Origin of the sequence: Rhizobium centroccidentale (genome assembly GCF_030182565.1) — a bacterium.
Taxonomy (GTDB): domain Bacteria; phylum Pseudomonadota; class Alphaproteobacteria; order Rhizobiales; family Rhizobiaceae; genus Rhizobium.
In genome coordinates this window covers 1-57,026 of sequence record NZ_JAQJCG010000006.1, presented here as the reverse complement: position 1 = coordinate 57,026, position 57,026 = coordinate 1, and the positions used below count along the sequence as shown (strand labels likewise).

Below are 57,026 nucleotides of genomic sequence, written 5' to 3'. Positions count from 1 at the left end.
CGGGAACACGGCGTTCAGCCCGCTGGGCTCGATGAGGTGTTATCCAACAGCGATTTCGTGTTCGTGGTCGCATCGGTCACTAGCGAGAACAGGGGTTTTCTCGGGGCAGAGGCTTTTGCGAAAATGCGCGAGGGAGCGGCCTTCATTCTGCTCAGCCGCGCCGATGTCGTCGATTTCGATGCACTGATGGCGGCTGTCGCTTCGGGCCGTATCGTGGCGGCAAGCGATGTCTACCCCGAGGAGCCGCTCAGCCTTGATCATCCAGTACGCAAGCTCAAGGGTTTTCTCCGCTCGGCCCACCGCGCCGGTGCGCTCGACAGCGCCTTCAAGAAGATGGGCGACATGGTGCTGGAGGATATGGATCTAATGGATCGCGGCCTGCCGCCGATGCGCTGCAAGCGTGCCGAGCGGGAGACCGTATCGCGCATGCGCTCGAAGCCGGTGACGCGCAACTGATCTTTCGTCTTCACTCCCGGAGCAATGTCTTTCTGCACTGGGAATGGATTTGTATCGATGGAGCTAGCGGCGATCGAGCCGATTGGCGAGGCGATCGCCCAGCCATTGCATGCCCCAGACCAGAATGATCAGGATGATGACGACGGCGATCATGACGCTCGTCTCATAGCGTTGATAGCCATAGCGGATGGCAAGGTCGCCGAGGCCGCCGCCGCCGATCGTGCCGGCCATGGCCGAAGCGCCGATCAGTGTGACCATGGTCACGGTGAAGCCGGCGACAATGCCGGGCATCGCTTCCGGTATCAGCACTTCGCGGACGATAGTCCAGCGATTGCCGCCCATGGCGCGCACGGCGTCGATCAGGCCGCGATCGACATCGCGCAGCGAGACCTCGGCAACGCGAGCATAATAGGGGATCGCTGCGATGGTCAGCGGCACGATCGCGGCCGTCGTGCCGAGCGCCGTGCCGACGATCAGACGCGTCAGCGGGATGAGGGCGATGAGCAGGATGATGAATGGCACGGCGCGGAAGCCGTCGACCAAGATGCCCAGAACGCGGTTGATCGCACTCTGTTCGGCGATGCCGCCGCGGCTGGTGACGACGAGGGCAAGGCCGAGCGGCAGGCCGATGATGAGGGAGAGAAAGCCGGAGGCGCCCGTCATCCAGATGGTTTGCCAGAAGGAGCGCCAAAGCAGGCCGAGGATTACATCAGTTGTCATAGCCTAGAACCTCCACCCGGGCGGAGCGGGCTTTCAGAAAATCGCTGACTTTAGTCGGCAAGGTTGCATCGCGCGTCGGCACCGCGACGAAGAAGCGGGCGACGGGCTGGTTCTGGATATGGTCGATGCCGCCATGGACCAGCCGGAAGGAGCGGGGAAGGGCGGCCGAAAGCTCGGCAAAGAGTGCGCCCTGCGCGGCAGGGCCGGCAAGATCGACGCTCAGGATAGCCTCGGTGCCCGATGTCGGGGAAAGGCGAGCGGCAATATGGTCGGGAAGCTGCGGGCGGGCGCCGCTGAGCAGGCTGGCGGTGATGTCCTGCTGAGGATTGGCGAAAACGGTCCACACGGAACCTTCTTCGACGATCCGGCCGGCATCGATGACCGCGACACGATCGGCGATCGAGCGGATCACTTCCATCTCGTGGGTGATGAGCAGGATCGTCAGGCCGAGCTTGCGGTTGATGTCCTTCAACAGTGCTAGGATAGATCGGGTAGTTTCGGGGTCGAGCGCCGATGTCGCTTCGTCCGACAGGAGAATTGCGGGCCGCGCTGCGAGGGCGCGGGCAATGCCGACGCGCTGTTTCTGGCCGCCGGAAAGGGCCGCTGGATAGGCCTTCGCCTTGTCGGCAAGGCCGACGAGCTCCAACAGCTCGCGGGCACGCTGCAATCGTTCTGCCTTGGCGACGCCTTCGATCTTCAGCGGTAATGCGATGTTTTCCTCGACCGTTCTTGAGGACAGCAGATTGAAGTGCTGGAAGACCATGCCGATGCGGCGGCGCAGCGGCTGCAATTCCTTCTCCGAAAGGCGGGCGATGTCGCGGCCCTCGATGTGGATCTCGCCGCTATCGGCGCGCTCCAGCCCGTTTAGGCAGCGGATCAGTGTCGATTTGCCGGCGCCGCTGCGGCCGATGATGCCGACGATTTCGCCGCGCCGGGCGGTCAGCGTTATGCCGTCCAGCGCGGGTGTGCTGCCAAACCGGCGGCGGACATCGACCAGGCGGACGATCTCGTCGCCGGCCGTACGCTCGGGCGGCGCCTGTCCGTCAATCGATGTGGCTGGGGTGAAGGAATTCATTCTGTGTCTCTTTTTGAAAAAACGACCTTTGAGTTCGCGGAGGCCATTATACCCCCCTCTGTCCCTTTCGGGACATCTCCCCCACAAGGGGGGAGATCGTTGTGAGTATGCCGCGCGTTCTGCGAAATAAATCAGCCGGGTATCAGCAGATGCGATGTTCGTTTCTGGCAATGGCTTGCCACGAGTTTACGATCTCCACCCTTGTGGGGGAGATGTCACGAAAGTGACGGAGGGGGTATGTACTCTCCGCGAACTCCATAACCAACTATAAACTTCATCGCATCCTGCCGGGGAAAACATCAAAGGCGGCCCGGGCAAGATGCCCCGGCCGCCGCCGTTCAGCGCTGTCCCCCGCGCCGTCCTGATATCAATAGGCGCTCTGGCCCGTACCCTTGTAGACCTTGTCGAATTCGGCCTTGACTGTATCGTTCTGATAGGATGCGACCAGCGTCTTGACCCAGGCTTCATTCTCGCTGCCCTGCTTGACGGCGATGAAGTTGCGGTACGGATTGTTTTCGGTCTGCTCCTGCGCGATGCGGTCTTTCGCCGAGAGCCCTGCTTTCAGTGCCCAGTCGGTGTTGACAACGGCTGCATCGAGATCATCGATCGAGCGGCCGACGATGCCGGCATCCAGCTCCTTGATGTCGACGTTCTTCGGATTTTCTGCGATGTCCGCGGTAGTGGCGAGGATGCCGGTGCCGTCCTTGAGCTTGATGATGCCTTCATGCTGCAGAACGAGAAGCGCGCGGCCTTCGTTGGACGGGTCGTTTGGCACGCCGATGGCGGCGCCCTTCGGAAGCTCGGCCACGGTCTTGTACTTCTTCGTGTAAAGGCCGATCGGCCAGATGCCCGTGTAGCCGGCAATCGCGATGTGATAGCCGTGCTGCTTGATCTGGTTGTCGAGGTAAGGCTTGTGCTGGAAGGCATTGGCGTCGATTTCGCCGCGCTCGAGGGCTTCGTTCGGCTGAGTGTAGTCGTTGAAAACGACAGGCTCGACCTTGAGGCCCTTCTTGGCGGCTTCAGCGACCACGACGCGCCAGACATCCTCGTCCTCACCGCTCATGATGCCGACCTTGATCGTCTTGTCCGCGGCGAAGGTCTGCGGTGCGGTTGCCGTCAAGCCGAAGACGGCGACAGCGGAGGCAAGGATGGCGGCAAGGCCGGCGCGGCGGGAAAGGCGCAGCGCGTCGAAACCTTTAGAAAGCTTTTCAGTCATGGGAAATCCTGTTCCAGATGATCGAGATCGTTCTCTCGTTGACATCAGGATCATTTCAGAGGTGCGTCCTGTCCGCGAAGCAGGATCATGCGTTGTGCACTGCGGTTCTGAAAAACTCTTTTCAGTGCAACGCAAAAGAGCAAACTTATTTTCTATAATTACTATAGATTACTTATGCGGCAAAATGGGCATTTGCTCAAAAATTAATCAGCTCACCGATGGATCGGGTCCTTCCAGAGGACCTCTTCCGGTTTTTCCACTGGTTCGATATCGAGATTGACCACGACTGGTTCCTGGCCTGAGCGGACCAGAACGCATTCCAGCGTTTCGTCGCGGCTGGCATTGATCTCCTGATGCGGCACATAAGGCGGCACGAAGATGAAGTCGCCGGGGCCGGCTTCGGCGACGAATTCCAGGTTCTCACCCCAGCGCATCCGAGCTCTGCCCTTGACGACATAGATGATGCTTTCGAGATCGCCGTGATGATGCGCGCCGGTCTTGGCATTGGCGTGGATGGTCACGGTTCCGGCCCATATCTTTTCAGCGCCGGCGCGGGCATGGTTGATCGCGGTTGCGCGGTTCATGCCGGGGGTCTGAGCCGTATTCGGGTCGAGGGCATTGCCCGGGATGATCTTGATGCCATGCTCGCGCCAATCGACGTGTTGGTGGCCGTGATCGTGGCCGTCCTGATGATCGTGTTCATGGTCGCCGCACATGGTCGTCCTTTCGGCGCTGGAGAGAGATTCGCATGTCTTCCACAAATGCGCTGTCATTTCACTCTACGCGAAGTCATTCAAAAATAAAGAGAATTACACAAAATTTGCAAAGAGGCTTTTCAAGTCGAGATTAATCTATAGACTTGATCAAGTTACATGACCGGTGGGAACATTTCGTGTGCGTCCCGCGTTGCGCCGGTCACAAGATGGTTTGCCGCGCCGCTCCCCTATTTAAGGCGCGCCAAACTGAAGAAGCAGCGCTTGGGTCTCGGAGGAGAGACCATCAACTTTCATATATGCGCCGGACTTCCAATTGAAAGGAGACAGACATGTCGAATGCCTTGCCGCCCCTTCATGAGGGTCATGCCCCTATCACTCTGCAGCAGCTTTTCCGCGAAGCGCTCTATGCCTTCGAGGAATGGGACAGCGAAGTGACCGAACCGATCGTGACGTTCGAGGGACGTATCCATCCCATCAGCGTCGTGTTCGAAGCCATGCGCGAATGCACCGATATCGTGCCCAACAATATCGTCTCGGCCGTGACCGAGCGGCTGACCAAGCCCTGGGAAGGTGAAGGTCCGCTCGACACGATGACCTTTTCGACCGCCGCCCGCGTCATGGGCGTTCTGGTTCGCAAAAGGCTGCTGGCTGTAAACAACGGTCTCAACGTTGCCGCCATTGCGGCAGATAGCCAGACGGCGGAAACGTCGGATCGCTAAAAGCGAAGATTGTTTATGGAAGGCCCGCCGGCATGTGCCTGCGGGCCTTTTGCGTTTCATCGGCTGCCGACATCGAATTCCGGATCGACGGGGATCTGCATCGCCGTCACGAGATGGTTGGTCTGTCCAGCCAGCCCGATAACCGCCAGCAGCTCCCCATGCTGGGCGTCAGTCATGCCCTTCGCCCTGGCGGCGGCCGTGTGCGAATGGACGCAATAGCTGCAGCCGTTGGCCGTGGAGACGGCTATGTAAATCATCTCCCGCACGAGCGGGTCGAGCGCGCCCTCCGCCATCATGACCGCTTTCAGCCCTTCCCAGGTGCGCTTCAGCAGGGCGGGATCGTTTGCCAGGCCGCGCCAGAAATTATTGACGAAGTCGGACTTTCTCACCGCGCGAATGTCGTCGAACACCGCCTTGACCGCCGGGATTGCCTCGGCTTCCGCATCGTCGAGCAATTTGACCGTTGCCATTCTCTTCTTCCTTTCAGCAACTCTCATTATGTGGAAGCATACTGTATTTCCTGGTGAGATGGGTGGGCGGAGCCTCGATTATCCTCCCTCTTTTCGTTTGCAAAAATCATCCATATGTGAAAATACTATTTACATAAGAAGATTGAGGCTGACGCAGAAACCGGTGACGAGGATAGTCCTCAAGGCGGAGAGGCGCTTTGAGCCGGAGCGATGTCAGGGGAGCTGGAGTATCGATGGCGCTGAAGAAGGACTTGCCGCTGGCCGGACTTGTCGTTGTCGACATGAGCCAGTTTCTGTCCGGTCCCTATTGCTCGCTGCGACTGATGGATCTCGGCGCGAGGGTGATCAAGATCGAGCGTCCCGGTGGTGGCGATCTTTCGCGCGGGCTTTATCTCAGCGACGATGAAAGCGGTGATTCGACAATCTTCCACGCGATCAACCGCTCCAAGGAAAGCTTGGCGGTCGATCTGAAAAACGAGCGCGATATGAGCGCGCTGCGCAGGCTGATCTCCAAGGCCGATGTGCTCATCCAGAATTTTCGCCCCGGCGTGATCGAGCGGCTGGGGCTGGACTATAAGGCCGCAAGCAAGCTCAATCCGCGCCTCGTCTATTGCTCGATCAGCGGTTACGGCGAAGACGGGCCATGGGTCGCGCGGCCGGGGCAGGATCTTCTGGCGCAATCGCGCTCCGGGGTGATGTGGCTGAACGGCGACGAGGGACAGGGGCCGGTGCCTTTCGGCCTGGCGATCGGCGATATGCTGGCGGGTGCGGCTGCGGCCCAGGGCATTCTGGCGGCGCTGGTACGGCGCGGCGTGACGGGCGAGGGCGGACTGGTGGCGACTAGCCTGCTGGAAGCCCTGGTCGATCTGCAGGTCGAGGTGCTGAGCGTGCACATGAACAACGGCAACAAGCTGCCGGAGCGCTCCCATGTCCGCAGCGCCCATGCCTATCTTTCCGCGCCCTATGGCGTCTACCCCGCTGCAGACGGCTATCTCGCCATCGCCATGACACCGATTTCCAAGCTTGCCGGTCTGCTCGGCATGGATGAGCTTGCGCGCTATCATGATGACCCCAAAAGCTGGTTCACGGCACGCGATGAAATCAAGGCGCTGATCGCGGCGCGCATCGCCAGCCGCAACGTTGACGACTGGCTTGCGATCCTCGAACCTGCCGACATCTGGTGCGCAAAAGTGCTGAACTGGCCGGAGCTTCTGGGCAGCGAAGGTTTTCGCGTTCTCGACATGCTGCAGACGGTCGGGCGCGATGATGGCGTCAGCCTGCAGACCACCCGCTCGCCCATCCGCATCGATGGGCAGCGGCCGAAATTCGAGCGTGCGGCCCCGCACGTTGGCGAGCATAATGCGGCGCTCTGGGAGGAGTTCGACCTTGGCTAAAGGGGTCGAGAGGTCGCGATGGATTTAGAAGGAGTTTTCCAATGACGCGCATCACCAATCTTCGCGTTTTCGATTTGCGCTTCCCGACATCACAGAGCCTCGACGGTTCGGATGCGATGAATCCGGATCCGGACTATTCGGCAGCCTATGTCATCCTCGAGACCGATAAGCCGGGTCTTGCCGGCCATGGCCTGACCTTCACCATCGGCCGCGGCAATGACATTTGCTGCATGGCGATCGAGGCGATGCGGCATCTGGTCGTGGGAACGGAGCTTGCGACGGTTCTGGAAAACCCAGGCAAATACTGGCGGCATCTGACCAGCGACAGCCAGCTACGCTGGATCGGCCCGGAGAAGGGCGCGATGCATCTGGCAACCGGCGCCGTCGTCAACGCCATCTGGGATCTGCTGGCCAAGGAAGCCGGCAAGCCGGTCTGGCGGCTGGTGGCTGAGATGGACGCCGAGCAGATCGCCGATATCGTAGACTATCGTTACCTGACCGATGTGCTGACCCGCGACGACGCCGTCGCCATCCTGAAGAAGGCGGAGGCCGGCAAGGCCGACCGCATCGCCACGCTCGAGCGCGAGGGCTATGCCTGCTACACGACCTCGGCCGGCTGGCTCGGTTACGACGATGCTAAGCTGCGCCGCCTGTGCCAGGAGGCGATCGATGCCGGCTTCAACCATGTGAAGATGAAGGTCGGCCGTGATCTCGAGGACGATATCCGCCGCCTGACCATCGCCCGCGAAGTGATCGGTCCCGACCGCTATCTGATGATCGACGCCAACCAGGTATGGGAGGTCGATCAGGCGATCGACTGGGTGAAGAAGCTCGCCTTCGCCAAGCCCTTCTTCATCGAAGAACCCACAAGCCCGGACGATGTTGCCGGACACCGCAAGATCCGCCAAGCCATCGGTCCTGTAAAGGTCGCGACCGGCGAGATGTGCCAGAACCGCATCATGTTCAAGCAGTTCATCGCTGAGGGCGCAATCGACATCGTGCAGATCGATTCCTGCCGCATGGGTGGCCTCAACGAAGTGCTGGCGGTGCTGCTGATCGCCGCCAAGTATGGATTGCCGGTCTGGCCGCATGCCGGCGGCGTTGGGCTCTGTGAATATGTGCAGCACCTGTCGATGATCGATTATATCGCCGTATCCGGCACCAAGGCTGGCCGCGTCATCGAATATGTCGATCACCTGCACGAGCATTTCGTCGACCCCTGCATCATCCGCGACGCCGCCTACATGCCGCCGAGCCTGCCGGGCTTCTCCATCGAGATGAAGCCGGCATCGATTGCGGAATATACGTTCAAGGGGTGATCCCTGCTGTATCCATCAAAGCAAAAGCCCGCCAAATGGCGGGCTTTTGTCGTTCACGTTTAGCAAATCCGCGTCAGGCGGACTCGTTCAACCATTCCTGAACGACCGGCACGTCGGCATCGTCAAACTCATGACCGCCGGGAACGGTCGCAAGTTCGACCTTGGCGCCGCCAGCGCGCAGGCGTTCGGTCAGCGGTTGGGCATAGGGGCCATACAAATCCTTCTCGCCGGCGACCACCAGCACCTGGGCATCCGACATATCCGCCGCTGGCGGGTTTTCGAGAACGGCCATGGAGCGCAGCAGCACGGCACGGCGGATGAGGTGCGGGTGCAGCGACAGCATGGCGTTCAGCAAATTGGCGCCGTTCGAATAGCCGATATAGACGATGCGATCCGGATCGAGCCCGTAGGCATGGACTGCGCCGTCGATGAAGGCGGCGAAGGCTTCGGCCTCGCTCACGATATCGGCCTGATCGAAGGACATCGGTCCATTGCGACGGAACCAGCGCGGTGCACCTTCCTCGAGTGCGCGGCCGCGCACGCTGAGCAAGGTCGCATCGGGGTCGATCTTATGGCCGAGCGGCAGCATCGTCGTCTCGTTGGCGCCGGAGCCGTGCAGCAGAACGAAGACATTGCTGTTCGGCTCGCCTGGCGTGAAGAAGCGATGGATGAAGGGCAGGTCGCGATAGATGACGCGCGGTTCGCCGGGCATAGAGAACTGCGGCAGGATCACGTTCAGCTCGGCTAAAAGCTTCGGACTATCGCCGGGAGCGAAGAGGCGCGTGCCAAGCGTCGCTTCATCCTCGTCGATCAACATGCCAGGCGCATCCGTCGCGAGTTCGAACAGGATCTGGCCGGGTTCGCGGACATAGAGCGAGCGGAAATATTTGCGGTCATGCATCGTCGTCGGCCCGGAATCGATCGCCTGCAGGGCGGCGTGGACCGATTGCAATTCCGCATCGTCGGCGGCGCGAAAGGCAACGTGATCGACCGTACCTGTTCCCGGGGCACTCGCCCAGAAGCCACGGGCATCGCGGATGTCGAGGATATCGCCAGGCTCCGAGACGAGCCGGCTGATCGCTCCGTTGGTGGCGAGCGGACGGTAGTCGAAATGGTCGACCAGCATGGCTTGCGTCTCCTCTGGCGTTTCGCTGAACAGCGTTGCGCCGCGGATGCGGGCAATCGCGTGCTCCTGCGGAATGGTGTCGCTCGTCCAAGGAGCTGCGGCCTGCAGCGTGTTCGTTCCCACCAGTTTGATGATGACGCCATCCGGGTCCTTCAGCCTCAGGACCGGCTCGCCGAATTCCTCAGATGGGCCTTCCGGTTTGAGGCCGGCACTCAAGGCGCGTGTCAACCAGTAACCGATGCTTGCCGGATCGATGGCGAGCGAGATTTCGCCGATCTGGCCGACGCCGGCGCGGCCGGGAGAACCATCCTCCCAAACCAGAAACGTAATCAGCGAGCCGGGCGAACCCACGGCATCGCCGTAGAGGAGATGAAGCTGCGTGGCGTCCTCGAAACCGCCGGTCCGCTTGACGAGGCGTAGCCCGAGGAAGCCGACGTAGAAATCGACATTCGCCTGGACCTTGCGAGTGATCAGCGTGATGTGATGGATGCCGGCGACCATGGGATGCTCCAGACTGTTATTTCGTTCTGGTCGCTATTTAGGTCGAGGTCATTGTTCAATGCAATGCGCTGCCCGTGGAGGCACTGTTCACAAAAGACGCTATTGCAGGAGTAGGCGGGAGGGGTATCGCATACGGGTGGATCAGCACCGGAAATTCCTTCTCCCCTTGGGGAGAAGGTGGCCCGAAGGGTCGGATGAGGGGGCTATCGATTTGAATTCATGGATTTTCGTAGTCGTGGCGGGCACCCCCTCATCCGCCTGGCGGCACCTTCTCCCCGCTGGGGAGAAGTGGGCAGCTGCGATTTCAGTTCATAAGTGATTGCCGTGGAGTTGGGGGAGGCGAGCATCAATGCTCGCCGAGGCCGTCTTCCGGCGATCTGCGGCGGTGGCCGCTGATTTCCGAACCGGCGGTCCGCGAGAAGCTGGCGTTCCAGATCACCGCAAGCAGCGCAATGGCTGTCACGACGATGAAGGCGACGGAGAAGTCGATCATCTCGGCCTTTGTCTCCCCACGCAACTGCATCGAGCCATGCAAGGCAAGGGCGGCGACGCAGATGCCGAGAGACAGCATCAGCTGCTGGAACGTTGAGTAGAAACTCGTCGCGATGCTCATGCGGTCGCGCTCGATCTCGTCATAGGCAATCGTGTTGTAGGCCGTGAACTGGAACGACATGAAGAAGCCGCAGAAGAACAGGATCACGAAGATGACGGGCAGCGGCCAATCCGGCTTGAAAAGCGCGCACATGCCATAGCCGAGCGTGCCGATCAGGCCGAAGATGATGAGGGCGGTGCGAAAGCCGAGCGTGCGCAGGATGCGGACCTGCAGAGGTTTCATGGCCATGGAGCCGAGCGCGGTCGCAATGGCGATCTGGCCGGCGGCCGCGGCCGAAAGACCGAAGCCGAGCTGCAGCATCAGCGGGATCAGGAAGGGATGGGCGCCCTGGCTGATGCGCGTCAGCGAACCGGCGATGACCGAGGTGCGGAAAGTCGGCACCTTCATCAAGGAGAAATCCATGATCGGCGAGGGGTGCTTGCGGGCATGGCGCAGATAGGCGATGCCGAACAGAAGGCCGATGGAGATCAGGAAGACCGCCATATAGCCTTCGCCCTCGCGGCTCGACATTTCAAAGCCGAAGAGCAGAGAGCCGAGCGAAATGCCCGAGAGGATGAAGCCTGAGAGATCGAAACGGCCGGTGCGCGGGCCTTTCACCTCCTCGATGAACATGGTCACCAGGACGAAGCCGATGATGCCGATCGGCACGTTGATGTAGAAGATCCAGCGCCAGTCGAGATAGGTCACGAACATGCCGCCGATCGGCGGGCCTAGAATGGGGCCGACCAGCGCCGGGATCAGCAGCCAGGACATGGCGTTGACCATATCCTTGCGGGCGACGCTGCGCATCAGCACGAGGCGACCAACGGGCAGCATCATAGCGCCGCCGAGACCCTGAAGAAGGCGCGCGATCACGAGGAAGAACAGGTTCGGCGCCTGCGCGCAAAGAAGCGAGCCGACAACGAAGACCGCGATGGCGGACCTAAAAACGGTGCGTGACCCGAAGCGGTCGGCGATGGCGCCGCTGGCGGGAATGAAGATCGCCAGGCTGAGAAGGTATGAAGTCAGCGAGATACTCATGGCCGGCGCGCTGACGCCGAAGTCTCTCGCCATGGTCGGAAGGGCTGTTGCGAGCACGGTCGCGTCGAGCTGTTCCATGAACATCGCACTTGCTACGATAAGTGCTACTACACGAAAATTCGGTGCGGCCCGCCGGACGGGGGCGGCCTGGAATATCTGATCCGACATTGTCGGGGATCGCTCTCGATGGTGCGGTGGGGTCGTAAGACAGAACCGCAAGTCTGGTCATGGCGCGAAGGCCTATTTGAACGGCGGTTGTATACTCCTGCTTGCACGCGATTGCTATATCAGAAATCGCAAATCCCATTCATGGGATGAAAAAAATGACGCATATGCAGGGGCAAACGGCATCAAATGAACGTGAGGTGAATGAATTGGCGCGATATCGCGCCGAAATGCTCACGCTTGGTTTTTTCGCGTAAGATAATGTGCTCGTTTGGTCGGATGCCATAAGCAAAAAGACCGGTGCCAATTGGTGGTGGCACCGGTCCGAGTCGCCGTTTTCAGCAGGCGCCGAGGCGATCAATAGCCTTCGGCAAGCCCCGAGCCGGCGCGGCTATCCATGGCGCCGTTGTAGCGGGCGCCGCCGCCCTTGGCGATGTCGCTGAGGCTCTTGCCGCCGACAAGGATGCCGGCCGCCTGGCCCCAGATCGGCCAGCTATTGTCGACCTGAACCGTGTAGCCCATGCCGGTCAGAAGCTTGATCGTATCGGGTGAGAGCGCACGCGGCTCCATATAGACCTTGTCGGGCAGCCATTGGTGATGGATGCGCGGAGCATCGATTGCCTCCTGAATGTTCATGCCGAAATCGATGACGTTGATGATCGCTTCCAGCGTGATGGTGATGATGCGCGAGCCGCCGGGGCTGCCGATCACCATGAAGGGCTTGCCGTCCTTGGTGACTATCGTCGGGCTCATGGAGGAGAGTGGCGTCTTCTTCGGCTGGATGGCATTGGCCTCGCCCTGCACCAGGCCATAAAGGTTGGGCACGCCGGGCTTGGAGGTGAAGTCGTCCATCTCGTTGTTCAAGAGGATGCCTGTGCCGGGTGCAACGACGCCGGCGCCGAAGGAGCCGTTCAGCGTATAGGTGACGGCGACAGCATTGCCGTCATTGTCGATGATCGAATAATGCGTTGTTTCGTGGCTTTCGCCGAGGCCCTTGGGCATCAGATCCTTGGAAACGCCGGCCTTGTACGGAGAGATGCCGTCGCGGATCTTCTGGGCATAGGCTTTATCAAGCAGCTTGCTGACGGGATTGTCGACGAAGTCGGGATCGCCGAGTGCCGAGTTGCGGTCGATATAGGCATAGCGCATGGCTTCGACCATATAATGGACCGTGTCGGCCGAGGCGTAACCGGTATAGGAGAGCGGGTAGCCTTCCAGCACATTGAGGATTTCGCAGATGATGACGCCGCCGGAGGAGGGCGGCGGCGAGGAAATGATCTCATAGCCGCGATAATTGCACTTCACGGGCTCGAGCTCGCGGACCTTGTATTGTTCGAAATCCTGGTTTGCGAGAATGCCGCCCTTGTCCTGGCTTGCCTTGACGATGGCGTTGGCGACCGGCCCCTTGTAAAAGCCGTCCGGCCCCTGATCGGAAATGCCGGATAGGGCATTGGCGAGATCCGGCTGGACCAGCTTGTCGCCTGTTGCGAAGGGCTTGCCGTCGGACTTGGTGAAGATCGCGGCGGTGGCCGGGTCGCGCGACAGCCACGCCTTGCCCTCATTCAGTTCGGCAGCATCGGCCTGGTTCAGCGTGAAGCCTTCCTTGGCATAACGAATGGCCGGCGCAATCAGATCCTGGCGGGACTTGGTGCCGTATTTTTCGCGGGCCGTCTCGAAGCCCATGACCGAGCCGGGGACGCCGACGGCGAGATAGCCATCGGTGCTGGCGCCTTTGACGATATTGCCCTTGTCGTCGAGATACATGCCTTTGGTCGCCGCCAAGGGTGCGCGTTCGCGAAAATCGAGGAAGGTCGTCTTGCCGTCGCGCATACGGATGGTCATGAAGCCGCCGCCGCCGATATTGCCGGCGGTCGGGTAGACCACGGCCAGCGCATAGCCGACCGCAACGGCGGCATCGACGGCATTGCCGCCATTCTTCAGCACCTCAACGCCGACATCGGTGGCGAGATGTTGAGCGGTGACCACCATGCCATGCTCCGCCTCGACCGGTGGCGGCGCGGCAGCTCTGGCGGTGACGGAAAAGAGAGCAAATGTGACCAGGGTTACCGACGAAATCGCCCGCTGGCGGAAGTGGCGCATGATGAATATGCCTCCCATTATTATCTTGATGGAAAATCGCCAACGCATGACATGGCGTCGCGCGCGAAAATGGCGATATCCGCTGTCACAATTTTTAGAGCGTGATGCCGAAAAGTGTAAGCGGTTTTCGGATGGCGTCACGCTCTACTTCTTTGATTCTAGGGCGGATTTAGATTTTAGGTCGACCCGACCTAAAATCATCCGGCTCTAATGGAGCGATCCCGCCGCGGCCGGAAGCCGGCGCACTATGTCTTCCATGCACTACTACGGATAATTTTGGTCCTCCTTTCGCGGGGAAAATCGCTTCGCACTTGCAATATTTCTTTTATTAGTTGAGCCTATTTTAGATTGTTGCTTGTCGAGGCGAGTATTGCGTGGAGGGTAATCATGGCCGTGACGAAGCTCGAGCAATGGAAGAGCGAGCGCAGGAGTAAGACCAGGCCATTCATCGTTGGCGAGAGGACACACGTCGTGGAAATCGAATGTGACCATTGCAGCCGGCATTTCTTCCGATGGACGTCGACCGCAGCCGCCTATTGGCGCTGTGACGATTGCACTGCAATTGTCTAAGCACCCGTTTCCGGTGGTTACGCGATCAGGATGGCACGGAAGTCATTGACGTTCGTTCCGGTCGGGCCGGGGGCGAAAAGATCGCCGATGGCGTTGAAAGCCGTCCAGGCATCGTTGTTCGCCAGCATCTCGGCCGGCACCAGTCCAGCCTCTCGCAGTCGCGCCACCGTACCAGCATCGGCAAAGGCGCCGGCATTGTTCTCGCTACCGTCGATGCCATCAGTGTCCGCAGCCATGGCGTGAATGCCGGAGTGGCCGTCGATATCGATGGCGAGCGACAGCAGGAATTCCGAGTTCCGTCCGCCCTTGCCCTTGCCTTTCAGCGTTACAGTCGTTTCGCCGCCTGACAGCAGCACGATCGGTTTGGCGAAAGGCCTGTTGCGGTGAAGCACTTCGCGGGCGATGGCGGCGTGGACATGCGCAGCTTCGCGAGCCTCGCCCTCGATGGCGTCGGAGAGGATGGCGGCTTCGATGCCGGCGGCACGTGCCACATCGGCGGCAGCCTCCAACGAGACGCCAGCGGATGCGATGAGATGCACTTCATTGCCGGCAAAACGAGGATCGTCCGGGCGCGGCGTGTCGGCCTCGACCTTTCCGATATAGGCGAGAACGGCTGGCGGCAGTTCGATCTGGTAGAGGCGGATGAGGTCGAGCGCTTCGGCGCGCGTGCCGGCGCCTGGCACGGTCGGGCCGGAGGCCACCAGGGCAGGGTCGTCGCCGGGAATGTCCGAGACGACGAGGGAGACGACTTTGGCGGGATGGGCCGCGGCAGCCAGCCGGCCGCCCTTGATGGTCGACAGATGCTTGCGGATGACATTCATCGCCGAGATCGGTGCGCCGGAGGCAAGCAGCGCCTTGTTGACGGCGATTTCGTCTGCAAGGCTCAGAGCGCCGGCCGGTGAAGGTAGCAGCGCCGAGCCACCGCCTGATATCAGCGCGATCACCAGATCGTCCTCCGTCAGGCCCTCGACAAGTTTCAGAAGCCGGCGGGAAGCGACGAGGCCTGCTTCGTCCGGCACGGGATGGGCGGCTTCGATGATCTCGATCCGGCGGCAGGGGGCTGAAAAACCGTATCGCGTCACGACAAGGCCTTCCAGCGGGCCGTCCCAGCATTGCTCCAGCGCGGCCGCCATCTGGGCAGATCCCTTACCGGCGCCGACGACGATCGTGCGACCCTTCGGTTTGGCCGGCAGATGCGTGCGAATGCCGGTCAACGGATCGGCGGCACGAACCGCGGCATCGAACAGCGAGGTCAGGAAGGCGCGGGGATCGGTAACGGTCATGTCGAACTGCCTGTTTGCTAGAGCGTTTATACGCAATTCCGGACGGAAAACCGCTGCGCATTTTTCCTGAAATTGCTTCTCAGAGCCTGTAACCATTTGGTGGCTTAACTGGCTGGAAGACGCAAGTGCCACGAACTGCAATTGTGTCCCGCGCGATGAATCCCTATGTAGAAGGAAAGGGTTTCCCGCTTTTATTTCAAGGATTTTCGACATGGCCGAACTGAAAGTGAAGACGAGGCAGACGGGCGCGACCGCCACGGTCGGCCGCACCGGCTTTCCGCATGTGACGTCGGTGACGGGTGGCGAAATCGACATCGTCACTTCGCCGTCGCAGCCGGGTTTCAATCCGCTCGACCTGCTCTATTCGTCGCTCTCGGCCTGCCTGGTCTTGAGCGCCCGCATGGCAGCCAGCAGCCTCGGCGTGCTGGACAAGCTCACCGAGGTCACAGCCGTCGTGACGGGCGAAAAGGCGACCGAAGGCCTGTCCCGCGTGGAGAAATTCAACATCGCCTTCACGATCAAGGGCGATTTCAGTGATGAGGTGCGCAACGCGATCGCGCATGCGGCCGAAGATGAGATTTGCACTGTGAGCAACACGATCCGCGGCAATCCGCAGTTCGAGACGACGATTTCGGGATAGTCGCTAAAGCCCCTCATCCGCCCTGTCGGGCACCTTCTCCCCGTTTTGACGGGGAGAAGGGATGGCCGCGCCATCGCCGTTTCCTCTCTCGCGCTGAGTTGGGCGAGGATACAGAGGTCATTCCCTCTTCCCGCGTGCGGGGAGAGGGTTAGGGTGAGGGGCAATTTCGTCACTTCGCCGGAAACTCAAACCCTTCAAGATAAGGCCCGAGCTCCGGGTCGATATCCACCTTCACGGCATTGTTGTAGATCGCGGTTGCGATCATGATTCCCGCGAAAGCCACGAGGTTGGCAAGCGTCGGCTCGTCATAGCGCGCTTTCAACCGTGCCCAAATCTCTTCGGGAATGGCGTTGGAATCCCTGACGATCGCCTTGCCGAATTCGATCAGTAGCGCCTCTTCTTCGCTCGGCACGATCGTTTCCGGCGTTAGGCCGGCATTAATGAGCGCGCGCCGGAAGAAGCCGACCGGGATGATCGAGCGGCATTCGATCGCAATGGCATGGCAGAGCAGCCAGACGGCGCGATCGTCCAGCGCGGGACGCAATTCCTCGCGCAAAGGAAACCATTCCGCATAGATACGATGCGCGACCGGCGAATGCAGCAATGTCCGCTTCATGTTCGTCATGCGACCGCGCAGCTGCATTTCGCGATCATGCTCGGCACGCACGGCCTCGGAAGCAGTCTCATAATCGATCGGCGTGATATGGCTCATGTCATCTCTCTTACTGCGCGGCTTCAGCGGCAGCCTTGAAGAAGCGGTTTTCCGGCCGTGGCAGGCCGAGGTGTTCGCGCAATGTCGTGCCTTCGTAGTCGCGACGGAAGATGCCGCGGCGCTGAAGCTCTGGAACGACGCGGGTGGTCACGTCAAGCAGGCCCTGGGGCAGGAAGGGGAAGACGACATTGAAACCGTCGGAGCCTTCCTCGTGCAGCCATTGCTCCATCTCATCGGCAATACTCTCAGGCGTGCCGACAAAGGCCAGGCCGGCATAGCCGCCGAGACGCTGGGCAAGCTGGCGCACGGTCAGCTTCTCCGATTCGGCAAGCGCGATGACGCGTTCGCGGCCGCTCTTGCTGGCGTTGGTCTCCGGAATCTCCGGCAGCGGGCCATCGGGATCAAACTTGGAAGCATCATGCCCCAACGCGATCGATAGCGATGCGATGGCGCTGTCGTAATGGACAAGGCTGTCGAGCTTTGCTCGTTTCGCCTTCGCCTCCTCGATCGTGTCGCCGACGACGATGAAGGCGGCGGGCAGGATCTTCAGATGATCCGGATTGCGCCCGATCGCCTTCATCCGTCCCTTGATATCGGCAAAGATCGACTTGCCGTCAGCAAGATTACGGGGGGCTGCGAAGACCGCTTCGGCGGTTTCGGCGGCAAGCTGGCGGCCGGCATCCGATTGCCCGGCCTGCACGATGACGGGCCAGCCCTGCGGCGGTCGCGCGATGTTAAGAGGCCCGCGGACGCTCAGTTCCTCTCCCTTGTGCCCGAGGACATGCAGCCGCTCGGGATCGAAGAAGATGCCGCTTTCGGCGTCGCGGATGAAGGCATCGTCGGCGAAGCTGTCCCAGAGGCCGGTCACGACATCGTAGAACTCGCGAGCTCGATGGTAGCGCTCGCCATGTTCCATGTGTTCTTCGAGGCCGAAATTAAGGGCGGCATCGGGATTGGATGTGGTGACGATATTCCAGCCGGCGCGGCCGCCGCTGATGTGGTCGAGGGAAGCGAAGCGGCGGGCGATGTGGTAGGGCAAGTCGAAGGTGGTCGACGCCGTGGCGACGAGCCCGATCCTGTCGGTAACGGCGGCGAGCGCCGAAAGCAGGGTGAAGGGCTCGAAGGAGGTCACAGTGTGGCTGCGCTTGAGCGCCTCGATCGGCATGTTGAGAACCGCCAGGTGATCAGCCATGAAGAAGGCGTCGAATTTCGCCTTTTCCAGCTCCTGCGCGAAGCTTTTGATGTGCTGAAAATTGAAGTTGGCGTCCGGATAGGCGCCGGGATAACGCCAGGCGCCGGTATGCAGGCTGACGGGACGCATGAAGGCGCCCAGCTTCAATTGCTTCTGTTCGGTCATGGGCTCTCTCTCGAAAATCACTGGGCTATCATGACGTCGTAACGGCGGCGCCCACAGGATAATGCACTACGACGTAGGCGTGCCGGCCGCGCATTCAAAGAGCCGATTTCATTTATTTGATCGCTTTCGCGGAATATTCATCCGTCCTCGGCTTCGGGGCTGTTCTGCCCGGCAAAAACCTTCACAAGCCAATCTATGAAGACGCGGACCCGTGGCGAAAGCTGGCGGCTGCGCGGATAGAGCATCGAGACGGGCGTTCGGGTCGGTGGATAGTCCTCAAGGACATGCAGCAGCTCGCCCGATCGTAAGGCTTCCTCTGCGTGATAGCTCGGAACCTGGATCATGCCGAGGCCGAGCTTGGCCGCGGCGAAATAGCTCTCGGCCGCGTTGACGGAGATGGTGGCCGGCAGGGTGATTTCGCGCACGGCGCCATCGATCTGGAATTCCAGCGGCAGCAATCCGCCCGTTGCGGAGGAGCGGAAGCCAACCATGCGGTGGCCGTCGAGCTTCTCCGGATGGGCGGGCATGCCGAAACGTTCGACATAGGCGGGTGCCGCAAGTGTCACCTCTTCCAGCATCGCGACGCGGCGGCCGATCATGTCACTATCCTGCAGCGTACCGACACGCAGCACGCAGTCTATCCCCTCGCGGATGAGATCGACGAACCGGTCGCCCTCGGTGATCTGCAATTCGATATCGGGATAGGTTTCGAGGAAGGAGGTCAGGTTCGGCAGGACGAAGTGCCGTGCAAGCGTTCCATGTACGTCGACGCGCAAGACGCCCTTTGGCTTTGCCCCGGCAAAGGCGCCTTCAGCATCCTCGATATCGGAGAGGATGCGCAGGCAGCGCTGATAATAGGCTTCGCCGTCGAGCGTCGGGCTGACGTGCCGCGTCGTGCGCTGCAGCAGGCGTACGCCGAGACGCGCCTCGACCTGCTTGATCGCGTCCGTTACCGTCGAGCGGGGCAGACCGGTATCTTCGGCCGCCAGCGTGAAGCTGCGCCGTTCCACGACCCGGCAAAACACACGCATGGCATCGAATCTGTCCATATTATTTGTTCGCTGATTTCGGATAGTGATGCCGACTATTGGCTGATTATCCGCCCCATGAAAAGGGGCATCTTCTCCTCATCGAAACGCGCTAAGGCGCAAAAGCAACGAAGGATGAGGAAATGAGCAGCAATTCTAATAAGGTAGCAATCGTCACCGGCGCATCGCGCGGCATCGGCGCCGCCGTTGCAGAGCGTCTGGCCGAGGATGGCTTCACCGTCGTCATCAATTATTCCGGCAGCGAAGCCGCCGCCGAGGAACTCGCCCGCAAGATCGAGGAAAAGGGTGGCAAGGCGCTGACCACGAAGGCCGATGTTTCCGATGTCGAAGCCGTGCGCCGCATGTTCGACGCAGCCGAAGCTGCCTTCGGCGGTGTCGATGTCCTCGTCAACAATGCCGGCATCATGCAGCTTGCCAAGATTGCCGAGGCCGATGACGCGCATTTCGACCGCCACATCGCCATCAACCTCAAGGGCACGTTCAACACGTTGCGCGAAGCCGGCAAACGCCTGCGTGACGGCGGCCGTATCGTCAATTTCTCGACCAGCATCGTCGGCCTGAAGCTCGAAACCTACGGCGTCTATGCCGCAACCAAGGCCGGCGTCGAGCTTCTGACCGGCATCATGGCGAAGGAACTGCGCGGCCGCTCGATCACGGTCAATGCGATCGCGCCCGGCCCGACGGCCACCGATCTCTTCCTGAATGGCAAGAGCGACGAGCTCATCAACCGCATGGCCAAGATGAACCCGCTGGAGCGCCTGGGCACGCCGCAGGATATCGCTGCTGCCGTCTCCTTCCTCGTCGGTCCGGATGGCGGCTGGATCAACGGCCAGACGCTGCGCGCCAATGGCGGCATGATCTGAGCCAATTAGGCGGCAGCGCAATGCCTGCCGTCCTCCACTTCATCGTCAACAACAGCCAATCCTCTGAAGGAACAGGATCATGAGCAAGCAAGTCATCGTAATCACTGGCGCATCGAGCGGCTTCGGCGCTCTGACGGCACGCGCGCTCGCCAAGGCAGGCCATACAGTCTATGCAGGAATCCGCGAAACCAAAGGACGCAATGCAGCGCAGGTCGAGGCAGCAGCGGCTTTCGCCAAAGAAAACAGCGTCGATCTCAGAACCGTCGAACTCGATGTTGCCTCGGATGCTTCCGTCGACGCCGGCATTGCCGCCGTCATCGCCGAGCAGGGCCACATCGATACCATCATCCATAATGCCGGCCATATGTCCTTCGGCCCGGCAGAGGCCTTCACGCCTGCGCAGTTCGCCGAGTTGTACGATATCAACGTGCTCAGCACCCAGCGCGTCAATCGCGCCGTGCTGCCCTACATGCGCAGGCAAGGAAAGGGACTGGTCGTCTGGGTCTCCTCGTCGAGCACGCGCGGCGGTACGCCGCCGTACCTCTCGCCTTATTTCGCAGCCAAGGCCGCCATGGACTCGCTTGCCGTGTCCTATGCATCCGAACTGACACGCTGGGGCATCGAAACCGCTATCATCGTGCCGGGTGCCTTCACGAAGGGCACCAACCACTTCGCTCATTCCGGTTCCCCAGCCGACAAGGCTCGCGCCGCCGAATATGATGACGGCCCCTATGCCGGCGTTCCCGATCAGGCGCTGAAGGGGCTTGCGTCGCTGGAGCCGGCGGATGCCGATGCCGCTTCGGTGGCGACGGCAATCGTGGATATTATCGACATGCCGTTTGGTTCGCGGCCGTTCCGTACCCATGTAGATCCTTCAGAGGATGGTGCTGAGATCGTCAACGGTGTTGCCGATCGGGTTCGGGCAGAGCTTTTCCGGCGCATCGGCCTGGAAGACCTGCTGAAGCCGCATGCAAAGGCCTAAGGCCAGCGATCATCCTTTGAGCGTGTCAAATCGCCGCTTCTGTGCCACAGAAGCGGCGATCTGTTGCGTGCATCAGGGCTATTTTGCGTTGTACAGCATTCCAAGCCTTGGAGTTTCGTACTAAAGCGATTCCTTCAGAGGGTCGGGAGATATCCATGGACGCGAAGGACATTGGCGAAATTGCCAGCTGGCTCATGCAGGCCGGTCTCAAGGGGATGACGGAAGTCGATATCCTCTCGGGTTTCTGCGAGCAGTGCCGTCAGCATGGTCTCAACATCGATCGGGCCATGGCGCTGATGGATACGCTGCATCCGGTCTATGAGGGCCGCGCCTTCCGCTGGGACGGCAATCAGATCATCGAGCGCGAGTTCGAATATGGCCCGACGCAACAGGGGATTGCCTCTGAAAACTGGCAGCGTTCCGCCTTCTATCACATGCTGATGACGGGTGGAGACGAGGTGCGCCGGCGTATCGGCTTCGGCGACCCGACCGATTTCTACGGGCTCGATACGCTGCTAGCCGATGGTCACACCGACTACATCGCCATGATCCACCGTTTCGAAGAGGGCGGCACGATCGGCGAGATGGATTGCTTCTATTCCAACTTTGCCACCGCACATGAGGTCGGCTTTCCGGAGGAAGATCTGCGCGTGCTGCGCAAGCTGACGCCGGCGCTGGCTTTGGCGATCAAATGCACCGGCATGAGCCGCATCGCCCGCACTATCGCCGAAGTCTATCTCGGCGAGGACGCAGCGCGGCATGTGCTCGAAGGCAAGATTACCCGAGGCAAGACCGAGCGGATTTCGGCAGCCCTCTGGTTTTCCGATCTCGCCAATTACACGCGCATCTCGGATACGGCCGAGCCGGATGAAATCATACCGATGCTGAATGCCTATGCCGATGCGGTCATCTCCTCGATCCACGAGGCGGGCGGCAACGTGCTGAAGCTCATCGGCGATGGCACGCTGGCAATCTTCAAGGCTCGCAATTCCGCCGATGCCTGCGCCGCTGCCCTGATGGCGGAATCGCTGCTGCGCCAGCGGTTGCGCGACCTCAACTCGCAGCGGCAGATCGAAGGCCGCCCCGTAACGGACGTCTATCTCGGTCTGCATATCGGCGATGTCTTCTACGGCAATATCGGCAGTATGGACCGGCTGGATTTCACCGTCATCGGCCCGGCCGTCAACGAAGTCAGCCGCATCGCTTCGATGTGCCGGTCGGCCGACCGCAACATCCTGATGTCGTCGAATTTCATCGAGGCGCTATCGGGTCAGCAAAGCAACGATCTCGTTTCCGTCGGCCGCTACGCGTTGCGCGGCGTCAAGCGGCCGCAGGAATTGTTCACGCTGCTGTCTTCGGCGGCCTGACCCCTCTGCGTGACCGCTTTCAGCGGCGGCCGGCCGCAAACATCGGGCCGCCCTTGCTTGCCGGGAAGCCATAGCCATTGATCATTACGAGATCGATATCACTGGCGCGGGCGGCGATGCTTTCCGCAAGCAGCGCCTCGCCTTCGATGGCCATGGCTTTCAGCAGGCGGCTGACGATCTCTTCCGCGGTGAAGCTCCTTGGTACAATGCCTTTTTCAGCGCGCGCGGCTTCGATCACGGCCGTTACCTCGGGATCAACAGTCCGTTTGCCGTTGGGATAGGCATACCAGCCGCGGCCGGTCTTCTGGCCGAAACGGCCGGCTTCGCAGAGCCGGTCGGCGATGACGACGTAGCGCTCAGCCGGATCGCGTGTCGCAGCCTGCCGCTTGCGGCGTGCCCAGGCGATTTCCAGCCCCGCCATGTCGAACACGGCAAAAGGTCCCATCGGAAAGCCATAGGCCTCCAGTGCCGCGTCGATCTCCAGCGGCGAGGCGCCGTCCTCAACCATGTATTCCGCTTCGCGGCGATAGGCGGAAAAGATGCGGTTGCCGATGAAGCCTTCGGTGACCCCCGATACGACAGGCAACTTGCCGAGCCGTTTTGCAAGGGCAAGGGCCGTCGCCAGCGCATCCGGCGCCGTGTTCTTGCACTTCACCACTTCCAGGAGCCGCATGACATTGGCGGGCGAGAAGAAGTGCAGGCCGACGACGCGCTCTGGTCGTTGCGTTGCGGCGGCGATTACGTCGGGGTCGAGATAGCTCGTATTGGTGGCAAGAACCGCGTCGGCGCGAACGATCGTATCGAGGCGCTGGAACAGCTCGGTCTTAACGGTGAGATCGTCGAAGACAGCTTCGATGACGAGATCGGCCTGCACCAGCTGCTGCATATTGGCGGTGACGGTCAGCCGGCCTAAGCGATCTTCTCGCCCCGCCGCATCGAGGCGACCGGACTGCACGGCCTTATCGAGGAGGCCGGCGATACGCTCGCGCCCTTTGTCAGCCGCGTCGGCATTCTGCTCGACTCCGATCACGCGAAAGCCGCCATTGAGAGCCGAGACGGCAATGCCCGAGCCCATCAGGCCGGTGCCGACAATGCCGATGGTTTCGATTTTGCGTGGGGCAACGGCCTCCAGTCGCTCGACCTTGCCCGCGGCACGCTCGGCGAAAAAGACATGGCGCAACGCTGCGGCCTCTTCGCTGTCGCGAAGCTCGATGAAGGTGCGGCGTTCCTCGGCGAGACCTTCCGACAAAGAGACGGTCGTCGCCAGCCGCACGAGGCGGATGGCCTCGGCAGGCGCACGCTGGCTACGTGCCTTGCGCAATGCGTCTGATGCCGCCTTGTCGATTGCATCTGCAGCTTCTGGAGGAACCGTCAGCGATCCCGTGCGGCGCAGCGCAGCGGCGTTGGCCGTCTTGGTGTCGACGATAGCTTCGGCGATCAGTTCGCCCTTGGCCACACCATCGACAATGCCGAGCTTGAGGGCTTCGGCAGCCGATACAATGCGTGCATTGGCGATCATATCGATGGCGGCGGCGATGCCTGTCAGACGCGGCAGGCGCTGCGTGCCGCCGGCGCCGGGTACGATGCCGAGTTTAACTTCCGGCAGGCCGAGCTTCGCGGCCGGCGCGGCAAGGCGACGATGGCAGGCGAGCGCCACTTCCAGACCGCCGCCCAGCGCAACACCGTTGATTGCTGCGACAACGGGTTTCGGAGAGAATTCGATGCGGGAAATGACATCAGGTAGATGCGGCTGGACCGGCGGCTTGCCGAATTCCTTGATGTCGGCGCCACCGATGAAGCTGTTGCCGGTGCCGGTCAGTACGACGCCCTTAACCGCGCCGTCTTTTTCAGCGTGATCAAACGCCGCCATCAGGCCAGCCCGGACATCGGCAGAGAGCGCGTTGACGGGGGCATTATCGATAGTGACGACGAGGATCCCGTCGGTCAACGCCGCCGAGATGGTGTCCGAAAAGCGTAGTGCCGACATGACCTACCACTCCGTGCGATATTATTCCGGGATCACGGCCGTTGCCTGGATCTCGATCTTCGCGCGATCTTCGACGAGGGCGACGACTTGTACGGCGGCCATGGCAGGGAAGTGCCGGCCGATGATCTCGCGGTAGGCCTGGCCGATGCCCTTAAGGTTACCGAGATACTCCTGCTTGTCGGTGAAATACCAGGTCATGGACGTGATATGCTTCGGTTCGGCGCCGCCTTCGGCGAGAATGGCGACGACATTCTTCAGCGTCTGGCGCACCTGCTCGACGAAATCGTCGCTTTCGAATTCGCAGGCGGCATTCCAGCCGACCTGGCCGCCGACGAACACCATGCGGCCCGTCGCCGCCATGCCATTGGCATAGCCGATCGGCTTGGCCCAGCCCTCAGGTTGCAGGATGGTGTGCATCGGTCGTCTCCAGATGAGAGGTCAGCGCGGCGCGGATATCCTCCGGCCATTCAAGGGATGTGTGCGTATCGAGCGAGGTGGCGACGACGCGATGTTTGGCCGTCCACAGCACAAGGCCATTCGCCGAGACCTGATGTTGCAGATCGAGCGAGGAGCGGCCGACACCATGGACCGAAAGCAGGAATTCGAGATCGTCACCCTGCAGGCCCGGCTTGATGAAGGTCAGATCGAGCCGCACCGTGGGGACACCGATGCGGCGGTCGTCGATCAGTTTTCGCCAGGAGAAGCCGATCGAAGCGAAATAGTCTTCCAGCACCCCGACGAGGATGTTTAGATAGGATGGGAAATAGGCGATGCCTGATGGATCGCAATCTCCGAAGCGCAGGGGTCTGATGGTTCTGAACGCCACGGCCGGCCTCAGTTCGAAAAGGCGGCGATGCCAGTGATGGCGCGGCCGAGGATGAGGGCGTGGATGTCGTGCGTGCCCTCATAGGTGTTGACCACTTCGAGGTTGACGAGATGGCGCGCGATGCCGAACTCATCCGAGATGCCGTTACCACCCAGCATGTCGCGGGCGGCCCGGGCGATATCCAGCGCCTTGCCGCAGCTGTTGCGCTTGAGGATGGAGGTAAGCTCGACAGGCGGATGGCCCTCTTCCTTCATGCGGCCAAGCCGCAGGCAACCCTGCAGGCCGAGCGTGATCTCGGTCACCATGTCGGCAAGCTTCTTCTGGATCAGCTGATTGGCGGCGAGGGGACGGCCGAACTGCTTGCGGTCGAGCACGTACTGACGTGCCCTGGCATAGCAATCCTCTGCCGCGCCGAGCGCACCCCAGGCAATGCCGAAGCGTGCGGAGTTGAGGCAGGTGAAGGGACCCTTGAGGCCGGATACGTTCGGCATCAGGTTTTCTTCGGGCACGAAGACATTATCCATCACGACTTCGCCCGTTATAGAGGCGCGCAAGCCCACCTTGCCGTGGATGGCAGGCGCCGACAGGCCTTTCCAGCCCTTTTCAAGGATGAAGCCGCGAATAAGACCGTCCTCGGTCTTGGCCCAGACGACGAAGACATCGGCGATCGGCGCGTTGGAAATCCAGGTCTTGGCGCCGGTCAAGCTGTAGCCGCCATCGACCTTCTTTGCGCGTGTCACCATCGAGCCGGGATCGGAGCCGTGGTTCGGCTCGGTGAGGCCAAAGCAGCCGATCCATTCGCCAGTTGCAAGCTTCGGCAGATATTTCTGCTTCTGCGCTTCCGAGCCGAAGGTCTCGATCGGCACCATGACGAGCGAGGACTGAACGCTCATCATCGAGCGATAGCCGCTGTCGACGCGTTCAACTTCGCGGGCGATCAGGCCATAGGCGACGTAGCTGAGGCCGGCGCCGCCATATTCCGGCGAGATTGTCGGGCCGAGCAGGCCGAGTTCACCCATTTCGCGGAAAATCGCCGGATCGGTCTTTTCATGACGGAAGGCTTCCAGCACGCGGGGCGCAAGCTTTTCCTGCGCATAGGAATGCGCAGTATCCAGCACCATGCGTTCGTCGTCGCTTAGCTGCTCCGTCAGCCGGAACGGATCGGCCCAGTCGAAAATCTCGCGGCTCATGCTCTCAATCTCCCATTAGAGCGGTTCAGTGTTTTCAGTTAGCACTGAACCGCTCAATTTCTTTGTTCACGCAATTCCGGACGGAAAACCGCTTCGCGCCTTTCCTGGAATTGCTCTAGGTCTTCAGAAGTTCGCGCGCGACGATGAGTTTCTGAACTTCCGTCGCACCTTCATAGATGCGTAGCGCGCGGATCTCCCGATAGAGTTTTTCCGTTATCTCGCCCGACTTCACGCCGCGTCCGCCAAAGAGCTGGACGGCGCGGTCGATGACGCTTTGCGCGGTTTCCGTCGCCGTCATCTTGGCCATGGCAGCCTCGCGCGTCGTCGGCAAGCGCTGTACGTCGCGACACCAGGCTGCCCGGTAGGTGAGCAATGCCGCCGCGTCGATGCCGGTCGCCATATCGCCGAGGGCGGCCTGCGTCAACTGAAGGTCGGCCAGCGCCGCGCCGAACATCGGACGTGACCGCGCATGGGCAAGGGATTCATCGAGCGCGCGGCGGGCAAAGCCGAGGCCGGCTGCGGCGACCGAGGCGCGGAAGATATCGAGCGTGCGCATGGCGATCTTGAAGCCTTCGCCGGGCGCGCCGAGGCGGCGGGAAGCGGGAATGCGGCAATTGTCGAAACGGATCGTCGCCAGCGGATGCGGCGCGATGACCTCGATGCGTTCGGCAATCGAGAAGCCGGTATCGTCGGCAAAGACGACGAAGGCAGAGATGCCGCGGGTTCCCGGCGCTTCGCCGGTGCGCGCAAAGACGGTATAGACCTCGGCAATGCCGCCGTTGGAGATCCAGGTCTTCTCGCCGTCGAGAATATAGTGATCGCCATCGAGGCGGGCAGTGCAGCTCATGGCGGCCACGTCGGAGCCGGCGTCCTTTTCCGACAATGCGAAGGCGGCGAGCCAGTCACCCGAGCGCACCTTGGGTAGAACGGCCGAGCGCAATTCGGGCGAGCCGGAGAGGCCGATCGCACCGGTGCCGAGGCCCTGCATGGCAAAGGCAAAATCGGCAAGGCCGTCATGCCAGGCGAGCGTTTCGCGGCCGAGGCAGACCATGCGGGAATCGATGAGCGGTTCGCTGTCCGACGAACCGGTTGCGGCGGTCAGAAGCTCGGCGTCGCCCAGCGCTTTGACCAGCTTGCGGCACGCGCTATCGATATCGGCGTGATCGATAGACGTCATCGCGCCGGATTTCGCGAAGGCATCGACCTCGGCGGCAAAACGATGATGACGCTCCTCGAAGAAGGGCCAATCCAGATGATCGCGCGTCGGGCCGGGGAGGCTGTTTGTCGCGGACATCCCCTCAATCCCCCTGGAATTCCGGCCGGCGCTTGGCGGCGAAAGCCTCGAAGGCGCGGCGGAAATCCTGCGTCGCCATGCAGATCGCCTGCGCCTGCGCTTCAGATTCGATCATTTCATCGATGCCCATCGCCCATTCCTGGTTCAGCATGGTTTTGGTCATGCCGTGGGCGAACCACGGACCGTCGGCCAGCGAGCGGGCGAGTTTGACTGCTTCGCTCTCGAGGTCGGTGCTAGGGTGCAGGCCGTTGTAGAAGCCCCAGGCCTGTCCTTCCGCTGCCGTCATCGATCGGCCGGTGAAGAGGAGTTCGGCGGCGCGGCCCTGGCCGATGATGCGGGGAAGGATGCCGCATGCGCCCATATCCGCACCGGCAAGACCGACGCGGGTGAACAGGAAGGCGGTCTTGGCTTCGGGCGTCGCGAGCCTCAGATCGGAGGCCATGGCAAGGATGGCACCGGCGCCGGCGCAGATGCCGTCCACTGCCGAGATGATCGGCTGCGGGCACTTGCGCATCGCCTTGACGAGATCGCCGGTCATGCGCGTGAAGGCCAGAAGCTCGGGCATTGCCATGCGCGTCAGCGGCTCGATGATCTCGAAGACATCACCGCCGGAGGAGAAATTGCCGCCGGCGCCGGTCAGCACGATGGCGCGGATATCCGATGCATAGACGAGATCGCGGAAAAGATCGCGCAGTTCGGCATAGCTGTCGAAGGTCAGCGGATTCTTACGCTCAGGACGGTTGAGGCGGATGGTGGCGACGCGGCCGTCTTCGCTGACATCCCAAAGGAAGTGCTCCGGCTTATAATCCTTGAAGGGCTTCAGATGTCCCTTCATAGTCATGTCCCGATCGCTCATCCCTCAAATCTCCCCACCGGCAACCGCGATTGCCTGTCCATTGATCGATGCCGCGGCCGGAGAGGCCAGCCATACCACGGTATCGGCGACCTCTTCCGGCCTGACGAGACGTCCCTGCGGATTGGACTTCGTGAACTCGGCAAGCGCCTGCTCGGCCGTGCGCCCGGTCTTGGCAACGATCGTCTCGATCGATCGCTGGATGATCGGCGTATCGGTAAAGCCGGGGCAGACGGCGTTCACGGTAATACCGGTTTTCGCCAGTTCCAGCGCCAGCGAGCGAGTGAGGCCGACGACGCCGTGCTTGGCGGCGACGTAAGCCGACACATAGCCGTAGCCCTTCAGGCCAGCCGTCGAGGCGATGTTGATGATCCGCGCGCCGGCACCACGGGCTTTCAGATCGGGGAGGGCAGCCTGCGTCACCACGAAGACACCGGTGAGGTCGACCGAGAGAACGTGGTTCCAGGCCTCCAAGGTCGTCTTCTCGAAGGGCGCGCTTGGCGCTTCGCCGGCATTGTTGATGAGGATATCGACAAGACCGAATTTCTCGCGTGCCTTGGCAAGGCCTTGGGTAACGGCGTCGGGGCTGGTGACATCGAAGCCATCAACCACGAATGCATGGGCGCGGATTTCGGCGGCAACCGCTTCCAGCGGCTCGCGGCGGCGACCAGCTAGGCTGACACGCGCGCCTTCGGCAGCAAGTGCCGTGGCGATCGCAGAACCTATGCCGCTGCCGGCCCCGGTGACGAGGGCGTGACGGCCGGCGAGTTTGCCCGAAGTCGTCATTCGATCCTCATTTCGCCGGTGCTGCCGTGGCCGCGCGGGCGAGGTTGGTTTCATACTGAATCTTGCCGGAAACATATTGCTTCGGCCAGGGAATGGAAGTCAGGCCGATCTTGGCGGCTTCATGCAGCGCCCACGCCGGGTCCGCCAGATGCGGGCGGGCGATGGCGCAGAGATCGGCACGGCCGGCGGCGATGATCGAATTGGCATGATCGGCTTCCGAGATCGCACCAACGGCAATCGTCGGGATGCCGATCTCGTTGCGGATCTTGTCGGAGAAGGGCGTCTGGAACAGGCGGCCGTAGACGGGCTTTTCCTGTTTCGAGACCTGACCCGAGGAGCAGTCGATCAGGTCGGCGTCGGCCTCCTTGAACATGCGCGCGAAGATCGCGGCATCTTCCGGCGTGTTCCCGCCATCGGTCCAGTCATGGCAGGAGAGACGAACCGAGATCGGCTTGTCCGCCGGCCAGATGGCGCGGATCGCGTGAAAAATCTCCAGGGGGTAGCGAGCGCGGTTTTCATGGCTGCCGCCATACTCGTCATCACGCAGATTGGTGAGAGGCGACAGGAAGCTCGATAACAGATAGCCGTGAGCGCAATGCAGTTCCAGCCAGTCGGCGCCGGTCTTAATGGCAAGTTCCGTCGAGCGGATGAAGTCGGCTTTGACGCGGTCCATATCGGCGCGATCCATAGCCTTCGGCACCTGGCTATTCCTAAGGTAGGGGACTGATGATGCCGAGATCAGCGGCCAGTCGCCTTCGGGGAGCGGCTGGTCGATGCCTTCCCAGGCAAGCTTCGTCGCGCCCTTTCGCCCGGCATGGCCGAGCTGGATGCCGACCTTGGCGGCGCTGTTCATGTGAACGAAGTCGACGAGGCGCTTCCATTGCGCGACCTGTTCCTCGTTCCAAAGGCCAAGACAGCCGGGAGTGATGCGGGCATCCGGGGTGACGCAGGTCATTTCCGCGAAGATCAGCCCCGCGCCGCCAAGCGCGCGCGAGCCGAGATGGACGATATGGAAGTCGTTCATCACGCCATTTTCAGCGGAATACATGGCCATCGGCGAGACCACGATACGGTTGACGAGTTGAACGTCGCGCAGGCGATAGGGCGTGAACATCGGCGGCAGGCAGCGGTCGTTGCCGACGGCGAGACCGGATTTCTCGGCGAACCAGCGCTCATAGCCTTCAAGCCAGGTCTTGTCGCGCAGCCGCAGATTTTCGTGGCTGATGCGCTGCGAGCGGGTCAGCATCGAATACATGAATTGCGGCGGCTCTAGCGTATCGGCATAGCGGCGGCCAACGACTTCGAACCATTCCATCGCATTGCGGGCGGCGTTCTGGATGCGGGCGACGTCGACGCGGCGGATTTCCTCATAGGTTTCGAGGACGGCCGGTATCTTGTCCTTCTCCTGCCCGTGAATCTGGAACTGCCGCGTCAGCTCGATCGCGTCATCGATGGCAAGCTTGGTGCCGGAGCCGATGGCGAAATGCGCTGTATGGGCGGCGTCGCCCATCAGCACCACATGGGAATTGCCGTTGAAATGGCTCCACTTGCCGCAGATAAGGCGATTGAAGTTCAGCCATGCCGAGCCGCGGATGTGGCGGGCATTAGTCATCAGCGAAGCGCCTTCGAGCACTTCCGAGAACAGGTTTTCGCAGAAGGCGATGGAGCCGTCCTGGTCCATCTTGTCGAGGCCATGGGCAAGATAGGCCTCTTCCGTCGTCTCGACGATGAAGGTCGAGGTCTTGTCGTCGAACTTGTAGATATGCGCCTGGAACCAACCGTGATCGGTGCGGCGGAAATCGAAGGTGAAGGCGTCGAAAAGCTTGTTGGTGCCGAGCCAGATATAGCGGTTCGGCCGGGTGATCATGTCAGGCTGGAAGACTTCGGGGTAATGATTGCGGATCTTGGAATTGAGGCCGTCGGAGCCGATGATCAGATCCGCATCGGGATAATCGAGGTCGGAATTGACGTCCGTCTCGAAGATCAATTCGACGCCGAGCGCTTCGCAGCGACGCTGCAGGATATTCAAAAGCTTCTTGCGGCCGATGCCGACAAAGCCGTGGCCGGATGTGCGCTGGCGGGTGCCCTTGAAGAGGACTTCGATATCGTCCCAATGGTTGAAGGCATCTTCGATTTCGGCGGCACTTTCCGGGTCCCATTCCCGCATCGAAACCATGGTCGCATCGGAGAAGACGACGCCCCAGCCGAAGGTGTCATAGGGACGATTGCGCTCGACGACGCGGATGGAGTGTTCGGGATGGAGCTTCTTCATCAGAAGCGCGAAGTAAAGCCCTGCGGGGCCGCCGCCGATACAGACGATGCGCATCGCTTTCCCTCCTCCTTCGGCTGAAACCGATCTCAAAATAATTTAAGTTTAAAATATATTGTTGAGGCCATTCGTCAAGGCTTTTCCTCCCCAAATCTGCGGAAAGCTGATAGTCACGGTACTGTGCAAATCGGAAATTTCGCTTCTAAATCAATGGGAATTCAAAACTAGTTTAGGCTTAAAATTTCTTGCTTGAACATTCCGCGCTTCGGTGCGATCTTTTTCAGCAATGCCGCATGCGCCGCGGGGAAACGGCGATGCTGGCGATTTGATCGATAAGAATGCGGGAGCAAGGCAATGCTGGGACCGACCGGTCATACCGATACATTCACGCGAGACAATCTGCCGCCCTTCGATGAATGGCCCGAGCTGCGGATGGAGGGTTTCGACTATCCGGAATGGCTGAATGCCGGCTTCGAACTCAGCGACCGGATGGTGGAGAAGGGCTTCGCCGATCACGTGGCCCTGATCGGCAACGGCCGCCGCCGCACCTACAAGGAGCTGGCGGACTGGACCAACCGCATCGCCCATGCGCTCATCGAGGATTTCGGCGTGAAGCCGGGCAATCGTGTCCTCATCCGTTCCGGCAACAACCCCGCCATGATCGCCTGCTGGCTGGCAGTGACGAAGGTCGGCGCCGTCGCGGTCAATACCATGCCGATGCTGCGGGCCGGCGAGCTTTCGAAGATTATCGACAAGGCGGAAATCTCGTTTGCGCTTTGCGATACGCGGCTGCTGGAGGAACTGATCGCCGCCGCCAAGGATAGCCGCTTCCTGAAGCAGGTGGTGGGCTTCGACGGCACCGCCAACCATGATGCCGAGCTTGACCGCATCGCGCTCAACAAGCCGGTGCGCTTTGAAGCGGTCAAAACCGGGCGGGATGACGTGGCGCTGCTCGGTTTCACCTCGGGCTCGACGGGTATGCCGAAGGCGACGATGCATTTCCATCGCGATATCCTGATCATAGCCGACGCCTATGCCAGGGAAGTTCTGCAGGTGACGCCGGATGACGTCTTCATCGGCTCGCCGCCGATCGCCTTCACCTTCGGGCTCGGCGGTTTGGTCGTCTTTCCCCTGCGCTTCGGCGCATCGACGGCACTGCTCGAAAATGCCTCGCCGAAGAACATGGTCGAGATCATCCAGGAGTACGGCGCGACCATCAGCTTCACCGCGCCGACAGCCTATCGTGCCATGCTGGCGGCGATGGAAGAGGGGGCGGATCTCTCCTCGCTTCGGGTCGCGGTTTCCGCCGGCGAGACGCTGCCGGGGCCGATCTTCGAGGAGTGGACGCGCAAGACCGGCAAACCGATCCTCGACGGCATCGGTTCGACCGAGATGCTGCATATCTTCATCTCCAATCATCTCTCCGATGCCAAGCCGAACTGCACGGGAAAGCCGCTGAGGGGCTATGAGGCTCGCGTCGTCGATGACGAGATGAACGAGGTGCCGCGCGGGACCATCGGCAAACTGGTCGTTCGTGGGCCGATCGGCTGCCGCTATCTCGCCGACCACAGGCAGGTCGATTATGTGCGGGATGGCTGGAATGTGACCGGCGACAGCTTCGTTCACGACGATGAAGGCTATTTCCACTTCGCCGCGCGTTCCGACGACATCATTCTTTCGGCCGGTTACAATATTGCCGGACCGGAAGTGGAAGCGGCCCTTCTTTCGCATACAGATGTGCTGGAATGCGCCGTCGTCGGTAAGCCCGACGAGGAGAGAGGCCATATCGTGCAGGCCCATGTCGTGCTGGCGCCCGGCATTGTTGCCTCGGATCTGCAGGTTCGCAAGCTGCAGGATCATGTGAAGACCGTCATCGCGCCTTACAAATATCCGCGTTCCATTATCTTCGTCGAAGCTCTGCCGAAGACGGAATCGGGCAAGATACAGCGCTTCCGCCTGCGCAACTGAACCTCCGAGTGCTTATCAGGCAGCGTTTTCCTGGCCCGTCTCGCGGCCGAGCCAATGCGGATCGATTTCCGGCAAGGGAATAGCATCGAGCAGCATGCGCGTGTAGGCGGAAGCGGGTGCGGTGAAGACGCGCTCGCAATCGCCTTCCTCCTCGACGCCACCGTTGCGCAGAACATAGACGCGGTCGCAGACGGCACGGATGACGGAGAGATCGTGGCTGATGAAGGCCATGGAAAGGCCGAGATCGCGCGAAAGCTCCTTCAGCAGATTCAAAACCTGCGCCTGCGTCGACACGTCGAGGCCGGAGACGATTTCGTCTGCGAGCACGAAATCCGGCTTCAGCAGGGCAGCACGCGCGATGCCGATGCGCTGGCGCTGGCCGCCCGAGAGTTCATGCGGATTGCGGTCGAGGCAGGCCTGCGGCAGCGTCACCCGCTCAAGGATTTCGGCGACCTGGTGCTCGGCGTCTTTCCGATCAGAAGCGAGTTTGTGGAGCAGCAACGGCTCGACGAGGATGCGGCGGATCGTGTGGCGCGGGTTGAGCGAGGCCATCGGGTCCTGAAAGATCATCTGCATGCGCCGACGCAGCGGCCGCATGTCTGTAGCCGGCAGACGCGTGATGTCTCTGCCATCGAAATGGATGCTGCCTGCCGTCACATCGACGAGCCGCAGTAGGGCGCGGCCGAGGGTCGTCTTGCCCGAGCCGCTTTCGCCGACAATGCCGACTGTTTCGCCGCGGCGGATATCGATATCGACGCCGTGCAGTACCTTGATGCCAAGGCCCGGCGGGCCGAACAGATGCCGCTTGGCACCATAGGTGACCTCGATGCCCCTAGCGGACAGGAGATTGTCGGAAACGCTCATCGGCTTCCCTCCGGAATGCCGATCTCGCGGCGCAATTGTTCGAAAACCGCTTGCGGCACCGGCGTCAGCCCGGTATCCGGCCGGTCGTAGCGCGGCCCGGCCGATATCAAGGATTTCGTGTAGATATGCTTGGGATGCGCCAGCACGTCACTTGTGCGCCCCTCTTCGATCACCTTGCCGGCATAGAGCAGGGTCACGCTGTCGCAGATCTGGGCGACGACGCCGAGATCATGCGTGACGAAGATCACCGCGGTGCCATGCGCTTCCTGCAGGCCGCGGATCAGCCGCAGGATCTGCTTCTGAACGGTGACATCGAGCGCGGTAGTGGGCTCGTCAGCGACGACCAGCTTCGGTTCGAGCGCGAAGGCGGCGGCGATCAATATGCGCTGGCGCATGCCGCCAGACAGTTCGTGGGGATAAGCGCGCAGTACACGTTCGGGATCGCGGATGTGCACTTCCTCCAACAGCTTCAGTGCGCGCCGGCGGGCGTCGCCCGATGACATGCCCCGCTTCAACCGTAGGCCATCGGTCAGTTGCGCCTCGATGCGTCGACCGGGATTGAGCGCCGTCTGCGGATCCTGCGGGATGAGCGAGATATCGCTTCCCATGATATCTCGCAGATCCCTGGCGGAGAGCGTGAGGAGATCGCGATTCTCGAACAATATCGAGCCGCTCGTGATGCGGACGCTGCGCGGCAGGATGCCGAGCAGGGCTTTGGCGATGGTCGATTTTCCGGCGCCGCTTTCGCCAACGAGCCCGCGTACTTCGCCGCGTTCAAGCGTCAGGGAAACGTCGCGCAGGATCGGTGCGCCGCCATCGCGATCGGATACGGCGCTGAGGCCGGTCATGGAGAGAAGCGGAGATGTCATCGGCGCATGACCGGATCGAGGGCGCGCCGCAGGCCGTCGCCGAGTTGATTGAAGGCAAGCACCGTCGCGAAGAGCGCGATCAGCGGCACGACCAGCACCCACCAGCCTTGATAGATCATCTGCCGCCCCTCGGCGATCATGCCGCCCCAGGTCGGCGTGTCCGATGCGACAGACAGGCCGACGAAGGACAGAATGGCTTCGACGATGACGGCGATGCCCATTTCCAGGCTGACAAGGGCGATGAGCACGGGCGTCACATTGGGCAGGATCTCGCTGAAGAGAATTTTCGCCCGCGAAAAGCCGATGGTGTGGGCGGCGGTCACGTAATCCATGCGCGCCTGCGCCTGCGTTTCCGACCGCACGACGCGACAGAAGCGCGTCCAGTCGATGATGACGATAGCGGCGATGACCGAATGCACGCCGGAGCCGAAGACGGCCACGAGCAATATCGACAGTAGCACCGGCGGGAAGGCCATCCAGATGTCAACGAGGCGGGAGATCACCTTGTCGATCCAGCTGCCATACCAGCCGGCGAGAAGGCCGAGCAACGTGCCGATCAATGCCGCAAGTCCGGCTGCGACGAAGGCGACCGTCAGCGCGATGCGCGTGCCGAAGATCGCGCGCGAGAGCACATCCCGGCCGAGATCATCCGTCCCCAGCAGGAAACCGGGATCAGAGCCTTCGATCCATGCCGGCGGTAGCGTGCCGGACATCAGATCCTGCTCCAGCGGATCCTTCGGCGCGATATAGGGCGCAAAGATCGCGAGGATGAGGAGGATGAGAATGAAGCCGCCGCCGAAGATCACCTTTGGCTCGGAAAGCAGCGCGCGGACGCGTTTCGCTAGCCTTGATGGTGGTTGCTGTATGGCGGGCGAGATGACGTCAGCCATGGGCGAGCCTCGGATTGAAGGCCGCGACCAGGAGGTCGACCGCCAGATTGACGAGAATGAAGAGAGCGCCGAAGACCAGAACAAGTCCCTGAATCAGCGGCAGGTCGCGGTTGATGACGGCATCGATTGCCATATTGCCGATACCGGGATAGGCGAAGATGCGCTCGACGATGACGGTGCCGCCGATCAGGAAGGTGAATTGCACGCCGGTCAGCGCGATCGTCGGGCCGACGGCATTGCGCAGCGCCTCCTGCAGCACCAGCCGCAGCTCGGACATGCCTTTCAGCTTGGCGAGCAGAATATAGTCCTGCACCATGGCCTCGGAGAGCGCTGCCTTCAGCACGCGGGCGATGATGGCGGCGAGCGGCAGGCCGAGCGCCAGGACCAGCATGACCATATGGGCGCAGATATCCGCGAAGATGCCGAAGCGAAATGTTACGAGGCTTTCGATGAGATAAAAAGGGGTTGCGAATTGTGCGTCGATGCTCGGATCGATACGGCCGGAGAGTGGGAAAAGCGGAAAGAGAACGCCAAGGACAAGAACAAGTGCGAGAGCCCAGACGAAATCCGGAACGGCAAGGAAAAGGCCGTTGAGGCTGTCGATCAAAGGCTCGAAAATCGTACGGCGGGCAAGCGTGCCGATGATCGCGACCGCGCCGCCGAGCAGAATGGCCAGCACCAACGCGGCGAAGGCAAGCTCCAGCGTTGCCGGGAGGCGCTCGCCGAGGAGGGAGAGCACATCGCGCTTCAGGGAAATCGATGTCCCGAAATCGCCTATCAGAACCGATTTCAGCCAGAGCCAGAATTGCGTGGTCAGGCTCGCATCGAGGCCGTAATGGGCACGCAGTGCTGCGATATCGGCGGGGCTTGCGCCCGGCGAGATCATCATCGCGATCGGATCACCCGGCACGACGCGTAACAGCACGAAGACGATCACCGCCACTCCGAAGAGGGTGATTGCGGCCATGATGAGGCGGTTCAATATGGAGACTGCTATCATGCGTTATGAGTTCCGATCGCATGTGCTGACTGTAACATGAGAGTACAGGCCCCTCATCCGGCCTGTCGGCCACCTTCTCCCCATTTTGACGGGGAGAAGGGGATAGACCCACCCGCAGCCTTCCTTCCGAGCGTCTTTCCAGACGAGGGTACAGAGGTCGTCCCCTCTCCCCGTCAAAACGGGGAGAGGGCTAGGGTGAGGGGCAGCCACATACTCAAAGTCTGACGCATCAAGCCTTCGACACCAGCGTTGGCTGCAGGGCGCCGGAGACGTTCGGCGTGACCTTGAGGCTCGATTTATAGACGATCGGCTGGGCATATTGCAGCAGCGGGATCACATAGCCCTGCTCGGCGATATATTTGATCGCCGCCTTCCAGCCGGCAATGCGCTTTGCTTCGTCCTTTTCCACCCAGAGCGGTCCCAGCATGTCGTCGACATCCTTGGTCTTCCAGGCAGAGTGCGGCGAGGGGCCGAACATGGCAAAGCCGGTCGAGGTCGTCGGATCGCCGATGGCGTTGCCCCAGTTGTAGAAGGCGGCCGGCCCCAGCTGGTGGGCGGCGCGCAGCTCGTAGTGCTTGGCGATTTCATAGACTTCGATTTCGGCCTCAATGCCAACCTTGCGCCACATGCCGACGATGGCCTGGATCATCTCGTAATCCTTCGGCTTGAAACCGCGGGTCGTCTTGATGGTGAATTTCACCGGCTTTTCCGGCGAATAGCCGCTGGCCGCCAGGAGCTTCTTGGCCTGTTCCGGATCGTAAGGAGTTTTGACCGAGGCGTCGTAGGCCTCATATTCCGGCGCTTCCAGCGTCGACAGGGCGTTGCCGTAACCGCGCAGAAGCCGCTTGATGATTGCTTCCTTGTCGATCGCCATGTTGGCGGCGAGACGGACATTCTTGTCGAGCATCGGATCGACATTGCTGATGAAGATCATGCCGATATCGGAAATCGGCGTGGCGACGCCCGCGAGACCGGACTTCTTCTTCAGCCGGTCGAAATCCTCGTAGGGGATTTCCAGCGTCACGTCAGACGAGCCGGACTCGATTTCGGCGACACGGCTCGTCGTGTCCGGCACGAACTTGAAGATGACAGTGTCGAAGGCGGGCTTGCCGCCGAAATAATTCGGGTTTGCTTTCAGGCGCAGATAGGAATTGCCTTCATAGGCATCGACCATATAAGGACCGGTGCCGATCGGCTTCTTCTCGAAGCCTTGCGCGCCCACCTTGCTGTAATAATCCTTCGGCAGGACGTAGCCGGTGAGGAAGGCCATCCATTTGAAATAGGTCGGCTCGAAGCGGACGACATCGCCGGTGATGCGGTTGCCTTCCACCTTGTAATTATTGGCGGTCGACCAGATGAACTGGATCGGATTGCCCGTGTCCTGCTTGGCGGCGCGCTCCAGCGACCAGACGACATCATCCGGCGTGAACCTGGAGCCGTCGTGCCAGGTCACACCTTCGCGGACGTCCATCCAGACCTTAGTCTTGTCGTCGTTCCAGCCCCAGGCGGTGAGCAGGCCCGGCTGGAATTTCAGATCAGGCCCCTGGCCGATATACTGGTCGAAGACCGAGCGATAGATCGCCTGGATCGTCGGGTTGACGGCGGAGGGGCCGGTCGTCGGATCGAAAGAGGGCAAATTGACGTTGAAGGCAATGGTCAGTGTGCCTGCTTCCGCTGCTTCCACAGGCGTTCTGCCGGCTAAAATCCCAGTCATGAATGCGGCTGCGCCGAGGCTCAGGGCCTCGCGCCGAGTAAGCGTTGTCATGGTCACTCCGTTCCCCTGTTAAGCGACAGAAAAGCGTGACGCTCAACTGCCGCTGGCGATTTATTGTCGGAATGTTTTAATCTTAAAATACATCTTTTGGAGCGGCAAGCGCTTTCTCTGGGGCTTTCAAAGAATCCGGCGTCTATTTTGCGTCTAAATTACATGCATGCACATATATATTATGCGCTACCGGCTGCCATTCGAAGTTCCTGGTCTCAGAAAATGGAAGCGCTGGCACCACCGCGGATCGGCAATCCATTCAGCTGCATCTCATATTTGTTCGTTGACAGCTCAAGGAAGTTCAAAATATGATTTTGCAAATGATTTAAAACAAGCCCACAAGGGCAAAGGGGTAACGGCATGGCCGAGCGATCGTTTGCGCGCGAGGTCGAGGATCTGAAGCTCGGGGAAGGCGACATCTTCCGCGGCGAGGGTATTCTCGCGATCACCAAGGCACTTCTGCAATCCGGCGTCTCCTATGTCGGCGGCTACCAGGGTTCGCCGATTTCCCATCTCATGGATGTATTGGCCGACGCCAAGGATGTGATGCAGGATTTGGGTGTCCACTTCGAGACATCAGCCTCGGAAGCGGCTGCGGCCGCCATGCTGTCCGCCTCCGTCATGTATCCGGTGCGCGGCGCCGTCACCTGGAAATCGACGGCGGGCACGAACGTCGCCTCCGATGCGCTTTCCAACCTGTCTTCTGGCGGGGTCACGGGCGGCGCGCTGATCATTATCGGCGAGGATTACGGCGAGGGCTCTTCGATCATGCAGGAGCGCAGCCATGCCTATGCGATGAAATCGCAGATGTGGCTGCTCAATCCACGCCCGAACCTGCCGTCGATCGTGCAGGCGGTGGAAGAGGGGTTCGAGCTTTCGGAAGTGTCGAACACGCCGGTCATGCTGCAGGTCGGTATCCGCAGCTGCCATGTGCACGGTCAGTTCGTCGCCAAGGACAATAAGCGGCCCGTCTATACACTGAAGCAGGCGCTTGAAAATCCGGTTCGTGACGTCAACCGCATCGTGCTGCCGCCGGCATCCTTCCTACACGAGAAGGAGAAGCTGGAGAAACGCTGGCCCGCTGCCGTCGATTTCATCAGGAAGCGCCAGCTCAACGAGTATTTCGGACCCTCGGAAGGCGATGTCGGCATCATCCTGCTCGGCGGCATGTATAATGGCGTGCTGCGCGCGCTGCAGCAGCTTGGGCTTGCCGATGTCTACGGCAATTCTGCCGTACCGCTTTACGTCCTAAACGTCGCCTATCCGCTGGTCGATGACCAGATCGCCGAATTCTGCGCCAACAAGAAGGCGGTGCTGATGGTGGAGGAGGGGGCGCCTGAGTATATCGAGCAATCCCTGAATACGATCCTGCGCCGCCGCGATATCCAGACCAAGGTCGCGGGCAAGGACGTGCTGCCGATGGGCGGCGAATATACAGCACCTGTGCTGATGAAGGGCATCAAGAATTTCCTCGAGGTTCACCAGCGCGTGCTGCTCGGCAACCAGCCGCCGCTACCGGATCCGACGCCGATCCTCAACGATCCGAAGATCAAGGCATTGGCCGAGGTCGTGCCGCCGCGGCCGCCCGGCTTCTGCATCGGCTGTCCGGAGCGCCCGATCTTCGCCGCCATGAAGATGGTCGAGAGCGAACTCGGCCAGCATCACATATCAGGCGATATCGGCTGTCACCTCTTCTCGATTCTACCACCCTTCAATATCGGCAGCACGACCATGGGCTACGGGCTCGGGCCGGCAGCGGCCTCGGCCTTCAATGTCGCGGCTGACAAGCGCGTGATTTCGGTCATGGGCGATGGCGGCTTTTGGCATAACGGCCTCGCAACGTCGGTCGGCAATGCCGTCTTCAACAAGCAGGATGGCGTGATTCTCGTCGTCGACAATTACTATTCGGCGGCGACCGGCGGGCAGGACATACCGTCGTCGCGCGCGCTGAACCCGCGCCGCAAGACCAACAATTCTATCGTCAATGCGGTCAAGGGCATCGGCGCGACCTGGGTGCGCCAGATCGACCGGACTTATGATGTCGCCAAGATGCGCGACACGCTGCGCGAAGCGCTGACCTCTAGGGAGCCGGGGCCGAAGATCATCGTCGCTTCCTCGGAATGCATGCTCAACAAGCAGCGCCGCGTGAAGCCGCAATTCGCTAAGGCCGTCAAGGACGGCAAGCGCATGGTCAAGGAGCGCTTCGGCGTGGACGAAGATGTCTGCACCGGCGATCACGCCTGCATCCGTCTTTCCGGCTGTCCTTCGTTGTCGGTCAAGCACACAGACGACCCCTTGAAGGACGATCCGGTGGCGGCGATCGACAATAATTGCGTCGGCTGCGGCAATTGCGGCGAGGTTTCGGAGGCGGCGGTGCTCTGTCCCTCCTTCTATCGTGCCGATATCATCCATAACCCGACGGGCTGGGATCGCTTTGTGGCTCGCATGCGCTCCAGCATCATCGGCTGGCTGCAGGCGCGTCGCCGCGCCGGCCGCATCGTCTTTTCAGATTGAGAGGGCGAGATGAACGAGCATGTGAGCATGAGTGATCTCGGTGCTGTCAGGCTTTCTACGGACAAGCCATTGTCGCTTGCCGTTCTCGCCATGGGCGGGCAGGGCGGCGGCGTACTAGCCGACTGGATCGTCGGCCTTGCCGAGGCCGAGGGCTGGATGGCGCAGACGACCTCCGTGCCGGGCGTTGCCCAGCGAACGGGCGCGACGATCTACTATATCGAGATGCTGCCGGCGAAGGATGGTCACGCGCCGATCTTTTCACTGATGCCGACGCCTGGCGATGTCGATGTCGTCATGGCGGCGGAGCTGATGGAAGCCGGCCGCTCGGTACTGCGCGGCCTTGTCACGCCGGACAAGACACTGCTGATAGCCTCGACGCATCGCTCTTTTGCCGTTGCGGAAAAGGAAAAGCCGGGCGATGGCATCGGCAATGCCGAAGTGGTGGTCGATGCCACGGATTTCGCCGCCAAGCGCACCGTCGCCTTCGATATGGAAACGATGGCCGTCAGGAACGGCAGCGTGATTTCGGCCTCCATGTTCGGTGCGCTGGCCGGTTCCGGTGCGCTGCCATTCGGCAAGCAGGCTTTCGAGGCGATGATCCGCGCCGGCGGCAAGGGCATCGAGCCCAGCCTGAAGGCGTTCAACGCTGCCTTCGACCGCGTCAAGGAGAAGCCGCGCGATGCGGTTTCCGCAACGCCGCCGAAGCATTTCGACGCGCTGCCAGAGACGGCCGGTCATCCTGCACTCGACCGACTAGTCAATCGTCTTCGCGCCGAATTTCCCGAAATTGCCTGGCCGCTGCTGTTTGCCGGCGTCAAGAAGCTGACCGATTATCAGGACCCGGCCTATGCCGATGAGTATCTGAGCCGCGTCGCGGCACTGCATGCGCTGGATCGCAAGGCCGGCGGCAAGGATTTCGCTTTCACCGTGCAGGCGGCGAAATATGTCGCCGTCGCCATGGCCTATGACGATGTCATCCGCGTTGCCGATCTGAAGGTGCGCGGCTCGCGCTTCGAGCGCGTTCGTAAGGAAGTCGGCGCCAAGGACGACCAGATCGTCTATATGACCGAATACATGCATCCGCGCATGGATGAGGTCTGCGGCACGATGCCGAAAGGCATGGGCCTCTGGATCGAAAACCGGCCACGGCTGTTTGCCCGGCTCGACCGCTTCGTCAACAAGGGGCGCCGCGTTCAGACGGGCACGCTGTTCTGGTTCCTCGGCCTCTACATGGTCTCGGCGCTGCGCCGCATCCGTCGCGGCACATTGCGGCATGCCCGCGAGGTGGAGCATCGTGAAGCGTGGCTGGCGGCGGCGTGCAATCTGCTGACGGTGAATTACGATCTCGCGGTCGAGGTGCTCGGCAACCGCCGGCTCGTCAAAGGCTATTCCGATACGCATGCGCGCGGACTTTCGAAGTTCGACCGTGTCATGTCGGCCTTGCCACTTCTTCGCGACCGCGAGGATGGAGGCGCCTGGATGCGGCGGCTGCGGCAGGCGGCGCTGTTGGATGAAAAGGGAACGGCGCTTGACGGAGCGTTGAAGACTGTAGAGACGCTGTGATGGTGTCGTTTCAACCACTCGCCCTCGTGGTTCGAGGCTCCGGTCCTCCGCACCTCACCATCAGGGCTAACCTTTTGCGCTAGTTACGAAATTCGCTCCGCCTCATCCTGAGGTGCATCTTGAAGCGTAGCGGAAAGATGCCTCGAAGGACGAGGCGGCCACAGACACCCCGATCTCTTCAGATCTCGTGCTTGCGGATATTGTGCAGCACCTTGTGCAGTGTCGAGATGAAGGTGCGATATTCGGCTTCCTCCACGCCGTCGAACATCTGCAGGAACAGGTCGTACATGGTCGGCCAGACCTTCTCGAAGGCGACGCGGCCTTCCTCGGTAATGGAGACATCGCGGATGCGCATGTCTTCGGCGCGGGGCTGGCGGCGGATATAGCCCTGCTGCTCGAGGGAATCCAAGGTGCGGCTCATCGTCGATTGCTCGGTCACCGCAAAGACGGAGAGCTCGTTGATGGTGACGCTGGAGGAGACGCTGAGGACGGCAAGCGCGCGCATCTTGGCGGTCGTCATGTCGTATTCGCGCAGCTCCTCCGAAAGGTTGGCGTTCCAGCGCGCCATCAGCCGGTTCATCAAATAGGGTGCGAAGTGATTGAGGCCGATTTCGCCCATGGTCGGGCGCTTTGCGTTCTCATCCCGCTTGCGCCTCAAAATGGTGCCTGAAAACCGTTCCTCCATCGATGAAACTCCTTCTCCGGAAACGTGTTACTTCAGCGATGATGCGAGCAGGAAGCCGGAGCCCCCACCGAGGCCTGCACCGGGATGCACCGAAGCGCCGATGTGGTAGAGGCCTGATATGTGGGTGCGGTGGTTAACAGATGACTTGAAGGGACGCCAGATGAAAAGCTGGTCGATGCCGCAATAGCCGCCGTATGGATCGCCGCCGACCAGGTTCATGTTCATCGCCTCCAGATCAGCCGGAGAATAGGCGCGGCGCGCGAGTTTTATGCCGGAGAAGTTCTCGATATGGCTGGATAGAAGCGCCTCGATGCGGTCGGCATAGCGCTCGCGCACCTCTTCCGTCCAGCGGCCGTCCCTTGGCGTTTCGATTTCGCCGGCGGCATCTCCCTTGATGTGGCGCGGCGCTTCGGGAAGCTGCAGCCAGAGGATCGATTTTCCTTCCGGCGCGCGGGTTGGATCGAGCGCGACAGGCTGCCCGACACAGACCGTGGGTTCGGCGGGCAGAAGCCCGCGTTCGCATTCATTGGCGGCACGTGAGACGCCGTCGAGGCCCGAGGTCAGGTGCAGCAAGGCCACCTTGCCGAGTTCAGCATTGGCTTTCCAGCGCGGCGGCTCCGAAAGCGCATAGTGGAGCTGCATGTCGCCCTTGCCATAGCGGTAGCTGGCAACACCTGATTTGACCTCTGGCGGCAGCGGATCGGGCCAATCCATCATCAGCCGCTCGTAGAGCTGGTTGGGAGTGACTGAGCAGATTACGCCGGCCTTCGCCTTCAACGTTTCGCCATTCGCAAGCCTTACGCCATCGGCACTGCGATTGGCGTCCGGAATGATAGCCTCGACATCGGCACTCACGCGAATCTCGCCGCCATTGTCGGTAATCAGCCGTTCGAAGGCCGTCAGCAGCTTCTCGGCGCCACCCTTGACGATCGGCGCGCCGCCCAATTCCAGCGCAAAACCGATCACCTTCAGCATCTCGGCAGAATAGGCGCTTTCAGGCCCGAGGCCGCAATGAAGCACCCAGGGCGCCCAGAGCGCATGGATATCCTCGGACCTGTAACTGGTTTCGAGATAACCGCGTGCCGGTGTCAGGGCCTCGCCAAACCAGGCCGCAAGCTTCCGCAGCCCGCGGCTCCAGCCTTGCTTTGCAACGGTCTTCAGGGTCGATCCTGACCACAGCGCGCCGCCAAGCAGGGAAAACAGGAATGGCGCGTCGGACGCAAGGGCTTCCATGTCACGGGAGAAGGTCTGCCCGTCGCCGGGCGACAATTTGTCGAAAGCGGCGATATTGCGCTGCCTATCCTTGGAGAAGATGACGTGCGAGCCGTCGGGACGGAGCACGCCCGTGGGGAGGTCGGCATGGGCGAATTCCAGGCCTCGTGCCTCGAGATCCTTGCCGATGGCGCCATAAGCCGGCGAGGTGAGGAACAGCACCATGGTCGTTGCCATGACGTCGTGGATGAAGCCAGGCTCGGTGATCTCCTCGGTGCGTAGGCAACCGCCGATGCGGTCGTTGCGTTCGAGGACAAGAACCTTGTGGCCCTTTTTGCCGAGCATGGCGGCTGCGACGAGCGCATTTATGCCGCTGCCGACGATGATGTAGTCATGATCGCCCATTGCCGCCCCTCACTAAAGATGAATAGAAAGGAGGAGCCTGCCCCAGGCTCCCGCCTCTTCAGCCTATCATGCAATCAATGCCAGTGCGCGAACCGGCGAACCGGTGCCCTTGACGAACTTCAACGGCGCGGCGATCAGCACGGCGCCCTTGGCCGGGAGCTGGTCGAGGTTCGAAAGGCTGGCGAGGCCATAGCGATTGGCCTTGTGCATGAGGTTGTGCGCCGGGAAAGGCGGGTTCATGCCGCCGGCGGAACCGGCATCGGTGCCGATGGTCTCCTGGCCCCAGCCGATAATGCCCTTGGTGAGCAGATATTCGATCGCTTCGGCCGTCGGACCGGGGGAATGCGGGCCGTTTTCATCGGCATTCAGGAAGGTTTCGGTCGAGCCGTTACGCTTGTACCAGTCGGTACGCAGCAGTACCCAGCTGCCGGCTTCGATCGCGCCGTTCTGGGCTTCCCATTCCTTGATGCTCTCGACCGTCAGCAGATAATCGGGATTGGCGGCGGCTTCCCTGGAGCGGTCGATGACATTGACCGGCGCCACGAAATTCTGCGGCGGTATGGTGTCCGTCGTGTTGTTCGGGTTGTCCTTGCCGGTAATCCAGTGGCAGGGCGCATCGAAATGAGTGCCGGTATGCTCGCCGAGTTCCAGCCAGTTCCATGCCCAGAAGGGGCCGTCCTGATTGTATTCCGAGATCGTATGGACCTTGACGTTCGGCGTGTTCTTGCCGAACTGCGGCGGCAGGTAGAGCACCGGCGTATCCGGTCCGAGCGGCGCGGTGAGATCGACGACCTTGACGGAGCCCGAAAGCAGGGCCGAGGCGAGGCTGGCGAGTGTGGTAGCGGTCATATTTTGAGTTCCCCTTGTTGTCGCATAATCCCATGCAAAGAGCTTTTTACGGGCCTTTTATTCAGGATCAGGCATGAAGCCGGTATCGCCAGGCGCGGAGTGCCTTTCCTCCTGGCACCGGTCCGCGCGGCGGCGGAATAGGGGGAGCCTATGTCACAATATATGATATTGCAAGCATTGCAGCCTGCTTCCGGAGGCCAAAATCGGGCTTCTATTCGAGGCTTGGCTGAATTGATAAAATACTGAAATAGAACGAAAGTCTTGGGAATCTCTTATGCTCAATCTACCTAAGATTGTCCTTCTATTGTGCAGTTCGCGCTTGTAGATACTTGAAGCTTAAAGCTCAAAATGTATGCATGTGATAATAATCACAATTCAAAGAGGGGCAAGCGATGAGCTATGATGCGATCATAGTGGGTGCCGGTCACAATGGTCTGGCGGCGGCGGTACATTTGGCCTCCAAGGGCTGGAAGGTCGCCGTCATCGAGGGCAATGCGGAGCCCGGCGGTGCGGTCAAGACCCGCGAGGTGACGCTGCCCGGTTTCCGGCATGATCTCTGTGCCATGAACCTCTCAATGTTCGCCGGCTCGGCCTTCTTCGCGCAGTATAAGAACGAACTTTTGGCCGAAGGGTTGGGCTTCGTACCTGCAGCGGATTGTTTCGCCAGCGTCTTTCGCGATAACGCCTATCTCGGTGTCAGCACCGATCTGGAAAAGACCGCGGGAGCCATCGCCGATATCTCGCCGCAGGATGCCGCAGCATGGCGCACTATGCTTTCTACGTTCGGGACGGATGCCCCGCACATTTTCGGCCTGCTCGGCTCGCCGATGCCCTCGATGGCTGCCGCCAAGGTCGTCTGGAAAGCCTGGCGCGACAAGGGGACGGGTTGGGTCTACGACACGGCGCGCATGCTCTTTGCCTCGCCGCGCGATTTTCTTGATGCCCGTTTCCAGAATACCAAACTCAAGACGATGATGGCTGCCTGGGGGCTGCATCTCGATTTTGCACCGGATGTCGCCGGCGGCGCGCTCTTTCCCTATCTCGAATCCATGGCCAATCAGGCATTCGGCATGGTGATCGGCAAGGGCGGTGCCGATACCATCATCAAGGCGATGGCCGCAGTGCTAAAGAGTAAGGGCGGCGAGCTGATGCTCGGCACGCGCGTCGACAAGATCACGACCTCGGGCGGCAAAGCGACAGGCGTTGTGCTGGCCGATGGACGCCGCTACGAGGCGAAACGTGCCGTGATCGCCAATGTCCACCCGCAGATCCTGTTCGGCAAGCTTCTGGAACAGGACCCGTCGCGCCGGGAATTCGACGGCAAGGTATCCCGCTTCCGGGCCGGCCCCGGCACGATGATGATCCATCTGGCGCTGTCGGGCCTTCCGGAGTGGACGGCCGGCCAGGCGCTGCAGAATTTTGCCTATGTGCATATCGCGCCGGATCTCGAAATGATGTCGCGGGTCTATGCCGAGGCTATCGGCGGGCTGCTGCCCACCGAACCTGCCCTGGTGATCGGCCAACCGACTGCAATCGATCCTTCGCGCGCGCCGGCCGGACAGCATGTGCTTTGGATACAGGTGCGTGTCCTACCGGCGGAATTCCATAGTGATGCCGCCGGTCAAATCAGCGGCGCGGGCTGGGATGAGATCAAGGATGCCTATGCCGAGCGCGTTCTCGATATCGTCGAACGCTATGCGCCCGGCTTGCGCGGCAAGATATTGGGGCGCTCGGTCTTTTCGCCCGTCGACCTGGAGCGCGAGAACCCGAACCTCGTCGGTGGCGACAATCTCTCCGGCAGCCATCATCTTGACCAGAATTTCCTGTTCCGCCCCGTCGCCGGCTATTCGCGATACAAGACGCCCGTGGCATCGCTTTACATGTGCGGGGCTTCAACATGGCCGGGCGCGGGAACGGGCGCCGGCTCCGGCTTCATGTTGGGGAAAATGCTGGCAAAGTGACAGTTATGCGACTTGACGGCCAAACCTTTGACATTTCAAATATCGTCCCCTAGATCGCTTAGATTGATGATGCGGAATGATAGGCCGAGGCGACGTTATGACAGAGTCCGAGAGTGCAACCGTTGACCTGGAGATCATCGTTCAGGGAGCGCAAGAAGGCAAAAAGCTGGAGCTGCGGCTCTGGCTGCGCATGCTCTCGACCACGAAGCTGATCTCGCAGGAAATCCGTCGCCGCCTGCGCAACGAGTTCGGCGCGACCTTGCCGCAATTCGACCTGATGGCGCAGCTCTATCGCGAACGGGAGGGCTTGCGGCTCGGGGAGCTTTCGAAGCGCACCATGGTCACCAACGGCAATGTCACCGGGCTGGTCGAACGCCTGGAAGCGGATGGCCTTGTGCAGCGCGTGACGCCCGATGGCGACCGGCGCGTGACGGTCGCGAAGCTGACGGAAAAGGGCGAGACCCAGTTCGGCGCCATGGCTGCCGCCCATGAAGGCTGGCTGCGCGACCTGATGGCGGATGTGGAGCCTGCAATCGTCAGCGAGCTGTGGCGGGATATCGGCGCGGTGAAATCATCCGTCAGCAATCATCTTTCTGGTGCCGATTTCGACTAATCGATGCGCCGTTTGCCTGTTTCCAGCAATTCCGAACGGAAAACTGTTAATACACTTTTCCTGGAATTGCCTATCGCGCCCGCTCGTCCTTGAACTTCTTCTCAAGAATGCTGACGAGGCGGACCATCGGCCAGAGCAGGATGATATAGATCAGCGCGGCCATGATCAGCGGCGAGGGGTTGGCGTAGAACCCTTGCGCGTTCTGTCCCTCTTTCAGCAATTCCGGCAGCGCTACGGTCGAGGCAAGCGACGTATCCTTGAACATCGAGACGCAATTGCTCGTCGTCGGCGGAATGACGATACGCACCGCCTGCGGCAGCACCACCTTGTAGAGCGTGATCAGGAAGGGGATGCCGAGGGCGGCAGCCGCCTCGAATTGCCCGCGCGGAACGCTTTCTATCCCGGAGCGAAAGACTTCGGCCGAATAGGCAGCCAGCACAATGGAAAATCCGAGGATCGCCGACCACCAGGCGGAAAAGCTGATGCCGACGAAGGGCAGGGCGTAATAGATCAGGATCAGCACGACCAGCATCGGCATGGCGCGCATGATGTCGATATAGGCGATCGTCAGGAGCTGCAAAGGCTTGGGAGCGTAGAGGCGGATCAGGCTGATGATGAGACCGGCGGTTACGCCGATCAGGATGCTGACCACGCCGAGCGCGATGGTCATCCAAAGCCCGCGCAGCAGCTGTGGGAAAGCCGAGATCATGACGTCGGAATTGAGGAAGGTGTCGACGAAAGACATTGGCACTCCCGCGTGCGAAACGAAGACGAGGTTTCCTGCATCCGCGCCGGTCGTTGCGACCGGCGCAGTTCATTTCAATAATGATCTTTTGATCACGCCTTGGGGATAGGCAGTTCGGTGATGGTGGAGGAGCCTGCCGGTGCCTTGCCGCCGAACCACTTCTCGTGGATCTTTTCGAGCGTGCCATCCTTCTTCATCGCGGTGATCGCATCGTTGATCTTGGCGACAAGCGGCGAATCCTTGGTCATCATCAGGCCGTATTGTTCACCGGTCTTGATGCGATCCTTGATGGCAAAGCCCTTGGTCTTGACGAAGAGATACTGCATGCCGGGGATGTCACTGACGACGGCATCGATGCGGCCGGCCCCGAGATCGAGGAACATATCCTGCTGCGAGTTGTAGCCCTTGATGTCGGCAAAGCCTTGAGCAGCCTTGTTGTCATTGGCCCATTTTTCGCCCGTCGAACCCGAAAGCACGCCGATAGTTTTGCCCTTGAGATCGGCAAGCGCCTTGATCGAGCTGCCGTCCTTCGTGGCGACGCCCATATCGGAATCGTAATAGGGCTGGGTGAAAGACTGCGACTTCAGGCGTTCCGGCGTAATCGTGATGGACGAGATCGCCACGTCGATGCGCTTGGAACTGGTTGCGGCAAACAGGGCCTGAAAGCCGTAGTCTGCGATATTGGTCGTCATGCCGGCGCGCTTGGCTGCTTCGTTGACGATATCGACCTCGAAGCCCTCGAAGCCGCCATTCGCGGTCTTATATTCGAAGGGCGGGTTGTTGGGATAAGAGCCTACGTTCAAGACATCGGCGGCATAGGCGAAGTGGCTTCCGCCGGCGAGGCCGACGGCGGTCGCCAGGATCAGCAGGCTGCGACGAGTAATGGGCATTTTCTTGGTCTCCCTCTGGTTATGGCTGTGGGCTTTTCCTCTCACCCACGGGGTATTCCGTCCGCCCGACCGGCGGCCGTATCATGTCATCGCATTGACCATGCGATCGAGTGCGATGCGCATCTGTTCGGTTTCACGGAAGGTGCACATGCGCAGGAAGGCGCGGGATGCCTCGCCGAAGTGATATCCCGGCGCCAGGCCGACGCGGGCTGTCTCCAGGATGCGTTCGCAGAGTGCCGCCGCATCGGGCTCGCCTTGCAGCGCGAAGAAGGCATACATGCCGCCGCGCGGCTTTTCCGGCAGGATGATGCCCGGTATCTTCGGCAGCTTCTCATAGGCGAGATCGAGCCCTGCCTTGATGCGTCCACGGATTTCTGCAACCAGCGGCTCGCCTTCGCGCAGAGCCGCCGCCGCGCCGGCCTGAACCATGGCCGAGGTGCCGCTGTTGATATACTGCGTCATCGCCCCCAGCTGATCGGCGACGGCCGATGGGTGCGTCAGCCAGCCGACGCGCCAGCCGGTCATCGCCCACGCCTTGGAGAAGCTGTTGATCGCGATCACGCGATCGCCATCCTCGGCCACCTGCAGGATCGACGGAGCGATGTCGCCGTCGAAATAGAGGCGGGCATAGACCTCGTCGGAGATGATCCAGATGCCGGTGCGGCGGCTGAAATCCAGCAGCGCCTGCATCTCTTCTCGCGACGCTGTCCAGCCCGTGGGGTTGGAGGGCGTCGATAGGAAGATGGCGCGGGTGCGGGCATCGCAACGGGCGAAAAGCTTGTCGAGGTCGAGACGCCAGTCGGTATCGAAATCGAGCGACACGGCGCGCGGCTCGCCGCCGATCAGATGGATGGCGTTATGGATGTTCGGCCATTGCGGGGCGACATAGACGACATTGGTGCCGACATCGACGAGCAGCTCGAGCGCCATGTAGAGCGCCTGCATGCCGCCGGGGGCAACCGTCGTGCGCTCGATCGGGATGGGGCGGCCGTGCCAATGCGTCTGATAGTCGGACAGTGCCTCGTTCAGCGTCGCCAGGCCACGCATATTCGGGACATAGAAGGTCGCGCCGTCGTCGAGCGCTTTCTTCGCAGCATCGCGGATGAACCCCGGCGTCACGATATCGCCTTCGCCGAACCAGAGCGGAATGACGCCGCCGAGTTCGCGGGCGCGCTTGGCAAGCACGGCAATGTTGTCGGTGCGCATGTCACGGATCTGGGCGCGAATGCCTTCGAGAGCATCGTGGCCTGTCATCGCGTTCGGCAGGTTATGCTGCGATAGAGACAAGAAATTTCCCCTGGGAATTCTGTATTGGAGGGTTCAGACGGCTGTGGGAGCTTTCGCTTTTGCAACCCCTCGATTTCGAATGGTTATCCAAAAACAACTGCATTTCAAGGACAAATTTTAAGCTTAAAAAGTCTACCTTCCTGCTCAATTTCGCTTTGCCCGTTGAAATGGTAACGCACTGATAGAAATCAGCTTTCCTTGTTATCTGGCGCATACTTGCTTTGTTTTGCGGCGTCGACGCCGGCAGCCAGGCTGGCGCCCAGAAACATCGTATCGCTTGCCAGTATGAAGAAGCTGATGCCGGCTTCCGACCATGCGCCGACATCGTCTGTCGAAGGTCGAAAGATACCGACCGCTCGACCGGCGGACAGAGCCGCCTGCGTGATGGTTCTGATCGCCGCATCGAGCCTGTCCTTGCCGGCCGGTCCCATGGCGTCAATCGAAACGGAGAGATCGCCGGGGCCGATGAAGATCAGATCGACGCCATTGACGGCGGCGATCTCGGCGATATTGGCAAGCCCCTCGGCCGTTTCGACTTGGATGGCAAGCACCAGCTCTTCGTTGGCCTTGGCCAGATAATCCGGGATGCGGTAGCCATAGGCGGCGGCGCGGCCGGGGCCGACGCCACGCGCACCGAGCGGCGGATAGCGGGTAGCCTTAACGGCGGCGCGCGCCTGCTCCGCTGTCGAAACGCGCGGTACGAGAACGCCCGCTGCGCCGGCATCCAGGACGGTTGCGATATCCTCAGCCGCATGGGCGGGCACGCGGACCATGGCGGGAACCCTATGGACATCGGCGGCGCGGATCAGATCCTCGATGCGCTCGCGGCTGATCTGCGAATGCTCCCAGTCGATGCAGAGGAAATCGACGCCCGAGGCTGCCGTGACTTCGATAGCGACCGGATGCGGAATAGCCGCAAACGTACCAATTAGCAGCGTCTGCTCGATACAGTTCCGGCGGAAATCGCTCATCGGCATCCTCATATTTCAGCGGTCGTCTCAACAAGGGATAGACCGAAAGATACAGGGCAATCTGCTCTGCGTTCAAAACAGCTTTCCGTGCCGATCGAAACACCGGCACGGAGGCATTGCGGTGGCGGAGTTGTTCGGGCGCCGCCACCGCTCACAGGCACGGCTTACTTGCGCCGCGCCATGATCTCGGTCAGGACCGCGTCGAACCGGGCGATCTCTTCGACCTTGTTATAATGCACCAACGAGACGCGGATGGCACCTGTTTCCATGGAAAGGCCGAGGCGCTTCATCAGGCGCGGCGCGAACATGTGACCATCACGCAGGCCGATGCGTTGCTTGCCCATTTCGTCGGCAAATTCCTGTGGCGTGATGCCTGGCATGTTGAAGCAGATCGTGGGAACGCGCTGCTCGAGGCGGCTCTCGTCGGAGATGCCGTAGATGGTGGCGCCGTGGCGTTTCAGCACCGCGATCATTTCGCGCGACAGCATCAGTTCGTATTGGCGGATCGCGCCCATGGCGGCGGCGAGCGCCTCACGGCGGCTATGATTGCCATCAGCCAGGAAGCGGCGGCCAAGGCCTTCGAGATATTTGACCGCGGCATTCATGCCGGCGACGTTCTCATAGGTGAAGGTGCCGACTTCGATCTTGTAGGGCGGTACATCCGGAATGAAGTCTTCCTTGAATGTGGGAAGCTTGACCAGCGCGTCATAGCGGCCCCAGAGGAAGCCCATGTGCGGCGAGAAATTCTTGTAGCCGGAGCAGACGAGATAGTCGCAGCCCCAGGCCTGCACGTCGATCAGGCCATGCGGGCCATAATGGACGCAATCGAGGAAGGTTTCGGCGCCTGCCGCCAGCGCCAGTTTGCAGACGCTAGCGACATCGACGATCGTGCCGATTGAATGCGCCGTGACGGTGCAGGCGACGAGGCGGGTCTTGTCGTTCAGCAGCGGCTTCAGGTCTTCCACATGTAGCGTGCCGTCCTCGCGCATGCGCCACCAGATGATCTTGGCGCCATCGGCTTGCAGCGCCATCCAGGTGGCGATGTTGGCGTCGTGATCCATATCGGTGACGACGATCTCGTTGCGCTCGCCGAGCAGCTTGGCAATGCCGAGGCTGACGAGGCGAATGAAAGAGGTGGCGTTCTGGCCGAAGGAGATTTCCTCCGGGCGATAGGCGTTGACCAGCATGGCGACGCTTTCGCGCGCTTCTTCCAGATTGCGGTCGACGCCCTGGCTATGCTGGTATTTCGCCATGCGCTGGACGTTGAAATCGATGAGGTGATTGGCAACCGCGTCCACCACCGTTTGCGGCACCTGCGCACCGCCCGCATTGTCGAGAAAGACAAAATCGCCAGCTTTCCGAATGGCCGGGAACATGGCGCGGATCTCGTCGACCGGGAAGCTGTTGTGGCCGGCGAATTGCGATGCGGAAGCGGCGGAGCTCATGGGGACCTCGCTCTGGATGTTGGGATTTAAGCCTCTATTTTGATCATTTGATCACAAAATACTTTAAGGTTCAACCAAATTTCTGAATCTCTTTTGCGACGCTTAGCGGCGGCCTGAGCCGGAGCCCTTGCGCGGCTCGTCCTGCATGGCCGGGCAATAATCCTGCAGGATTTCGTGGGTGCGTCTGATATCGGCGACGACGCCTTCGCGAGCTGCGGCGAAGTCTCCCACCTTCAGCGCCTTGACGATAGCAACATGCTCGCCGGCAGGGTCAAGCTCGCCGCTGCGCATCAAAGGCTCGACGGAGGCGGAGAGCATGCGCATATAGGGGCCGAAGCGCAGCCACAGCGTTTCGATGAGTTGCAGCAGCACCTCGGAGCCGGAGGCGCGATAGATGGTGAAGTGGAACTGCTGGTTCTTGGCCATCAGGTCGTAGACGTTGGCGCCGAGGCCGATCACATGCTGCTCGCCGGCGATGCGCTCCAGTGTGGCGATATCTGTCGGGGTGAGGTTCGGAATGCCGAGTTCCGCGGCGAGCCCCTCCACAGCGATGCGGGCGCGGCAGAGGTCGTCCAGGCGGGCAAGGGTGACGATGGGGATGCGGGCCGAGCCGTTGGCTGCGACTTCGAGCGCATTTTCGGCCGCGAGCCGGCGCAGGGCTTCGCGCACCGGCATATTGCTCGTGCCGAATGTTTCGGCGAGCGAAGCGATGGTCAGCGTCTGGCCGGGATCGAAATTGCCGGCCATGAGCGCGTTTCGCAGCTGCTGATAGACGCTCTCCTGGATCGTCGTTCTAGAGGACACCGGTTCCAGGGCTATGCGCACGCTTGTTTCCTCTCCGCTTCTCGGGACTCGTTCATGGTAGAACGAAGGGCAGGCGAAAGGAAAGAGGCTCCCGGAGCGGGATTAGGCTTCCTCGATCTCCCAGCTTGCCTCATCGGCCGATACGGTCGTTTGATCATTCTTCGCCGGAACCTTGCGTAAGCCAAGGCCGACGCCGATGAGAGCAAGCGCGCCGCCGATCGCATGATGGGAGTGCAGTTGCTCTCCAAGCAGCGCCCAGGCAAGTGCGGCAACGACGATCGGCAGAAGATTGATCAGCAGGGAGGCGCGGCCGGCGCCGAGCTTATGGATGCCGATCATCCAGCAGAAGGGGGCGACCAGCGAGGTCGGGATCGCCGCATAGAGGATCAACGGCAGGTTTGCCGTGGTGATCGGCGAGATATCGCCCATCAGAAAGACCGGAACCAGCAAGAGGGTGGAAAAGCCGATCTGCCAGAAAAGCTGCTGCCACATCGAAAGCGGCATCGCCCAGCGTCTCAGCATGACGCCATAGAGCGCATTCGCGAGGACCGCGATAATCATCAGGCCGTCGCCGATGTGGAAGCCGCCATTCACCAGCCGCATCGGATTGCCCTGAGAGGTCAGATAGATGAGGCCGATCAATGAGATGGCTCCGCCTGCGATGCTTGCTGCGGTCAATTTTTCAGAGGCCAGCAGGCTTGCGAAAAACGTCGACAGCAACGGCATCAAGGCAAGCATGACGCCCATGTTGACGGCAGAAGTGGTCTTGGCTGCCTCATAGGCGAGGCTCTGATAGATCACCATGCCCAGCGCACCGAGAATTGCGAGTTTCAGCCAGTGCTCGCGCAGCAGCGCGCGGTTGCCCCATGCCGCCCGGCCAACGAAGGGCAGGAGGACGATGAAAGCGAGCAGCCAGCGATAAAAGGAAATGGAACCTGGCGAGATCACGCCCGCCGACGCCTTGGTGACGACGATATTGCCGGACCAGATGAGCACCGTCAGCAGCGGCGCGAGCCCGGCGGCGCTGATTATGGATGCGGAGGCGTTCGGCTGGGTGCTCATGCGAATGGCCTCTCGTCGTCGTCTGACTTGGGTGAAACTGAGGGAGACGGACACGCTTCGCCATCCAAAGCCTTTGTACTCCTTGTCCGAATTCCGGTATATAACGATAACAAGACAATCAGTAGCGAAATGAGGACATGTCCAGCAGGCCTCCACGCATAGAGGGCGACCCGCCGAATCCGGTTTCCTTCCGAACGGAGAATTATAGGGCAGGCACGGTTTTCCCCAAAAAGAGCCAGCCTTGGGGCGAGCTCAATTATGCGATTACCGGAGTCTGCGAGTTCGATATCGAAGGCATGCGCTATCTCTCGCCGCCGCATTATGCCATTTGGCTGCCGCCGGATACGATGCACGGCGCCCATAATCAGCACGATCTGCGCTATGTGACCGTCTATGTCGAACGCGCTCTTTGCGCGAACCTGCCTGACAAGCCGTCGACGCTCAGCATCAGTCCGCTGCTTAAGGCAATCCTGGCGGATTTTGCTGCACGTGATGTCACCATACCTGAAACAGCCGAAGATTTGCGGCTCGCGCAGGTTCTGGTCGACCAGATTCGCCTGGCGCCGTGGCGCGAGAGCTACTTGCCGCTTTCCGACGATCCGCTACTCGGGCCGGTACTCAGTGCCCTGCAGTCCGCTCCTGACGACCGGCATTCCCTTGCGGAATGGGCGCGCCGGATGGGGACGACCGAGCGCACGCTCTCGCGCCGATGCCAGAATGATCTCGGCCTTTCCTTCAACGAGTGGCGGCAGAGACTGAAGCTCGTTGCTGCATTGTCGATGATCGAGGCCGGAGAGCCCGTGCACCGCATTGCAACGCAGCTGGGTTACAGTAATGCGTCGGCCTTCATTGCCATGTTCCGCCGGCTCACGGGCACAAGCCCGACACAGATGCGCTAGAGCGGCTCAGTTTTTCACGGAATCTCTGAGCCGCTCCATCTCTTTGGCTTCACGCAATCCCGGACGGAAAACCGCTTGTCTTATGACTTTGTCTCGTTTTAGGCGACAATGGATTGCCGCCTGTGGG

Annotated in this window: 49 protein-coding genes (1 of these 49 running past the window's edge); 14 read left to right on the top strand and 35 right to left on the bottom strand. The window is 61.0% G+C overall.

The window, feature by feature from the left end:
• Positions 1 to 456, top strand: the 3' portion of a protein-coding gene (locus PH562_RS10265; RefSeq protein ID WP_285172880.1) for a hydroxyacid dehydrogenase. 576 nt of this gene lie to the left of the window's left edge; only the last 456 of its 1,032 coding nucleotides appear in the window; its start codon lies beyond the left edge, outside the window; the stop codon is at positions 454 to 456.
• A 63-nt stretch (positions 457 to 519) separates the two neighbouring features.
• Here the strand turns inward: PH562_RS10265 and PH562_RS10260 are convergent, their stop codons facing one another.
• From PH562_RS10260 to PH562_RS10245, 4 genes are all read right to left on the bottom strand, one after another.
• Positions 520 to 1,176, bottom strand: coding sequence for a methionine ABC transporter permease (locus PH562_RS10260; RefSeq protein WP_285172879.1), 657 nt, complete (start codon positions 1,174 to 1,176; stop codon positions 520 to 522).
• Positions 1,166 to 2,251, bottom strand: coding sequence for a methionine ABC transporter ATP-binding protein (locus tag PH562_RS10255; protein ID WP_285172878.1), 1,086 nt, complete (start codon positions 2,249 to 2,251; stop codon positions 1,166 to 1,168). Before PH562_RS10255 ends, PH562_RS10260 begins: the two co-directional genes overlap by 11 nt.
• A gap of 367 nt (positions 2,252 to 2,618) precedes the next feature.
• Positions 2,619 to 3,467: a MetQ/NlpA family lipoprotein gene (locus PH562_RS10250; RefSeq protein ID WP_113231726.1), complete on the bottom strand. Its 849-nt coding sequence runs from the start codon at positions 3,465 to 3,467 to the stop codon at positions 2,619 to 2,621.
• A gap of 212 nt (positions 3,468 to 3,679) precedes the next feature.
• The gene (locus tag PH562_RS10245) at positions 3,680 to 4,183 is read right to left on the bottom strand and encodes a cupin domain-containing protein (RefSeq protein WP_285173039.1); all 504 of its coding nucleotides are present in this window, start codon (positions 4,181 to 4,183) and stop codon (positions 3,680 to 3,682) included.
• A gap of 329 nt (positions 4,184 to 4,512) precedes the next feature.
• On the opposite strand from PH562_RS10245, the gene PH562_RS10240 reads away from it, so the two are divergent.
• Positions 4,513 to 4,902, top strand: a complete 390-nt coding sequence (locus tag PH562_RS10240; protein ID WP_113231728.1) for a BRA0787 family protein — start codon at positions 4,513 to 4,515, stop codon at positions 4,900 to 4,902.
• A 56-nt stretch (positions 4,903 to 4,958) separates the two neighbouring features.
• Here the strand turns inward: PH562_RS10240 and PH562_RS10235 are convergent, their stop codons facing one another.
• A complete protein-coding gene (locus PH562_RS10235; protein ID WP_285172877.1) occupies positions 4,959 to 5,372 on the bottom strand; it encodes a carboxymuconolactone decarboxylase family protein in 414 nt (137 codons plus the stop codon).
• A gap of 233 nt (positions 5,373 to 5,605) precedes the next feature.
• On the opposite strand from PH562_RS10235, the gene PH562_RS10230 reads away from it, so the two are divergent.
• Positions 5,606 to 6,766: a CaiB/BaiF CoA transferase family protein gene (locus tag PH562_RS10230; protein WP_285172876.1), complete on the top strand. Its 1,161-nt coding sequence runs from the start codon at positions 5,606 to 5,608 to the stop codon at positions 6,764 to 6,766.
• Between the two features lie 41 nt (positions 6,767 to 6,807).
• The gene (locus tag PH562_RS10225; RefSeq protein ID WP_285172875.1) at positions 6,808 to 8,085 is read left to right on the top strand and encodes an L-fuconate dehydratase; all 1,278 of its coding nucleotides are present in this window, start codon (positions 6,808 to 6,810) and stop codon (positions 8,083 to 8,085) included.
• A 73-nt stretch (positions 8,086 to 8,158) separates the two neighbouring features.
• Here PH562_RS10225 and PH562_RS10220 read toward each other — a convergent pair whose 3' ends face one another.
• The 4 genes from PH562_RS10220 to PH562_RS10205 all read right to left on the bottom strand — a co-directional run bounded on the left by PH562_RS10220 (position 8,159) and on the right by PH562_RS10205 (position 15,463).
• Positions 8,159 to 9,712 (bottom strand): alpha/beta fold hydrolase, encoded by a 1,554-nt coding sequence (locus PH562_RS10220; protein WP_285172874.1) that lies wholly within the window; start codon positions 9,710 to 9,712, stop codon positions 8,159 to 8,161.
• Between the two features lie 346 nt (positions 9,713 to 10,058).
• Positions 10,059 to 11,513, bottom strand: a complete 1,455-nt coding sequence (locus PH562_RS10215) for an MFS transporter (protein ID WP_285172873.1) — start codon at positions 11,511 to 11,513, stop codon at positions 10,059 to 10,061.
• Positions 11,514 to 11,867: 354 nt separating this feature from the next.
• Complete coding sequence (gene ggt, locus PH562_RS10210) at positions 11,868 to 13,610, bottom strand: gamma-glutamyltransferase (RefSeq protein WP_285172872.1); 1,743 nt, start codon at positions 13,608 to 13,610, stop codon at positions 11,868 to 11,870.
• Positions 13,611 to 14,197: 587 nt separating this feature from the next.
• Complete coding sequence (locus PH562_RS10205) at positions 14,198 to 15,463, bottom strand: glycerate kinase type-2 family protein (protein ID WP_285172871.1); 1,266 nt, start codon at positions 15,461 to 15,463, stop codon at positions 14,198 to 14,200.
• 211 nt (positions 15,464 to 15,674) lie between these two features.
• On the opposite strand from PH562_RS10205, the gene PH562_RS10200 reads away from it, so the two are divergent.
• Positions 15,675 to 16,103 carry an OsmC family protein gene (locus PH562_RS10200; RefSeq protein WP_285172870.1) on the top strand — a complete coding sequence of 143 codons (429 nt, stop codon included), beginning with the start codon at positions 15,675 to 15,677 and terminating at the stop codon, positions 16,101 to 16,103.
• Between the two features lie 169 nt (positions 16,104 to 16,272).
• Here PH562_RS10200 and PH562_RS10195 read toward each other — a convergent pair whose 3' ends face one another.
• The 3 genes from PH562_RS10195 to PH562_RS10185 all read right to left on the bottom strand — a co-directional run bounded on the left by PH562_RS10195 (position 16,273) and on the right by PH562_RS10185 (position 19,221).
• Positions 16,273 to 16,815 (bottom strand): carboxymuconolactone decarboxylase family protein, encoded by a 543-nt coding sequence (locus tag PH562_RS10195; RefSeq protein WP_285172869.1) that lies wholly within the window; start codon positions 16,813 to 16,815, stop codon positions 16,273 to 16,275.
• A gap of 10 nt (positions 16,816 to 16,825) precedes the next feature.
• On the bottom strand, positions 16,826 to 18,172 hold the full coding sequence (locus PH562_RS10190) for an LLM class flavin-dependent oxidoreductase (RefSeq protein ID WP_285172868.1): 1,347 nt from the start codon (positions 18,170 to 18,172) through the stop codon (positions 16,826 to 16,828).
• A 137-nt stretch (positions 18,173 to 18,309) separates the two neighbouring features.
• Entirely contained in the window at positions 18,310 to 19,221 is a 912-nt protein-coding gene (locus PH562_RS10185) for a LysR family transcriptional regulator (RefSeq protein ID WP_285172867.1), read from the bottom strand.
• Positions 19,222 to 19,343: 122 nt separating this feature from the next.
• Between PH562_RS10185 and PH562_RS10180 the strand changes: the two genes are divergently transcribed.
• From PH562_RS10180 to PH562_RS10170, 3 genes are all read left to right on the top strand, one after another.
• Positions 19,344 to 20,084: an SDR family oxidoreductase gene (locus PH562_RS10180; RefSeq protein WP_285172866.1), complete on the top strand. Its 741-nt coding sequence runs from the start codon at positions 19,344 to 19,346 to the stop codon at positions 20,082 to 20,084.
• 79 nt (positions 20,085 to 20,163) lie between these two features.
• Positions 20,164 to 21,066: an SDR family oxidoreductase gene (locus tag PH562_RS10175; RefSeq protein ID WP_285172865.1), complete on the top strand. Its 903-nt coding sequence runs from the start codon at positions 20,164 to 20,166 to the stop codon at positions 21,064 to 21,066.
• Positions 21,067 to 21,221: 155 nt separating this feature from the next.
• A complete protein-coding gene (locus PH562_RS10170; protein WP_285172864.1) occupies positions 21,222 to 22,433 on the top strand; it encodes an adenylate/guanylate cyclase domain-containing protein in 1,212 nt (403 codons plus the stop codon).
• Positions 22,434 to 22,452: 19 nt separating this feature from the next.
• Here PH562_RS10170 and PH562_RS10165 read toward each other — a convergent pair whose 3' ends face one another.
• From PH562_RS10165 to PH562_RS10130, 8 genes are all read right to left on the bottom strand, one after another.
• Positions 22,453 to 24,420 (bottom strand): 3-hydroxyacyl-CoA dehydrogenase NAD-binding domain-containing protein, encoded by a 1,968-nt coding sequence (locus PH562_RS10165; RefSeq protein ID WP_285172863.1) that lies wholly within the window; start codon positions 24,418 to 24,420, stop codon positions 22,453 to 22,455.
• A gap of 21 nt (positions 24,421 to 24,441) precedes the next feature.
• Positions 24,442 to 24,837 carry a RidA family protein gene (locus PH562_RS10160; protein ID WP_069611780.1) on the bottom strand — a complete coding sequence of 132 codons (396 nt, stop codon included), beginning with the start codon at positions 24,835 to 24,837 and terminating at the stop codon, positions 24,442 to 24,444.
• Positions 24,815 to 25,246, bottom strand: coding sequence for an acyl-CoA thioesterase (locus PH562_RS10155; protein WP_285172862.1), 432 nt, complete (start codon positions 25,244 to 25,246; stop codon positions 24,815 to 24,817). Before PH562_RS10155 ends, PH562_RS10160 begins: the two co-directional genes overlap by 23 nt.
• An 8-nt stretch (positions 25,247 to 25,254) precedes the next feature.
• A complete protein-coding gene (locus tag PH562_RS10150) occupies positions 25,255 to 26,436 on the bottom strand; it encodes an acyl-CoA dehydrogenase (RefSeq protein WP_113351660.1) in 1,182 nt (393 codons plus the stop codon).
• Positions 26,437 to 26,551: 115 nt separating this feature from the next.
• Entirely contained in the window at positions 26,552 to 27,730 is a 1,179-nt protein-coding gene (locus PH562_RS10145; protein ID WP_285172861.1) for an acyl-CoA dehydrogenase family protein, read from the bottom strand.
• A 4-nt stretch (positions 27,731 to 27,734) separates the two neighbouring features.
• Positions 27,735 to 28,586 (bottom strand): enoyl-CoA hydratase family protein, encoded by an 852-nt coding sequence (locus PH562_RS10140; RefSeq protein ID WP_285172860.1) that lies wholly within the window; start codon positions 28,584 to 28,586, stop codon positions 27,735 to 27,737.
• 3 nt (positions 28,587 to 28,589) lie between these two features.
• Complete coding sequence (locus PH562_RS10135; protein WP_285172859.1) at positions 28,590 to 29,369, bottom strand: SDR family NAD(P)-dependent oxidoreductase; 780 nt, start codon at positions 29,367 to 29,369, stop codon at positions 28,590 to 28,592.
• A 7-nt stretch (positions 29,370 to 29,376) separates the two neighbouring features.
• Positions 29,377 to 31,695: a bifunctional salicylyl-CoA 5-hydroxylase/oxidoreductase gene (locus PH562_RS10130; protein WP_285172858.1), complete on the bottom strand. Its 2,319-nt coding sequence runs from the start codon at positions 31,693 to 31,695 to the stop codon at positions 29,377 to 29,379.
• Positions 31,696 to 31,992: 297 nt separating this feature from the next.
• Between PH562_RS10130 and PH562_RS10125 the strand changes: the two genes are divergently transcribed.
• Positions 31,993 to 33,606 (top strand): AMP-binding protein, encoded by a 1,614-nt coding sequence (locus PH562_RS10125; protein WP_285172857.1) that lies wholly within the window; start codon positions 31,993 to 31,995, stop codon positions 33,604 to 33,606.
• A gap of 15 nt (positions 33,607 to 33,621) precedes the next feature.
• On the opposite strand, the gene PH562_RS10120 is transcribed toward PH562_RS10125, so the two are convergent.
• From PH562_RS10120 to PH562_RS10100, 5 genes are all read right to left on the bottom strand, one after another.
• Positions 33,622 to 34,470, bottom strand: a complete 849-nt coding sequence (locus PH562_RS10120; RefSeq protein ID WP_285172856.1) for an ATP-binding cassette domain-containing protein — start codon at positions 34,468 to 34,470, stop codon at positions 33,622 to 33,624.
• The gene (locus PH562_RS10115) at positions 34,467 to 35,339 is read right to left on the bottom strand and encodes an ABC transporter ATP-binding protein (RefSeq protein ID WP_285172855.1); all 873 of its coding nucleotides are present in this window, start codon (positions 35,337 to 35,339) and stop codon (positions 34,467 to 34,469) included. The genes PH562_RS10120 and PH562_RS10115 overlap by 4 nt, the downstream gene beginning before the upstream one ends.
• Positions 35,336 to 36,229: an ABC transporter permease gene (locus PH562_RS10110; protein ID WP_285172854.1), complete on the bottom strand. Its 894-nt coding sequence runs from the start codon at positions 36,227 to 36,229 to the stop codon at positions 35,336 to 35,338. Before PH562_RS10110 ends, PH562_RS10115 begins: the two co-directional genes overlap by 4 nt.
• A complete protein-coding gene (locus PH562_RS10105; RefSeq protein ID WP_285172853.1) occupies positions 36,222 to 37,229 on the bottom strand; it encodes an ABC transporter permease in 1,008 nt (335 codons plus the stop codon). The genes PH562_RS10110 and PH562_RS10105 overlap by 8 nt, the downstream gene beginning before the upstream one ends.
• Positions 37,230 to 37,458: 229 nt before the next feature.
• Positions 37,459 to 38,994: an ABC transporter substrate-binding protein gene (locus PH562_RS10100; RefSeq protein WP_285172852.1), complete on the bottom strand. Its 1,536-nt coding sequence runs from the start codon at positions 38,992 to 38,994 to the stop codon at positions 37,459 to 37,461.
• Between the two features lie 360 nt (positions 38,995 to 39,354).
• On the opposite strand from PH562_RS10100, the gene PH562_RS10095 reads away from it, so the two are divergent.
• Positions 39,355 to 41,508, top strand: a complete 2,154-nt coding sequence (locus PH562_RS10095) for a thiamine pyrophosphate-dependent enzyme (protein WP_285172851.1) — start codon at positions 39,355 to 39,357, stop codon at positions 41,506 to 41,508.
• A 9-nt stretch (positions 41,509 to 41,517) separates the two neighbouring features.
• Complete coding sequence (locus PH562_RS10090; protein ID WP_285172850.1) at positions 41,518 to 43,071, top strand: indolepyruvate oxidoreductase subunit beta family protein; 1,554 nt, start codon at positions 41,518 to 41,520, stop codon at positions 43,069 to 43,071.
• 178 nt (positions 43,072 to 43,249) lie between these two features.
• Here PH562_RS10090 and PH562_RS10085 read toward each other — a convergent pair whose 3' ends face one another.
• From PH562_RS10085 to PH562_RS10075, 3 genes are all read right to left on the bottom strand, one after another.
• On the bottom strand, positions 43,250 to 43,756 hold the full coding sequence (locus PH562_RS10085) for a MarR family winged helix-turn-helix transcriptional regulator (RefSeq protein ID WP_285172849.1): 507 nt from the start codon (positions 43,754 to 43,756) through the stop codon (positions 43,250 to 43,252).
• 27 nt (positions 43,757 to 43,783) lie between these two features.
• Positions 43,784 to 45,373: a phytoene desaturase family protein gene (locus PH562_RS10080; protein ID WP_285172848.1), complete on the bottom strand. Its 1,590-nt coding sequence runs from the start codon at positions 45,371 to 45,373 to the stop codon at positions 43,784 to 43,786.
• A gap of 66 nt (positions 45,374 to 45,439) precedes the next feature.
• Positions 45,440 to 46,222 (bottom strand): cyclase family protein, encoded by a 783-nt coding sequence (locus PH562_RS10075; protein ID WP_285172847.1) that lies wholly within the window; start codon positions 46,220 to 46,222, stop codon positions 45,440 to 45,442.
• A 392-nt stretch (positions 46,223 to 46,614) separates the two neighbouring features.
• Here PH562_RS10075 and PH562_RS10070 point away from each other — a divergent pair, with 392 nt between their 5' ends.
• The gene (locus PH562_RS10070; RefSeq protein WP_285172846.1) at positions 46,615 to 48,183 is read left to right on the top strand and encodes a phytoene desaturase family protein; all 1,569 of its coding nucleotides are present in this window, start codon (positions 46,615 to 46,617) and stop codon (positions 48,181 to 48,183) included.
• 97 nt (positions 48,184 to 48,280) lie between these two features.
• Positions 48,281 to 48,796 (top strand): MarR family winged helix-turn-helix transcriptional regulator, encoded by a 516-nt coding sequence (locus tag PH562_RS10065; protein ID WP_285172845.1) that lies wholly within the window; start codon positions 48,281 to 48,283, stop codon positions 48,794 to 48,796.
• A 70-nt stretch (positions 48,797 to 48,866) separates the two neighbouring features.
• Here the strand turns inward: PH562_RS10065 and PH562_RS10060 are convergent, their stop codons facing one another.
• The 7 genes from PH562_RS10060 to PH562_RS10030 all read right to left on the bottom strand — a co-directional run bounded on the left by PH562_RS10060 (position 48,867) and on the right by PH562_RS10030 (position 56,000).
• Positions 48,867 to 49,541 carry an amino acid ABC transporter permease gene (locus PH562_RS10060; protein WP_285172844.1) on the bottom strand — a complete coding sequence of 225 codons (675 nt, stop codon included), beginning with the start codon at positions 49,539 to 49,541 and terminating at the stop codon, positions 48,867 to 48,869.
• Positions 49,542 to 49,633: 92 nt separating this feature from the next.
• Positions 49,634 to 50,431, bottom strand: coding sequence for an ABC transporter substrate-binding protein (locus PH562_RS10055; RefSeq protein ID WP_285172843.1), 798 nt, complete (start codon positions 50,429 to 50,431; stop codon positions 49,634 to 49,636).
• A gap of 81 nt (positions 50,432 to 50,512) precedes the next feature.
• A complete protein-coding gene (locus tag PH562_RS10050; RefSeq protein WP_285172842.1) occupies positions 50,513 to 51,718 on the bottom strand; it encodes a pyridoxal phosphate-dependent aminotransferase in 1,206 nt (401 codons plus the stop codon).
• A 188-nt stretch (positions 51,719 to 51,906) separates the two neighbouring features.
• Positions 51,907 to 52,689 carry an HpcH/HpaI aldolase family protein gene (locus PH562_RS10045; RefSeq protein ID WP_285172841.1) on the bottom strand — a complete coding sequence of 261 codons (783 nt, stop codon included), beginning with the start codon at positions 52,687 to 52,689 and terminating at the stop codon, positions 51,907 to 51,909.
• Positions 52,690 to 52,853: 164 nt separating this feature from the next.
• A complete protein-coding gene (locus tag PH562_RS10040; protein ID WP_285172840.1) occupies positions 52,854 to 54,134 on the bottom strand; it encodes a cysteine desulfurase-like protein in 1,281 nt (426 codons plus the stop codon).
• 102 nt (positions 54,135 to 54,236) lie between these two features.
• A complete protein-coding gene (locus tag PH562_RS10035; RefSeq protein WP_285172839.1) occupies positions 54,237 to 54,959 on the bottom strand; it encodes a GntR family transcriptional regulator in 723 nt (240 codons plus the stop codon).
• Between the two features lie 81 nt (positions 54,960 to 55,040).
• On the bottom strand, positions 55,041 to 56,000 hold the full coding sequence (locus tag PH562_RS10030; RefSeq protein WP_285172838.1) for a DMT family transporter: 960 nt from the start codon (positions 55,998 to 56,000) through the stop codon (positions 55,041 to 55,043).
• Between the two features lie 137 nt (positions 56,001 to 56,137).
• Here PH562_RS10030 and PH562_RS10025 point away from each other — a divergent pair, with 137 nt between their 5' ends.
• Positions 56,138 to 56,899 (top strand): AraC family transcriptional regulator, encoded by a 762-nt coding sequence (locus PH562_RS10025; protein ID WP_285172837.1) that lies wholly within the window; start codon positions 56,138 to 56,140, stop codon positions 56,897 to 56,899.
• Positions 56,900 to 57,026 lie beyond the last annotated feature (127 nt).

What these genes read in the sequence shown, in the direction of transcription:
- PH562_RS10260 (WP_285172879.1), bottom strand. Translation starts at nt 1,176, where the DNA reads ATGACAACTGATGTAATCCTCGGCCTGCTTTGGCGCTCCTTCTGGCAA.
- PH562_RS10255 (WP_285172878.1), bottom strand. Translation starts at nt 2,251, where the DNA reads ATGAATTCCTTCACCCCAGCCACATCGATTGACGGACAGGCGCCGCCC.
- PH562_RS10250 (WP_113231726.1), bottom strand. Translation starts at nt 3,467, where the DNA reads ATGACTGAAAAGCTTTCTAAAGGTTTCGACGCGCTGCGCCTTTCCCGC.
- PH562_RS10245 (WP_285173039.1), bottom strand. Translation starts at nt 4,183, where the DNA reads ATGTGCGGCGACCATGAACACGATCATCAGGACGGCCACGATCACGGC.
- PH562_RS10240 (WP_113231728.1), top strand. Translation starts at nt 4,513, where the DNA reads ATGTCGAATGCCTTGCCGCCCCTTCATGAGGGTCATGCCCCTATCACT.
- PH562_RS10235 (WP_285172877.1), bottom strand. Translation starts at nt 5,372, where the DNA reads ATGGCAACGGTCAAATTGCTCGACGATGCGGAAGCCGAGGCAATCCCG.
- PH562_RS10230 (WP_285172876.1), top strand. Translation starts at nt 5,606, where the DNA reads ATGGCGCTGAAGAAGGACTTGCCGCTGGCCGGACTTGTCGTTGTCGAC.
- PH562_RS10225 (WP_285172875.1), top strand. Translation starts at nt 6,808, where the DNA reads ATGACGCGCATCACCAATCTTCGCGTTTTCGATTTGCGCTTCCCGACA.
- PH562_RS10220 (WP_285172874.1), bottom strand. Translation starts at nt 9,712, where the DNA reads ATGGTCGCCGGCATCCATCACATCACGCTGATCACTCGCAAGGTCCAG.
- PH562_RS10215 (WP_285172873.1), bottom strand. Translation starts at nt 11,513, where the DNA reads ATGTCGGATCAGATATTCCAGGCCGCCCCCGTCCGGCGGGCCGCACCG.
- ggt (WP_285172872.1), bottom strand. Translation starts at nt 13,610, where the DNA reads ATGCGCCACTTCCGCCAGCGGGCGATTTCGTCGGTAACCCTGGTCACA.
- PH562_RS10205 (WP_285172871.1), bottom strand. Translation starts at nt 15,463, where the DNA reads ATGACCGTTACCGATCCCCGCGCCTTCCTGACCTCGCTGTTCGATGCC.
- PH562_RS10200 (WP_285172870.1), top strand. Translation starts at nt 15,675, where the DNA reads ATGGCCGAACTGAAAGTGAAGACGAGGCAGACGGGCGCGACCGCCACG.
- PH562_RS10195 (WP_285172869.1), bottom strand. Translation starts at nt 16,815, where the DNA reads ATGAGCCATATCACGCCGATCGATTATGAGACTGCTTCCGAGGCCGTG.
- PH562_RS10190 (WP_285172868.1), bottom strand. Translation starts at nt 18,172, where the DNA reads ATGACCGAACAGAAGCAATTGAAGCTGGGCGCCTTCATGCGTCCCGTC.
- PH562_RS10185 (WP_285172867.1), bottom strand. Translation starts at nt 19,221, where the DNA reads ATGGACAGATTCGATGCCATGCGTGTGTTTTGCCGGGTCGTGGAACGG.
- PH562_RS10180 (WP_285172866.1), top strand. Translation starts at nt 19,344, where the DNA reads ATGAGCAGCAATTCTAATAAGGTAGCAATCGTCACCGGCGCATCGCGC.
- PH562_RS10175 (WP_285172865.1), top strand. Translation starts at nt 20,164, where the DNA reads ATGAGCAAGCAAGTCATCGTAATCACTGGCGCATCGAGCGGCTTCGGC.
- PH562_RS10170 (WP_285172864.1), top strand. Translation starts at nt 21,222, where the DNA reads ATGGACGCGAAGGACATTGGCGAAATTGCCAGCTGGCTCATGCAGGCC.
- PH562_RS10165 (WP_285172863.1), bottom strand. Translation starts at nt 24,420, where the DNA reads ATGTCGGCACTACGCTTTTCGGACACCATCTCGGCGGCGTTGACCGAC.
- PH562_RS10160 (WP_069611780.1), bottom strand. Translation starts at nt 24,837, where the DNA reads ATGCACACCATCCTGCAACCTGAGGGCTGGGCCAAGCCGATCGGCTAT.
- PH562_RS10150 (WP_113351660.1), bottom strand. Translation starts at nt 26,436, where the DNA reads ATGAGCCGCGAGATTTTCGACTGGGCCGATCCGTTCCGGCTGACGGAG.
- PH562_RS10145 (WP_285172861.1), bottom strand. Translation starts at nt 27,730, where the DNA reads ATGTCCGCGACAAACAGCCTCCCCGGCCCGACGCGCGATCATCTGGAT.
- PH562_RS10140 (WP_285172860.1), bottom strand. Translation starts at nt 28,586, where the DNA reads ATGAGCGATCGGGACATGACTATGAAGGGACATCTGAAGCCCTTCAAG.
- PH562_RS10135 (WP_285172859.1), bottom strand. Translation starts at nt 29,369, where the DNA reads ATGACGACTTCGGGCAAACTCGCCGGCCGTCACGCCCTCGTCACCGGG.
- PH562_RS10130 (WP_285172858.1), bottom strand. Translation starts at nt 31,695, where the DNA reads ATGCGCATCGTCTGTATCGGCGGCGGCCCCGCAGGGCTTTACTTCGCG.
- PH562_RS10125 (WP_285172857.1), top strand. Translation starts at nt 31,993, where the DNA reads ATGCTGGGACCGACCGGTCATACCGATACATTCACGCGAGACAATCTG.
- PH562_RS10120 (WP_285172856.1), bottom strand. Translation starts at nt 34,470, where the DNA reads ATGAGCGTTTCCGACAATCTCCTGTCCGCTAGGGGCATCGAGGTCACC.
- PH562_RS10115 (WP_285172855.1), bottom strand. Translation starts at nt 35,339, where the DNA reads ATGACATCTCCGCTTCTCTCCATGACCGGCCTCAGCGCCGTATCCGAT.
- PH562_RS10110 (WP_285172854.1), bottom strand. Translation starts at nt 36,229, where the DNA reads ATGGCTGACGTCATCTCGCCCGCCATACAGCAACCACCATCAAGGCTA.
- PH562_RS10105 (WP_285172853.1), bottom strand. Translation starts at nt 37,229, where the DNA reads ATGATAGCAGTCTCCATATTGAACCGCCTCATCATGGCCGCAATCACC.
- PH562_RS10100 (WP_285172852.1), bottom strand. Translation starts at nt 38,994, where the DNA reads ATGACAACGCTTACTCGGCGCGAGGCCCTGAGCCTCGGCGCAGCCGCA.
- PH562_RS10095 (WP_285172851.1), top strand. Translation starts at nt 39,355, where the DNA reads ATGGCCGAGCGATCGTTTGCGCGCGAGGTCGAGGATCTGAAGCTCGGG.
- PH562_RS10090 (WP_285172850.1), top strand. Translation starts at nt 41,518, where the DNA reads ATGAACGAGCATGTGAGCATGAGTGATCTCGGTGCTGTCAGGCTTTCT.
- PH562_RS10085 (WP_285172849.1), bottom strand. Translation starts at nt 43,756, where the DNA reads ATGGAGGAACGGTTTTCAGGCACCATTTTGAGGCGCAAGCGGGATGAG.
- PH562_RS10080 (WP_285172848.1), bottom strand. Translation starts at nt 45,373, where the DNA reads ATGGGCGATCATGACTACATCATCGTCGGCAGCGGCATAAATGCGCTC.
- PH562_RS10075 (WP_285172847.1), bottom strand. Translation starts at nt 46,222, where the DNA reads ATGACCGCTACCACACTCGCCAGCCTCGCCTCGGCCCTGCTTTCGGGC.
- PH562_RS10070 (WP_285172846.1), top strand. Translation starts at nt 46,615, where the DNA reads ATGAGCTATGATGCGATCATAGTGGGTGCCGGTCACAATGGTCTGGCG.
- PH562_RS10065 (WP_285172845.1), top strand. Translation starts at nt 48,281, where the DNA reads ATGACAGAGTCCGAGAGTGCAACCGTTGACCTGGAGATCATCGTTCAG.
- PH562_RS10060 (WP_285172844.1), bottom strand. Translation starts at nt 49,541, where the DNA reads ATGTCTTTCGTCGACACCTTCCTCAATTCCGACGTCATGATCTCGGCT.
- PH562_RS10055 (WP_285172843.1), bottom strand. Translation starts at nt 50,431, where the DNA reads ATGCCCATTACTCGTCGCAGCCTGCTGATCCTGGCGACCGCCGTCGGC.
- PH562_RS10045 (WP_285172841.1), bottom strand. Translation starts at nt 52,689, where the DNA reads ATGAGCGATTTCCGCCGGAACTGTATCGAGCAGACGCTGCTAATTGGT.
- PH562_RS10040 (WP_285172840.1), bottom strand. Translation starts at nt 54,134, where the DNA reads ATGAGCTCCGCCGCTTCCGCATCGCAATTCGCCGGCCACAACAGCTTC.
- PH562_RS10030 (WP_285172838.1), bottom strand. Translation starts at nt 56,000, where the DNA reads ATGAGCACCCAGCCGAACGCCTCCGCATCCATAATCAGCGCCGCCGGG.
- PH562_RS10025 (WP_285172837.1), top strand. Translation starts at nt 56,138, where the DNA reads ATGTCCAGCAGGCCTCCACGCATAGAGGGCGACCCGCCGAATCCGGTT.